At 63.9% G+C, this 51,755-nt stretch carries 69 protein-coding genes (1 of these 69 only partly in view); 54 read left to right on the top strand and 15 right to left on the bottom strand.

Annotated elements, in window-relative coordinates; all coding sequences use genetic code 11:
• Window positions 1–831 precede the first annotated feature (831 nt).
• The 3 genes from AB4136_RS24105 to AB4136_RS24095 all read right to left on the bottom strand — a co-directional run bounded on the left by AB4136_RS24105 (window position 832) and on the right by AB4136_RS24095 (window position 2,237).
• Window positions 832–1,059 (bottom strand): hypothetical protein, encoded by a 228-nt coding sequence (locus AB4136_RS24105; protein WP_137900344.1) that lies wholly within the window; start codon window positions 1,057–1,059, stop codon window positions 832–834.
• Window positions 1,056–1,313, bottom strand: coding sequence for a hypothetical protein (locus AB4136_RS24100; RefSeq protein WP_024923205.1), 258 nt, complete (start codon window positions 1,311–1,313; stop codon window positions 1,056–1,058). The genes AB4136_RS24105 and AB4136_RS24100 overlap by 4 nt, the downstream gene beginning before the upstream one ends.
• A 108-nt stretch (window positions 1,314–1,421) precedes the next feature.
• Window positions 1,422–2,237 carry a S24 family peptidase gene (locus AB4136_RS24095; protein WP_137900345.1) on the bottom strand — a complete coding sequence of 272 codons (816 nt, stop codon included), beginning with the start codon at window positions 2,235–2,237 and terminating at the stop codon, window positions 1,422–1,424.
• Between the two features lie 104 nt (window positions 2,238–2,341).
• Here AB4136_RS24095 and AB4136_RS24090 point away from each other — a divergent pair, with 104 nt between their 5' ends.
• From AB4136_RS24090 to AB4136_RS24010, 17 genes are all read left to right on the top strand, one after another.
• Window positions 2,342–2,632 carry a helix-turn-helix domain-containing protein gene (locus tag AB4136_RS24090; RefSeq protein WP_036254983.1) on the top strand — a complete coding sequence of 97 codons (291 nt, stop codon included), beginning with the start codon at window positions 2,342–2,344 and terminating at the stop codon, window positions 2,630–2,632.
• Between the two features lie 2 nt (window positions 2,633–2,634).
• A complete protein-coding gene (locus AB4136_RS24085; RefSeq protein WP_161773061.1) occupies window positions 2,635–2,796 on the top strand; it encodes a hypothetical protein in 162 nt (53 codons plus the stop codon).
• Window positions 2,793–3,107, top strand: a complete 315-nt coding sequence (locus AB4136_RS24080) for a helix-turn-helix domain-containing protein (RefSeq protein ID WP_161773060.1) — start codon at window positions 2,793–2,795, stop codon at window positions 3,105–3,107. The genes AB4136_RS24085 and AB4136_RS24080 overlap by 4 nt, the downstream gene beginning before the upstream one ends.
• A complete protein-coding gene (locus tag AB4136_RS24075) occupies window positions 3,104–3,514 on the top strand; it encodes a helix-turn-helix domain-containing protein (RefSeq protein WP_024923208.1) in 411 nt (136 codons plus the stop codon). The genes AB4136_RS24080 and AB4136_RS24075 overlap by 4 nt, the downstream gene beginning before the upstream one ends.
• On the top strand, window positions 3,507–4,367 hold the full coding sequence (locus AB4136_RS24070) for a ParB/RepB/Spo0J family partition protein (protein WP_024923209.1): 861 nt from the start codon (window positions 3,507–3,509) through the stop codon (window positions 4,365–4,367). Before AB4136_RS24075 ends, AB4136_RS24070 begins: the two co-directional genes overlap by 8 nt.
• A gap of 7 nt (window positions 4,368–4,374) precedes the next feature.
• Entirely contained in the window at window positions 4,375–4,614 is a 240-nt protein-coding gene (locus tag AB4136_RS24065; RefSeq protein ID WP_024923210.1) for a hypothetical protein, read from the top strand.
• Complete coding sequence (locus AB4136_RS24060; protein ID WP_024923211.1) at window positions 4,604–5,071, top strand: hypothetical protein; 468 nt, start codon at window positions 4,604–4,606, stop codon at window positions 5,069–5,071. Before AB4136_RS24065 ends, AB4136_RS24060 begins: the two co-directional genes overlap by 11 nt.
• On the top strand, window positions 5,068–7,032 hold the full coding sequence (locus AB4136_RS24055; RefSeq protein ID WP_024923212.1) for a transposase domain-containing protein: 1,965 nt from the start codon (window positions 5,068–5,070) through the stop codon (window positions 7,030–7,032). The genes AB4136_RS24060 and AB4136_RS24055 overlap by 4 nt, the downstream gene beginning before the upstream one ends.
• A 67-nt stretch (window positions 7,033–7,099) precedes the next feature.
• A complete protein-coding gene (locus AB4136_RS24050; protein WP_024923213.1) occupies window positions 7,100–8,116 on the top strand; it encodes an AAA family ATPase in 1,017 nt (338 codons plus the stop codon).
• Between the two features lie 2 nt (window positions 8,117–8,118).
• Window positions 8,119–8,442 carry a hypothetical protein gene (locus AB4136_RS24045; protein WP_036254981.1) on the top strand — a complete coding sequence of 108 codons (324 nt, stop codon included), beginning with the start codon at window positions 8,119–8,121 and terminating at the stop codon, window positions 8,440–8,442.
• Entirely contained in the window at window positions 8,439–8,765 is a 327-nt protein-coding gene (locus AB4136_RS24040) for a hypothetical protein (RefSeq protein ID WP_024923215.1), read from the top strand. Before AB4136_RS24045 ends, AB4136_RS24040 begins: the two co-directional genes overlap by 4 nt.
• A complete protein-coding gene (locus AB4136_RS24035) occupies window positions 8,746–9,399 on the top strand; it encodes a DUF3164 family protein (protein ID WP_024923216.1) in 654 nt (217 codons plus the stop codon). The genes AB4136_RS24040 and AB4136_RS24035 overlap by 20 nt, the downstream gene beginning before the upstream one ends.
• 11 nt (window positions 9,400–9,410) lie before the next feature.
• Complete coding sequence (locus AB4136_RS24030) at window positions 9,411–9,752, top strand: hypothetical protein (RefSeq protein ID WP_024923217.1); 342 nt, start codon at window positions 9,411–9,413, stop codon at window positions 9,750–9,752.
• A gap of 3 nt (window positions 9,753–9,755) precedes the next feature.
• On the top strand, window positions 9,756–10,436 hold the full coding sequence (locus tag AB4136_RS24025) for a DUF7168 domain-containing protein (protein ID WP_024923218.1): 681 nt from the start codon (window positions 9,756–9,758) through the stop codon (window positions 10,434–10,436).
• On the top strand, window positions 10,433–10,642 hold the full coding sequence (locus AB4136_RS24020) for a hypothetical protein (RefSeq protein ID WP_024923219.1): 210 nt from the start codon (window positions 10,433–10,435) through the stop codon (window positions 10,640–10,642). Before AB4136_RS24025 ends, AB4136_RS24020 begins: the two co-directional genes overlap by 4 nt.
• Complete coding sequence (locus tag AB4136_RS24015; protein ID WP_024923220.1) at window positions 10,639–11,268, top strand: regulatory protein GemA; 630 nt, start codon at window positions 10,639–10,641, stop codon at window positions 11,266–11,268. Before AB4136_RS24020 ends, AB4136_RS24015 begins: the two co-directional genes overlap by 4 nt.
• Window positions 11,265–11,504, top strand: coding sequence for a hypothetical protein (locus AB4136_RS24010; RefSeq protein ID WP_024927833.1), 240 nt, complete (start codon window positions 11,265–11,267; stop codon window positions 11,502–11,504). Before AB4136_RS24015 ends, AB4136_RS24010 begins: the two co-directional genes overlap by 4 nt.
• A gap of 15 nt (window positions 11,505–11,519) precedes the next feature.
• Here the strand turns inward: AB4136_RS24010 and AB4136_RS24005 are convergent, their stop codons facing one another.
• Entirely contained in the window at window positions 11,520–11,837 is a 318-nt protein-coding gene (locus tag AB4136_RS24005; protein ID WP_024923222.1) for a hypothetical protein, read from the bottom strand.
• Window positions 11,838–11,911: 74 nt separating this feature from the next.
• On the opposite strand from AB4136_RS24005, the gene AB4136_RS24000 reads away from it, so the two are divergent.
• From AB4136_RS24000 to AB4136_RS23835, 34 genes are all read left to right on the top strand, one after another.
• On the top strand, window positions 11,912–12,283 hold the full coding sequence (locus tag AB4136_RS24000) for a hypothetical protein (protein ID WP_024923223.1): 372 nt from the start codon (window positions 11,912–11,914) through the stop codon (window positions 12,281–12,283).
• Window positions 12,284–12,388: 105 nt separating this feature from the next.
• Window positions 12,389–13,141 carry a glycoside hydrolase family 108 protein gene (locus tag AB4136_RS23995; protein ID WP_441931603.1) on the top strand — a complete coding sequence of 251 codons (753 nt, stop codon included), beginning with the start codon at window positions 12,389–12,391 and terminating at the stop codon, window positions 13,139–13,141.
• The gene (locus AB4136_RS23990) at window positions 13,141–13,671 is read left to right on the top strand and encodes a hypothetical protein (protein WP_024923225.1); all 531 of its coding nucleotides are present in this window, start codon (window positions 13,141–13,143) and stop codon (window positions 13,669–13,671) included. Before AB4136_RS23995 ends, AB4136_RS23990 begins: the two co-directional genes overlap by 1 nt.
• The gene (locus AB4136_RS23985) at window positions 13,668–13,892 is read left to right on the top strand and encodes a TraR/DksA C4-type zinc finger protein (protein ID WP_024923226.1); all 225 of its coding nucleotides are present in this window, start codon (window positions 13,668–13,670) and stop codon (window positions 13,890–13,892) included. The genes AB4136_RS23990 and AB4136_RS23985 overlap by 4 nt, the downstream gene beginning before the upstream one ends.
• Window positions 13,889–14,251: a DUF2730 family protein gene (locus AB4136_RS23980; RefSeq protein ID WP_024923227.1), complete on the top strand. Its 363-nt coding sequence runs from the start codon at window positions 13,889–13,891 to the stop codon at window positions 14,249–14,251. Before AB4136_RS23985 ends, AB4136_RS23980 begins: the two co-directional genes overlap by 4 nt.
• The gene (locus tag AB4136_RS23975) at window positions 14,248–14,562 is read left to right on the top strand and encodes a VpaChn25_0724 family phage protein (protein WP_024923228.1); all 315 of its coding nucleotides are present in this window, start codon (window positions 14,248–14,250) and stop codon (window positions 14,560–14,562) included. The genes AB4136_RS23980 and AB4136_RS23975 overlap by 4 nt, the downstream gene beginning before the upstream one ends.
• Window positions 14,562–15,152, top strand: coding sequence for a phage protein Gp27 family protein (locus AB4136_RS23970; RefSeq protein ID WP_024923229.1), 591 nt, complete (start codon window positions 14,562–14,564; stop codon window positions 15,150–15,152). The genes AB4136_RS23975 and AB4136_RS23970 overlap by 1 nt, the downstream gene beginning before the upstream one ends.
• Window positions 15,149–16,807 carry a hypothetical protein gene (locus tag AB4136_RS23965; protein ID WP_024923230.1) on the top strand — a complete coding sequence of 553 codons (1,659 nt, stop codon included), beginning with the start codon at window positions 15,149–15,151 and terminating at the stop codon, window positions 16,805–16,807. Before AB4136_RS23970 ends, AB4136_RS23965 begins: the two co-directional genes overlap by 4 nt.
• Window positions 16,804–18,396, top strand: a complete 1,593-nt coding sequence (locus AB4136_RS23960; RefSeq protein ID WP_244431186.1) for a DUF935 domain-containing protein — start codon at window positions 16,804–16,806, stop codon at window positions 18,394–18,396. The genes AB4136_RS23965 and AB4136_RS23960 overlap by 4 nt, the downstream gene beginning before the upstream one ends.
• 122 nt (window positions 18,397–18,518) lie before the next feature.
• Window positions 18,519–19,649, top strand: a complete 1,131-nt coding sequence (locus AB4136_RS23955; RefSeq protein ID WP_024923232.1) for a phage head morphogenesis protein — start codon at window positions 18,519–18,521, stop codon at window positions 19,647–19,649.
• 100 nt (window positions 19,650–19,749) lie between these two features.
• Window positions 19,750–20,247: a phage virion morphogenesis protein gene (locus AB4136_RS23950; protein ID WP_024923233.1), complete on the top strand. Its 498-nt coding sequence runs from the start codon at window positions 19,750–19,752 to the stop codon at window positions 20,245–20,247.
• 68 nt (window positions 20,248–20,315) lie between these two features.
• Window positions 20,316–21,371 carry a phage protease gene (locus tag AB4136_RS23945; protein ID WP_036254980.1) on the top strand — a complete coding sequence of 352 codons (1,056 nt, stop codon included), beginning with the start codon at window positions 20,316–20,318 and terminating at the stop codon, window positions 21,369–21,371.
• Window positions 21,371–21,781 (top strand): hypothetical protein, encoded by a 411-nt coding sequence (locus AB4136_RS23940; protein WP_024923235.1) that lies wholly within the window; start codon window positions 21,371–21,373, stop codon window positions 21,779–21,781. Before AB4136_RS23945 ends, AB4136_RS23940 begins: the two co-directional genes overlap by 1 nt.
• A 9-nt stretch (window positions 21,782–21,790) precedes the next feature.
• Window positions 21,791–22,687 carry a Mu-like prophage major head subunit gpT family protein gene (locus AB4136_RS23935; RefSeq protein ID WP_024923236.1) on the top strand — a complete coding sequence of 299 codons (897 nt, stop codon included), beginning with the start codon at window positions 21,791–21,793 and terminating at the stop codon, window positions 22,685–22,687.
• 135 nt (window positions 22,688–22,822) lie between these two features.
• Window positions 22,823–23,284: an HI1506-related protein gene (locus tag AB4136_RS23930; RefSeq protein ID WP_024923237.1), complete on the top strand. Its 462-nt coding sequence runs from the start codon at window positions 22,823–22,825 to the stop codon at window positions 23,282–23,284.
• Complete coding sequence (locus AB4136_RS23925) at window positions 23,281–23,418, top strand: hypothetical protein (protein WP_161773059.1); 138 nt, start codon at window positions 23,281–23,283, stop codon at window positions 23,416–23,418. Before AB4136_RS23930 ends, AB4136_RS23925 begins: the two co-directional genes overlap by 4 nt.
• A complete protein-coding gene (locus tag AB4136_RS23920; RefSeq protein ID WP_244431185.1) occupies window positions 23,403–23,846 on the top strand; it encodes a gp436 family protein in 444 nt (147 codons plus the stop codon). Before AB4136_RS23925 ends, AB4136_RS23920 begins: the two co-directional genes overlap by 16 nt.
• Before the next feature lie 2 nt (window positions 23,847–23,848).
• Window positions 23,849–24,433: a hypothetical protein gene (locus tag AB4136_RS23915; RefSeq protein WP_024923239.1), complete on the top strand. Its 585-nt coding sequence runs from the start codon at window positions 23,849–23,851 to the stop codon at window positions 24,431–24,433.
• Window positions 24,434–24,444: 11 nt separating this feature from the next.
• A complete protein-coding gene (locus AB4136_RS23910; protein ID WP_024923240.1) occupies window positions 24,445–24,684 on the top strand; it encodes a DUF2635 domain-containing protein in 240 nt (79 codons plus the stop codon).
• Window positions 24,681–26,183: a phage tail protein gene (locus AB4136_RS23905; RefSeq protein ID WP_244431184.1), complete on the top strand. Its 1,503-nt coding sequence runs from the start codon at window positions 24,681–24,683 to the stop codon at window positions 26,181–26,183. The genes AB4136_RS23910 and AB4136_RS23905 overlap by 4 nt, the downstream gene beginning before the upstream one ends.
• A 13-nt stretch (window positions 26,184–26,196) precedes the next feature.
• The gene (locus AB4136_RS23900) at window positions 26,197–26,556 is read left to right on the top strand and encodes a phage tail tube protein (RefSeq protein ID WP_024923242.1); all 360 of its coding nucleotides are present in this window, start codon (window positions 26,197–26,199) and stop codon (window positions 26,554–26,556) included.
• Window positions 26,553–27,035 (top strand): hypothetical protein, encoded by a 483-nt coding sequence (locus AB4136_RS23895; RefSeq protein ID WP_024923243.1) that lies wholly within the window; start codon window positions 26,553–26,555, stop codon window positions 27,033–27,035. The genes AB4136_RS23900 and AB4136_RS23895 overlap by 4 nt, the downstream gene beginning before the upstream one ends.
• On the top strand, window positions 27,032–27,163 hold the full coding sequence (locus AB4136_RS23890; RefSeq protein WP_275040856.1) for a hypothetical protein: 132 nt from the start codon (window positions 27,032–27,034) through the stop codon (window positions 27,161–27,163). The genes AB4136_RS23895 and AB4136_RS23890 overlap by 4 nt, the downstream gene beginning before the upstream one ends.
• 3 nt (window positions 27,164–27,166) lie before the next feature.
• Window positions 27,167–29,593, top strand: a complete 2,427-nt coding sequence (locus tag AB4136_RS23885; RefSeq protein WP_137900348.1) for a phage tail tape measure protein — start codon at window positions 27,167–27,169, stop codon at window positions 29,591–29,593.
• On the top strand, window positions 29,590–30,840 hold the full coding sequence (locus AB4136_RS23880) for a DNA circularization N-terminal domain-containing protein (protein WP_024923245.1): 1,251 nt from the start codon (window positions 29,590–29,592) through the stop codon (window positions 30,838–30,840). Before AB4136_RS23885 ends, AB4136_RS23880 begins: the two co-directional genes overlap by 4 nt.
• Window positions 30,837–32,033 (top strand): phage baseplate assembly protein, encoded by a 1,197-nt coding sequence (locus AB4136_RS23875; RefSeq protein ID WP_024923246.1) that lies wholly within the window; start codon window positions 30,837–30,839, stop codon window positions 32,031–32,033. Before AB4136_RS23880 ends, AB4136_RS23875 begins: the two co-directional genes overlap by 4 nt.
• The gene (locus AB4136_RS23870) at window positions 32,033–32,425 is read left to right on the top strand and encodes a phage baseplate assembly protein (protein ID WP_024923247.1); all 393 of its coding nucleotides are present in this window, start codon (window positions 32,033–32,035) and stop codon (window positions 32,423–32,425) included. The genes AB4136_RS23875 and AB4136_RS23870 overlap by 1 nt, the downstream gene beginning before the upstream one ends.
• A gap of 20 nt (window positions 32,426–32,445) precedes the next feature.
• Entirely contained in the window at window positions 32,446–32,691 is a 246-nt protein-coding gene (locus AB4136_RS23865) for a PAAR domain-containing protein (RefSeq protein ID WP_244431183.1), read from the top strand.
• A 68-nt stretch (window positions 32,692–32,759) separates the two neighbouring features.
• On the top strand, window positions 32,760–33,212 hold the full coding sequence (locus AB4136_RS23860) for a phage GP46 family protein (RefSeq protein WP_024923249.1): 453 nt from the start codon (window positions 32,760–32,762) through the stop codon (window positions 33,210–33,212).
• Between the two features lie 131 nt (window positions 33,213–33,343).
• Window positions 33,344–34,354, top strand: coding sequence for a baseplate J/gp47 family protein (locus AB4136_RS23855; protein ID WP_244431182.1), 1,011 nt, complete (start codon window positions 33,344–33,346; stop codon window positions 34,352–34,354).
• Window positions 34,351–34,938, top strand: a complete 588-nt coding sequence (locus AB4136_RS23850) for a YmfQ family protein (RefSeq protein WP_024923251.1) — start codon at window positions 34,351–34,353, stop codon at window positions 34,936–34,938. The genes AB4136_RS23855 and AB4136_RS23850 overlap by 4 nt, the downstream gene beginning before the upstream one ends.
• A gap of 9 nt (window positions 34,939–34,947) precedes the next feature.
• Window positions 34,948–35,934, top strand: coding sequence for a hypothetical protein (locus AB4136_RS23845; protein WP_024923252.1), 987 nt, complete (start codon window positions 34,948–34,950; stop codon window positions 35,932–35,934).
• A gap of 11 nt (window positions 35,935–35,945) precedes the next feature.
• Window positions 35,946–36,440 (top strand): DUF4376 domain-containing protein, encoded by a 495-nt coding sequence (locus AB4136_RS23840; RefSeq protein WP_024923253.1) that lies wholly within the window; start codon window positions 35,946–35,948, stop codon window positions 36,438–36,440.
• Between the two features lie 141 nt (window positions 36,441–36,581).
• Entirely contained in the window at window positions 36,582–37,388 is an 807-nt protein-coding gene (locus AB4136_RS23835; protein WP_024923254.1) for a DNA adenine methylase, read from the top strand.
• Window positions 37,389–37,740: 352 nt separating this feature from the next.
• Here AB4136_RS23835 and AB4136_RS23830 read toward each other — a convergent pair whose 3' ends face one another.
• The 8 genes from AB4136_RS23830 to AB4136_RS23795 form a co-directional block, all read right to left on the bottom strand.
• Window positions 37,741–38,706: a branched-chain amino acid ABC transporter permease gene (locus tag AB4136_RS23830; protein WP_137900727.1), complete on the bottom strand. Its 966-nt coding sequence runs from the start codon at window positions 38,704–38,706 to the stop codon at window positions 37,741–37,743.
• 4 nt (window positions 38,707–38,710) lie between these two features.
• Window positions 38,711–39,601, bottom strand: coding sequence for a branched-chain amino acid ABC transporter permease (locus AB4136_RS23825; protein ID WP_024922262.1), 891 nt, complete (start codon window positions 39,599–39,601; stop codon window positions 38,711–38,713).
• Window positions 39,601–40,314, bottom strand: coding sequence for an ABC transporter ATP-binding protein (locus tag AB4136_RS23820; protein WP_024922261.1), 714 nt, complete (start codon window positions 40,312–40,314; stop codon window positions 39,601–39,603). The genes AB4136_RS23825 and AB4136_RS23820 overlap by 1 nt, the downstream gene beginning before the upstream one ends.
• Window positions 40,307–41,044, bottom strand: coding sequence for an ABC transporter ATP-binding protein (locus tag AB4136_RS23815; RefSeq protein WP_137900728.1), 738 nt, complete (start codon window positions 41,042–41,044; stop codon window positions 40,307–40,309). Before AB4136_RS23815 ends, AB4136_RS23820 begins: the two co-directional genes overlap by 8 nt.
• A 131-nt stretch (window positions 41,045–41,175) precedes the next feature.
• Window positions 41,176–42,378, bottom strand: coding sequence for an amino acid ABC transporter substrate-binding protein (locus tag AB4136_RS23810; protein ID WP_171020937.1), 1,203 nt, complete (start codon window positions 42,376–42,378; stop codon window positions 41,176–41,178).
• 68 nt (window positions 42,379–42,446) lie between these two features.
• Window positions 42,447–42,836 (bottom strand): nuclear transport factor 2 family protein, encoded by a 390-nt coding sequence (locus AB4136_RS23805; protein WP_024922258.1) that lies wholly within the window; start codon window positions 42,834–42,836, stop codon window positions 42,447–42,449.
• A gap of 16 nt (window positions 42,837–42,852) precedes the next feature.
• Window positions 42,853–43,647, bottom strand: coding sequence for a MoaF C-terminal domain-containing protein (locus AB4136_RS23800; protein WP_024922257.1), 795 nt, complete (start codon window positions 43,645–43,647; stop codon window positions 42,853–42,855).
• An 18-nt stretch (window positions 43,648–43,665) separates the two neighbouring features.
• Window positions 43,666–44,454 (bottom strand): SDR family NAD(P)-dependent oxidoreductase, encoded by a 789-nt coding sequence (locus tag AB4136_RS23795; protein WP_024922256.1) that lies wholly within the window; start codon window positions 44,452–44,454, stop codon window positions 43,666–43,668.
• Window positions 44,455–44,655: 201 nt separating this feature from the next.
• On the opposite strand from AB4136_RS23795, the gene AB4136_RS23790 reads away from it, so the two are divergent.
• The 3 genes from AB4136_RS23790 to AB4136_RS23780 all read left to right on the top strand — a co-directional run bounded on the left by AB4136_RS23790 (window position 44,656) and on the right by AB4136_RS23780 (window position 49,356).
• Window positions 44,656–46,155, top strand: coding sequence for an aldehyde dehydrogenase family protein (locus tag AB4136_RS23790; protein WP_081766801.1), 1,500 nt, complete (start codon window positions 44,656–44,658; stop codon window positions 46,153–46,155).
• 4 nt (window positions 46,156–46,159) lie between these two features.
• On the top strand, window positions 46,160–47,749 hold the full coding sequence (locus AB4136_RS23785; RefSeq protein WP_024922254.1) for a GMC family oxidoreductase: 1,590 nt from the start codon (window positions 46,160–46,162) through the stop codon (window positions 47,747–47,749).
• Between the two features lie 185 nt (window positions 47,750–47,934).
• The gene (locus AB4136_RS23780) at window positions 47,935–49,356 is read left to right on the top strand and encodes a coniferyl aldehyde dehydrogenase (protein ID WP_024922253.1); all 1,422 of its coding nucleotides are present in this window, start codon (window positions 47,935–47,937) and stop codon (window positions 49,354–49,356) included.
• A gap of 25 nt (window positions 49,357–49,381) precedes the next feature.
• Here AB4136_RS23780 and AB4136_RS23775 read toward each other — a convergent pair whose 3' ends face one another.
• The 3 genes from AB4136_RS23775 to AB4136_RS23765 form a co-directional block, all read right to left on the bottom strand.
• Window positions 49,382–50,275 (bottom strand): LysR substrate-binding domain-containing protein, encoded by an 894-nt coding sequence (locus AB4136_RS23775; RefSeq protein ID WP_024922252.1) that lies wholly within the window; start codon window positions 50,273–50,275, stop codon window positions 49,382–49,384.
• Between the two features lie 9 nt (window positions 50,276–50,284).
• Entirely contained in the window at window positions 50,285–51,331 is a 1,047-nt protein-coding gene (locus AB4136_RS23770; RefSeq protein WP_024922251.1) for a YeiH family protein, read from the bottom strand.
• 137 nt (window positions 51,332–51,468) lie between these two features.
• A protein-coding gene (locus AB4136_RS23765) for a D-lyxose/D-mannose family sugar isomerase (protein WP_024922250.1) crosses the window boundary here: on the bottom strand, window positions 51,469–51,755 show its end. The gene runs 400 nt beyond the window's last position; only the last 287 of its 687 coding nucleotides appear in the window; the start codon falls outside the window, past its right edge; the stop codon is at window positions 51,469–51,471.

Here is a 51,755-nt window from a genome sequence, read left to right as displayed (position 1 = left end):
TTCGCGACGGCAGACTTCGGGCCTCGAGCCGCCATTTTCGGCGGCCGGGTTTTTCCAGGGCCCGGACTTAGGGCTCGTCACCAGACACCGCCACCGTTAGCGCTGCCAGTCCGGCACCGGCGCCCTCCCTGATACCCGGTGCGCACCAGGTTCCCGTTGTAGTTTGACACCGGGTCTTAGAAATCCGGGAATAAGTGGGAATGGCCGGGAACTGGCGAAAAGTGCTGCAATCTCAAGCGATTGAGCGACGGTGGCAGAGACGTTCAGTTTGACGTGTGGTTTTAGACGAACTGACCAGAACTGCAAAGCGAGCGAGGCGGCGGCAACACAGAGCCGGATTTGTTAACGGCCTTTGAGAAACCTTCGACCCGCCTTCAAACCCGCAGAAAACTGGCCTTGAGGCGCGAGGCGCCGATCCGGCGAGATACCCGCGCGACGCTCGCCACTACGGAAAAAACCAAAATAAACTTGGATGATGCGTCCAACTTAGGCGAAAACGGCAGAATATTACGCAATATCAAAGGGATCACGACCGATGACGTTGGTCGCCGAACTTGGATGTTTGCTGTCGCCGATCAGCGGCGCATTTTGGCGATCTTGAAGTCATTGTCATAACGGTTGTCGCATGACGTGCAGCGCAGCAAGGGTTCCATCGTCACCACAAAGCGGTTCTTGCCGAACCGCCTTTCGATCCGCTGCCGATCGAGCCAGCCCAGGTGCCGGCATCGAGAACACATCGCACCCAGACGGTACCATTCGGGGAGATCGCCCAGGCGGATCGAATGTGCGCGCCTGACACCATCGGCCGGGTGCGGCGCCCGCCCGGCCGCCTCACTGTTGTGAGGATTTTGACGGGTTCAGCTCGCCGGCTCTGCGCCGCTGCATGACGAACCGATTGTTGTAGTGAACGAGTAGTACTCCGGGAAACCGCTCACAGGCCTCATTCCAGGCAGCCTGGCTTAGAAAATTGTCGGACGATTGGGCGAGCACCTCCAAGCGCTCGCCCTCGTCGGCAGACCAGATTTCGACCCGGTAATTGTCAACGGGTGTCGGCATCAAGCCGCAGCCTCCATAGCCTCGTCGAGATCAGGAACCGAGCCGAACGCCGCAAGCAGACGAGGCGCATGCATATCGCCGCTCTCTTCTTCGACATGAACCTCGAATGCAGCCGCCCCGGCCCAGTTTTGAGACATCATCTCTGCCAAGCGGATTGCGCTCGCCTCTCCCCCGCGCGCCTCACGCATTTCAGCGATCAACAGACGTCCTTTGATCAAACGGAACGCAATGACGACGAACTTCTGCACTCGCTTCATAGAAACACCTCCAGCCCAAGAATGTTCCTATTTTGTTCTTGCGATCTGTCAGGAGTCAAGCAGGCGAGGAAAATGTTCCTCGCTTGATTAACAGGCGGTCTCTTCTGGCTAGTAGCTCCTCGGCTTGCCGCCAGCGAAAAACACCTGGCCGTGCACCCGCACACGATGCTCGATGTCGCCGAACGGCACCAGGTCCGGTTCGTATGCTTTGTTGTCCGAAATGATGCGCAGGTCGCCGTTGTTCAGCACCTGCAGGCGTTTCAACAGCAAACGATCATGGTCAAGGGAGAAGACGAAGATACCGCCGCGCTCGACGACACGCCAGTCCACGTTCTGTACGACCATTACCAGGTCGCCATCGCGAATGGTGGGCTCCATTGAATCGCCGGCGCCTTCCAAAACTCCGACGACGGCATTCGGCGGCGCCCAAGGTGGGAGATTTCTGCTAAGCCAGTTCCTTCCGACCGAGAAGTACTCGCTGACATCTTCGGAGACCACCAGCGCGCCGGCCCCTGCCGATGCGCGCACATCATAGCGCGGCATCTGGATCATCCGTTCGCTGAGTTGCGTCGCCGGTAGGTCAGATCTCTCTTCCTCATCGTTCTGCGGTGAAAGGAGGGTCCAAAAGCCGGTGCCTGCGAGCAGGTACTCCACGTTGTGATTTGCCGCAGCTGCAAGTTTCAAAAGCTCCAAAAATCTGGGCTGCGTTGCTCCTGACCGGTAATTGTCCAGGGTCGTTACGGAGACGCCCATCGCCTTAGCCGCCACCTTTCGGCCGCCCGCATACTCCGCAAGCATCTCAATCTTTTCAGCAAGTTGCCTCTCGATATCGGGGAGTTCGCCACGAGCTCTCGCCATCGCCTCAGCTGGCGCATCACCATCATTCTCGGGGGTAGAATTTTTTGGAGCTTTTTGCGTAATCACACTTTACAACGTCCAATTTTTTGGACATTCTCCGCTAGCTAACGAAAACAAACCTCGAAGAAAGGGAGGCCGGTCAGGGCCTCCCTTTCAACACCGGAGCCACTATGGACCCGATTGCACGCTCGGCCAAGATCAAAGCCGATCTCTTTACAGCCGGTTACGTCCTGCTTGACGTCGACCGCCGGCACAAGCTCCCACTCGGTACGGCTTCCCGAACTCTCTGGGAGCCGAACTCGCTTGGCGAGGTGGCGATAGCTGCTGCTCTCGCTTGTGAACCGCATGAACTGTGGCCCGAGCGCTACGACGCCAGCGGCCAGCGGCTATCGCCTCAACCTCCCAAAAACTATCTCCGCCCCCAGCCGCGCTGGCAACGTCGAAACGACAAGGCGGCTTAGACATGTTCGACGTCAAATCGCTGTCCTCAAATCAACAGCGCGCCACCCCCTTTCAACCGCACCTCTCAGACGATCCGGGCTTCCTGCTCGGCTCGGTTCTGACCGCGCTGTTGCTCGCTGGTTTCGTTCTGATCGGCCTCGCATGGCTTGGAGTTTTTCAATGAATGCCTGTTGTCCCACCTGCGGCCGTGGCCTTGCTGGTGTATCTCGCCTCGTCTTCGAACGGCGGTCGGGGACTATTACCACGCCATGCGGCCATGCCCGGCTACGCCCGTCCGAGTTTGCCCTGGTCGAAATCCTCCACGACGATGCACCCAGCATCCACTCCGTTGGCGAGTTGCAGGCGGCCGTCAACCTTCACGGCACGACCATTCGTCGCTTGGTTCACGATATCCGCCTGAAGGTCAAACCGCTCGGCGTCGACATCGCGAATGTGCGCGGCGTCGGCTATCACCTTGTGGGGGCGGTGCGATGAACGCGGTCCCCTTCATCATCGACCGGCCCCAGATCGTGCACCGTGTCGTGCGCAATGTCGTCGCGTCGATCGTGCCAACGGCATCCGAGGCCATGCTGTTCGACAAGAACAGCTATCGCGGCCCGCAGGTCACCGCCTGGATGCGCCAGGTGGCGATGTACGTCATGCACCGTCGGTTCGGCGCGGGCCTCAACAAGGTCGCGAAACTGTTCGCCCGCGACCGGTCATCGGTCCTCCACGGCGTGTACCAGGTGGAGGACGCTTGTCAGGACAGCTATCTCACCTCGGCCTTCGTGGCTTTCGTCGAGCACCAAGCCCGAACGCTTCTCGACGACATCCAGGCGACCGAGACCGAGACAGGCGTCCTTCCCTCCGAATACGCATCAGTCGGAGGGCGCCGTGGTTGAGTTCAAACGACTTCCGCTCTCCGACATCTTCGTGCCCGCCGACCGCCTCCGCAAGGTTGACGACAACAAGGCCTTTCTCATTGGCCAATCCGTTGTCTCGGGCGAACTTATCCACCCCGTTAACGTGTACCGCACGCCCAACGGCGAACGCCCATACACCCTCGCTGCGGGCGCGACGAGGTATCGCGGACACGAACTCCACGGCCTCACCGAGGTCGATGCCTTGGTGCGCAAGCTCGACAAGGCTGGCGCACGACGCATCGAGATTGAGGAGAACCTGTTCCGCGACGAGCTGTCTAAGCTGGACCGCGCCCTGCATGTGATTGAATACCGCAGGCTGTGGGAGGAAGAACACGGCAAGCTCGCTCGTGGGAACCCTCAGTTTTCCAATTCCGCCAACTTGGCGGAATTGGCCGAAACGGCTCAAGGTCACTTCTTCGCGCAAGCTCTTGACGATCTCGGGTTGTCGCGACGTGCCATCGAGCGCGCGCAGTTCATTGGCTCCAAGCTGCGGCCGGAATTGCTCGACGTGCTTCGTGACAAGCCCGAGGCGGACAATCAACGCGTCCTTGAACAGCTGGCCGGCCTAGAGCCGGATCGCCAACGCAAGGTTGCTCTTGCCTATGCCGATCAGCCCGACATTGGCCGGGCGTTGCACCTGACCGATCCGAACGCCAAGGCCAAGGCCGACCTGTCTCCTGGCCAAAAGCGCAAAGGCACCGTCACCGCCAATTTCAGCCAGCTCAGTCCGACCGACCGCCGCAAGGCCTTCCAGGAATTGATCTCCCGGTGGCCCGACGATGCCGCTTGGGCGTTCGCCAATCCTCTCCCGACCACAAAATCCGAAAGGTGACCTAGCCGTGAGCACGAAGGTTTGCCCGACCAGGAATTGCATCAATCCGGTGCCGAAGGGTCCGCAAGCCGTCTTCTGCGCTGACTGCCATTTCCGCCTCCCATACCGCGCCACCAACCAGATTTTCGCGCTGCAGTTCGCCTGCCAGCGCGCCGACGATCCCGACATCAAGCAACACCTGCGGGAACAGATCGACGCTCACATCCGCAGCGCCGCCCGCAGCCTGGAGAATGCGAATGCCGCGTAAAGCCAGCCCCGACCAGGGCGACCTCTTCTTCAGCCCGGTCTATCCCAGCCGCGTAGCCGACCAGAGCATCGACCTCACCGGTTTTCGCGGCAAGCTCAAGCGCGGCATGAGCCGGGCATTGAAAGACTGCGCTCACGAACGCCCGGAAGTCGCCATGCGGATCGCCACGGCGCTTGGCCAAGACAGTTTCTCGCTGGCGACGCTCAACGCCTACACCGCCGAGAGCAACGAAACCCACGATATCAGCCTCGTCCGCTTCAAAGCCTTCGTTCGGGCGACCCGCGCGACATGGTTGTGGGATCTCGTGGTGGCCGACGATGGCTTGACCATGCTGATCGGCGATGAGGCACGCCTCGCCGAGATAGCCCGTGTCCAGCAAGAACGCGCGGCCCTCGATGACAAGCTGAAAGAACTCAAGGCCAAGCCGGTCCACATCCTTCGGAGGGACCGCGCGTGAAGGAGTGGTTCTCTTTGGCCGAGATCGTCGAGGCACGTTCGCCCGAGCTGCCCGGCACGGTTCGTAATCTCAATGCCCTGGCTGTCGCCAGCAACTGGCGTGCGGACCCGGCCAGGGCGCGCCGAGCCGGTGGCAAGGGCGGCGGATGGGAGTACCATCTGTCGGCCTTGCCGCCGGGCGCGCAGGCACGACTTGCGCTCTTGTCCCGCGCGGGCAACGCGCCCGACCTGGCGCCGACCGTTGACGACACTTCGGCCGGGGTTTGGGCGCGCTTCGAAGCAATCTCGGACAAACAGAAAGCAGAATGCCGCCGCCGTCTCGCCTGCCTCCATGCGGTCGAGCAGCTGGCCGCGACCGGTGTTGGCGCGACCAACGCCGTGCTCCAGGCCGCAGCCATGAACGGGACATCGCCCGCGTCGATCTACAACTGGCAAAAGCTGGTGAAGGGTGTCGCGCGCGCCGACTGGCTGGCCGTGCTAGCGCCAAGCTATCAAGCAACTGCCAGTTTCAGCGACTGCCGCGAGGAAGTGTGGGAAGCGCTGACATCCGACTGGCTCCGGGCGGAGAAGCCCACGTTCTCCTCCTGCTACCGGCGTGTCCGCAAAGCGGCATCGAAACAAGGATGGTTGCCGATCCCCTCGGAACGGGCGCTGCGTCGCCGTGTGGAGGCCGAGATACCGGCCGGTGTCATCGCCCTGGCGCGCGAAGGGAAGGACAAGGCCAAGACCCTCTATCCGGCCCAAACCCGTATCCGCACCCACTTCCATGCCATGCAGGCCGTCAACATGGACGGCCACAAGCTCGACGTGTTCGTGCGCCTGCACGACGGCCGCATCACCCGCGTCCAGTTACTCGGCCTGCAGGACCTCTACTCTGGAACGATCCTCGCCTGGCGCATCTCGGAAACCGAGAACAAGGAAACCGTCCGCCTCGTCATCGGCGACATGGTGGAACGCCACGGCATCCCCGAAAAAATCTGGCTCGACAACGGGCGCGCCTTCGCCTCGAAGTGGATTTCCGGTCGCATTCCGAACCGCTACCGGTTCACCATCCGCGACGAGGACCCGCAGGGCATCCTCGTTTCGCTCGGCATCCAGCCGATGTGGACAAAACCTTATAGCGGTCAGTCGAAACCGATCGAACGCGCCTGGCGCGATCTCGCCGACAACATCGCCAAGCACCCGTTCTGCGCAGGTGCCTATACCGGTAACAGCCCAGAGGCGAAGCCCGAGAATTACGGCAATGCCGCTATCCCCATCGACGAGTTTCGCGGCCACGTCGCGCGCGAGATCGAAGAGCACAATACCCGCTCCGGTCGCCAGTCCGCAGCCTGCTCGGGGCGCTCGTTCCTGGAGACCTTCAAGGCCAGCCTAGCCGAACCGGCATCCATCGTGCGTTGGCCAACCGAGGCGCAGCGTTACCTTTGGCTGCTCGCCGCCGAAAAAGTCACCGCCCAGCGAGGCTCGGGAGAAATCCACTTCTATGAAAATCGGTACTGGTCCGTCGAACTGAACGCCCATGCTGGCCAGAAGGTCATCGTTCGTTTCGACCCCGACCGCCTGCAGGACAACATCAAGGTCTACACGCTCGATGACCGGTTGATCTGCACTGCAGCCTGTATCGCGGCCACCGGTTTCGACGATGTCGACGCCGCGCGCACTCATGCCCGCGACCGTGGCGCCTACCAGCGCACGCTCCGCGAACAGGCTCGCCTGCACCAGAAGATGACGGCTGCCGAGCTGGCGCGCCTCTATGGCAGCGAACAGCCCGCCTCGAAACCCGAACCCACCAAGCCCGCGATTAAGCGGCTCGCTATCGCCAATGGCGGCGCGGCGCCCGCGCCGATCCCTGCCGACGATTTCGAAGAGAGTTTCGCCGCTGGCCTCGCTCTGCTGCGCAATCAGCGCCAGGGCGACGCCGAGATCATCCCTTTCACGCCGAGAAGTGCCGAGGACGGCTGAAAAAAGAAGGCCGGGATGAACCCGGCCATGTCCGGCCCAAAGGGCCAATTGCACGAGGACTTGATACATGAACATCGATACGAACTCAATCTGGCAGCCGCCCGCACAAGAGCCCGACGTTTCGGAGGGCCGCGAGGGCCGCACCCCAGCGGACCTCAACCGCTGGCGCGAACTCACCCACAGCACGCGCGAACTGGCGCAACGCTCTGGCCTGTCCAAGGCCGAGGTGGCTCGCCGCGCAGGCATGCCCGACGGCACGTTTTCACAATGGTACTCCGGCAAATATGTCGGTCGCCTCGACCGCACCAACCTGACCATGGCGCAGTGGCTGGAAAGCGCGGCCAGCGCGGCAACGATCGAACGCGCCATCCCTGCCGGCCCCGGTTTTGTCATGACGAAAACAGCGGCCGAGATTTTCGCCGCGCTCGAACTGGCGCAGATCGCGCCCGATATGGTCATCATCACCCAGGCCGCTGGCATGGGGAAGTCGCACGCCTGTAAGCAATATGCGGCGACAAGGCCGCACGCGTTCCGCGTCACTATGCGACCGCAGACTAAGACCTGCTTTGCCATGCTGGTCGAACTCGGTCGTGCACTCAGCGTCATGGAAAACAACCCTGCCAAGCTGGACAGCGCCATTGGCGCGCGCCTGCAGCGCAACGGCCGACAAACGCTCCTGATCGTTGACGAGGCCCAGAACCTGGAAGACCGCGCGATCGACCAGCTGCGCTACTTCCTTGACGAATATGGCTGCGGCATCGCCTTGACCGGCAACACCAGCATTTACGGGCGTTTCAAGGACCGTTCGAGCGGGCCGGATTACACCCAGATCAAGCGGCGTTTTGGCAAACGGCTCTACAAGATGCAGCCCTACCCCGAAGACATCGCCATGATCATCGACGCATGGTGCATCCAGGACACCGACCAACGCACATTGCTTACCGGTATCGGTCGCAAGCCAGGCCACCTCGGTCAAATCGACAAGACCCTGCGCATCGCTCACCTGCTCGCTGCGGGCGAACAGGCTGATCTCGCCCTCAAGCACATCCAGGCCGCCTATCAAAACCGTCAGTGGGAGGAATGACCATGGGACAGACCCTGTCGCTCGAATTGTCGGATGGGTTGCACCAGTTGCTGCACCAATTCGACGACTACACCCACGAAGCGCGTGTTCTCTCACCCGAGGACGCCCGGCTCCTGCAAGTCTGTATCGACCAACTGCGTGCTCAAGCTCGCACCCTCGAAAATGAGGTCTCCAAGAAACGGTGGAATGAGGACGCCGCGCGGGATCGTCTCGCCGAGACCGACAACATCCTTGCCGAATTGCAGCGGCCCGGCAGCAATGTCCGGCTTTTTCCGGTGGCTCCGCGGCCGTTTTCGGACGGCCGTCCGAAAGGCGGCGCGGCATGAGCAAGACCCTGCTCGAAGCTGCCGCCGAGGTCGATGTGATCGACGCGGCCGGGCGCATCATCGCCAATCCGGCACGCAACGCGATAGCAGCGCCCGCCGCGACCGTGTTCGCACTGGCCATGGCCACCGAGCGCTTCTGGGCAGTGTGTGTTGAGGCCGAACTGCTGGCCCGGGCCGTGCGGCTTCCCATGACCGGCAACGTCCATGACGAGGATGTCCGGGACGACGCCATCCAACAGCAGACCCAACGCGTTCACGAATTGATGGCCGCCCTGCGCGGCGAAACCCCAAAGGATGAAGAACATGCAACTCAGCGTACTTGAAAACTCTATCGCGAACGGCACCGTCCTGGTTGGCGACAAGCAGTATCTCCACGATGCCAAGGGCAACCTGGTGCCCCTCGAAAACGTCAAGCCCGCCGACAAACTGCAGGATGAAACCGTGCGCAAGGTGATCGGCTACGCGCGGGATTTGTCCGCCCAGGTCGCCCGTTTCAAGCAGCACACCTTTGACGATCTGCAATCCTATGAAGGATTGCTCGCCCAGGAATACGGCGGCAAGGTTGGCGGCGCGAAGGGAAACAAGACCTTCATGACCTTTGACGGGCTCATGAAGATCATCGTCCAGGTGCAGGACTACATCGACTTCGGGCCGCAGCTGCAGGTCGCCAAAGGCCTAATCGACGAGTGTCTGCTGGAATGGACGGCCGAGAGCCGTTCCGAAATCCGTGCCATCGTCACCCGAGCCTTCAACGTCGACAAGAGCGGCCAGATAAACCGCTCCGAGATCTTCGCTCTCCTTCGGCACGACATCGAGGACGAGCGCTGGGTCAGGGCAATGACCGCGATCCGCGATGCGATGCGTGTCGTCAGTTCCAAGACCTATGTGCGCTGCTACGAGCGCGACGCCCATGACGACGACTGGCGCGCCGTCACCATCGATCTCGCCAAAGCGTGAGGGCAACGACCATGACCCTCTGGCACGAAAACCTTCACCGCATCATCGCCAGGATCGACGCGCTGATGCCGAAAACTGGCGGCCTGCGCATGGAGTACGAGGAGTTGCGTGCCTACTACGTCGACGTCCTTAAACTAGTCGAGCAGCTCGTCGCCGAAGAAGGTGGCCGTTTCTCCTGGGATGGCGATACCAGCCGGCTAAGGTTGGCAGGTATCGAAGCGACCTACACCCAGGAGCCTCAAGGCCTTCTGCGCAACTGGCAGGCCGCCGCCAGGCGACGGCTCGCCGCCTCTGACGATCCCATCAATCTCCAGGGCTCCGGCCCGGCGCCGGTCGTAGCCAGGGAGGTTTGAGCAATGACCAGCCAAAAAATCCGCGACCGTATCCGGGCCCTTCGCGACAAGACGGCCGCGCGCGGCTGCACTGAAGCTGAGGCGCTCGCCGCTGCCGAGAAAGCCGCGCAGCTCATGCGCGACCATGGTGTTTCCGAGGCCGACATCGTTATGGATGAACAGTCTTCGGTCAGCGACCGTGGCCGCTCGATCAAGGCAAAGCTTTGGCCGGTGATCGCCTATTGCACCAATACGGCGCACGTCATCGTGAGCGTCAACGGTCGTTCCGAGGTCCAGTTTCTCGGTCATGCCCCTGGGCCGGAGATTGCCGTCTACCTGCGCCAAGTAGCAGAAGGTGCCGTCAATCGTGCGGTGCGCGAGTTCAAGACGACGACTTTTTACCGCCGTCGACGTGGCCTGAAGTCCAGGCGTGATGCCGTGGCCGACTTCACCGACGGCATGGTCATTCGCCTGCGATATCGGCTGTTCGAGATATTCGCCACCGTTGTTGACGGCGAAGCTAGAGAGCAGGCCGAAATCGCGCTCATGGAACGCCACCCCGAAACGCAAACGGTCAATCAGAGATCCGCGCCGCTGCGGCACCATGCTGCCCGATCGGCAGGATGGCGAGCTGGAGAGAGTGTCACGCTCGCACATGGCGTCAGCGGTTCAGAGGCGCCCTTGCAGATCGGCGGTGTGCGATGAGCACGATGATCCGCAAAATCGAAACCGCGCTTGCGGAGGCGATTAAGTACCGCCTGGCCGGTTCTGACATCATCACCGAGCCCGGTGGCGAACGCGTCGCCTGTGTTTACCACCATGGTTGCCCAAGCGAACACGGGGGCAGCGCCATCGCGGCGAAGGTCAATCTGACGGGCCTCGCGATCGACATCGAGAGGGCGCTGTCATGAGCGCCACCGCAGCAATCCACGTTGCCAAGAAACAGCTTGGTCTCGATGACGATACGATCCGCGACGTCTATGAACGCGTGACGGGCAAACGCTCGTTGCGGGACATGTCGTCGGTCGAGCAGAACAACGTTGTTCAGGAGCTGCGGCGCGGCGGCTTCAAACCCGCTTCGGTGGGTTCTCGAAAGCGCCTTGAAGGCAAGTATGCGGCCAAACTGCAGGCGCTGTGGATCGCGGCCTGGAACCTCGGCATCGTGACGAACAACGACGATCGGGCATTGATCGCCTTTGTCGAGCGGCAAACGGGCCTGTCGCATGTGCGTTTCCTCCACGATGCCGGCGATGCCGCCAAGGCTATCGAAGCCCTGAAAGCCTGGATGACGCGTGAGGCCGGCGTCGATTGGGCCGTCACCTTCGAGGCGGCGCATTGGCAGCGACTGCCGGGCGCGCAGGTCGCGCTCGCACAATGGCAGATCCTGTTCAAGGCCGGCCCCATGAGAGAGCGCGGCAGGGACTTCCGCAGCATCGTCGCACAGCTTGCGAAGCCTCTCGACCAGATGGTGAGTGAGGATTGGCCCGTCGTGATGAACGCGCTTGGCAAGCAGATCCGCGAGGTGAAGGCGCAATGAGCGATCGCCGTAGCCGCAGGATCCCAGTGTCGTTCGAAGTCATCGAGCAGTTTGCCGCCGTCGAGCTGGCCGCGCTGGTCGATGCTGGCGAGGCCAGCGGTACCTGGCGCCTGACAGAACACTGCACCGTGCAACGCCGTCGCGACGGCACCCTGACCGTCTGCCTCACATGGCATGGCGAAAACGGGCTGTCGCTGACCAAGGTGGTGCGTGGCGTTCAGCTGGAGGCCAACTGAATGGCCCTGGCGCGCCTACTTCGTGAAGCCGTAGCTCTTCGCGACGCGGGCAATCTGCGTGCAGTGTGCCGTTTTTTGCGAGGCGGACATCTCTTTCTGAAAGGCTTTAACGCCAATGACCTGCATGTTCAGGCTGGAGGCAAAGGTCATATCGTCAGCGGGCACATTCTTCTCGATGTACGCGGCGATTGCCGGTTGGTCGTAGTTCAAGCCACAGAATTCTTCTGCAGCCAGAACCGATCCAACATTGCTGACCACTTCGTAGCTGGCGGCAGCGCGCGCTTCGGTGACCACCAGGGTCAATACGCAGCAACCGAAATACCTGAGCTTCATACTACACACCCCCACAGAGGTGCGGACGCTAACACAACGCTGGACTCGGGTCACTATCCCCTGGCGAGGCCGGCATGAGTGACGACCGTCTCTCGGCCGAGTTGCAGAACTTGCTAGGCGAGCCAGCCTTCCTGGCGCTGGCCGAGGCGTTCGGCGGTACGCGGTTGTTCATCCCCTCGACCGACCGCGAAAACCAGCTGCTCCCCATCCTCGGCCGTGTCGCGGTCGACCAGCTCGCCGGCCGCTATGGCCGGTCCTATCTGCGGGTGCCTCTTGCGCGAGAGGCTCGGGCGCGCCACTATCGCGCCGCTGGAATGTCGAATGCCGAAATCGCCCGCAAGCTCGGGCTGACCGAAACGGGCATCGACAAGATGTTCCGCAGGATGGGTTTCCGCCCCATCAAAGGATCAGCGGATCCGCGCCAGCTTTTCCTGTTCGACGACTGATCCCGCCCGCCGATGCGGGCATGATACGCGCGCGCGACCACACGCATTCTGCAGGCATCTTGGCCGGCTGATCGCCCGGCCTTTCCTGCAGCCGGAGCGGTGTCGATGCGCGAGAATTTCCAAGCGAGCTTGAAGGTGACGCTCGCCTATGAGGGCGGCTGGTCGGATCATCCGAAGGATCCGGGCGGCGCCACCATGAAGGGGATAACGCTCGCCACCTACCGGCGCTACTTCCCCAGCGCCAACAAGACGCAGCTGCGCAACATCTCCACCGAGAACGTCGCCAAGATCTACCGCCAGGATTTTTGGCAGGCGGTCAATGGTGACACGCTGGAGGYGGGCGTGGATCTCGCCACCTTCGACGCGGCTGTAAACTCGGGGCCGGGCCGCGCAAAATCCTGGCTTAGGGCATCGGTCGGCGGACCCGCACATCAGACCGTGAAGCGGTTGTGTGCGAAGCGGCTGGGTTTCGTTCAGTCGCTCAAGATCTGGAGCACGTTCGGGCGCGGTTGGGGTGCTCGCATCGCCGCCATTGAAGCCAAGGGCGTGGCCTGGGCGCTCGCCCATGCGGCGCCGGCCACGACCGTCAAAGCCAAGCTCGCCGATGAACAGCAGGCGGCAACCAGGATCGCGAAGACGGCCCGGACCAGCGGCGGAACCGCAGGGGCTGCCACCGCCGGTGGCGGTGGCGACGTGCTGGTCAATCCGCACCATGCCGAGCAGCTGGCGGGCTGGGTGATTGGCGGCCTGCTGGTGGCTGGCGCGATCGTAGCGATTGTCCTCATCAGCCGTAGTGTGATCCATCGCCAGCGCGCCGCCGCCTATGCCGCCGAGGCCGACGCCATGGGGGTGCTGTGATGGACCCCGTCATCGGCACCATCCTGATCGAGGCGGCAACGCGGGTCGGCGCGCCGCTCGTCAAGTCGCTGCTGGAACGCTTCCTGGGCGATGGCGCGGCCGAGGTCGGCGGCATCGTCATCGACACGGTCGCCGAGAAGCTCGGCGTTCCCCCAGCGCAGATCCCGGACCAGCCGGCCGAGAAGATCGACGCGGCCGTCAAGGAGGTCGAAGGTCAGGCGCCGGACATCCTCGTGCAATGGAACGTCCAGCAGGCGCAGGCGATCGCCCTGCAGAAGGCCGAGATGGACAAGGTCGGTGAGCCGACCTGGATGTGGGCATGGCGGCCGGCCTGGATGTGGTTTCTCGGCTTTCTCTGGTTGTTCCGTTTCGTGGTGGTGCCGACCGTCGACGCTGGCGCCGGCTCCACGATGGCGACACAGCTGCCGTTCGACACGCTCTTCTGGCTGACCGCCACCTTCGCCGGCTTCTACATGGGCGGGCACACGCTGAAGGACACCATGACCAAGTGGCTGGGGCGTCCGCAGTGAAGCTCGGAAACTTCGCCTTTGAACTGGCCGATCTGCGCACCGAGCAGGAACGCGAAACCGGCATCCGCGCGGCCCAGGCTGCTCTTGCCGGTCATGGCTCGTCAACGTGCGTGGTGTGCCACGAAGAGATCGAGCCCGAGCGCCGCCAGGCACTTCCATCAGCAAAGCGCTGCTTGGCCTGCCAGCAGCGTCTCGAACGTTTCAAGCGGAGGCGCAATTGACGCCGGAAGTACTTGCCCCGTGGATCTCGTTGACCCTCAGCGTCATCGCGCTCCTGAGCATTGTCTATGGCTGGTTTACGTCTGGTGAGAAGGCAGTTGCCGCCGACCTTACCGCGCACAAGGAAGCCGTCAGCAAGGGCGTGAAAGAAGTGGGAGAGACCGTCTCCGATCTGGAGCGGCGCGTCCAGGCGTTAGAGGGCGAACTCAGGCACCTGCCTGATCGCGAACAAGCGCACCGAATGGAGATCGCCCTGGAGAAGCTCAACGGTCGTATCGACAACCTGGCTACTAAACTCGACCCGGTCTCCGCCATCGCCGATCGTTGGCAGGAACTCATTTTGGAGCAGGCAAAGAAATGACCTTCGATCGAGAAGCTGCCGACCGGATTTTTCGCGAGAGCGCTCGGCTCGCGATGCTGAAAATGCTGGCCGAGGAAACGGACGAAACACTCCCTTCAGACGTCATCGAAGTGCGCCTGGTACCCTTCGGCATTCGCCGGCCACGCGCTTGGGTACACGGCGAGCTGAAGTATCTCGAGGAGTTGGGCGCGGTCATCGCGACTGCTGCCGGAACGGTGATGGGCGCGACCCTGACCGAACTCGGGCGGCGTCACTTGCGCCGTGAGATCGCGATCGAAGGTGTGAAGCGCCCACTCAAGCCGGAGATCTGATGATGGCACGCGGTCGCGGACGCCTGTCGAATATTCAGCTTCTGCCTCGCGAGTGCGAGGGCGTTGTCGCATGGGCCGCCCAGGAACTTCAGAACAGCGATCGCACCCAAACCGACATCTACCAGGAGTTTTACACCAAGCTCGAAGCTCTGCAGGCCGAGTATCATGGCGAACTGGAGTTCAGCATTCCGTCGTTCCAGGCCTTCAATCGCTATTCGATGCGTCTTGCCGTGTTCGCCGCCGAGATCGAGCAGGCTCGGGAAATGACCAAAGCGATCGCGTCGCGCTTCGATGCCGAGGGTGAGGACGATCTTGCCCGAATGGGTGCGATGGCGATCAAATCCCTGGTGACGAACATCATTGCCAGCCGAGGCTCCAAGAACATCCTGCCGAAGGAGGCAATGAGCCTCGCCAACGCGTTGCGAGCTGCCGCCCAGGCGGAAGGCATTTCCACCGCCCGTCGCCTCAAGGTGGAAAAAGAATTCGCCGACAAGGTCGAAGAGACGGTCGAAACCGTCGCCAAGGTGGCGGGCCTGTCGCAGGAGCGTGCCGCCGAGATCCGAAAACAGGTTCTGGGGTTGCGATCATGACGGTGGCGGCAGCCAGAGACTTCGTGAGAGGAGAGGACGCGGCCAAGCCCGTCCTCTCTCGCGATCCCGAGCAGCTTCCCGTCGAGTTGCCACGCGGGTCCGAGCTGCCGGCCGACCACGATCCGCTGGCCGATGGCATCCTGATGCTGCATCAGAAGGAGTGGTTGGAAGATCGCTCCGACCTGAAAGTTGCGGAGAAGGGCCGCCGCACGGGCATCACCTATGCCGAGGCGCTCGACGACACCATCATCTCTGCCAGCAAGCGCGGTGAAGGTGGCGACAACGTCTTTTACATCGGCGACACCAAAGACAAGGGCCGCGAGTTCATCGGCTATGTCGCCCACTTCGCCAAGATCGTCGCGAAGGAACTGGTCGCCATCGAGGACTTCATGTTCGAGGACGAGCAGGCAGACGGCTCGACCAAATACATTTCCGCGTATCGCGTGCGCTTCGCCTCGGGCTACCGTGTCGAGGCGCTGTCGTCGAACCCTGCCAACATTCGCGGCTTGCAGGGCATCGTCGTGATCGACGAGGCGGCCTATCACCGCGACGTGCGGGCCGTCATCGATGCCGTCAACGCACTGCTGATCTGGGGCGGCAAGGTTCGCGTGATCTCGACGCACAACGGTGTGCTGAACGCCTTCAACGAGCTGATCCGGGAAGCGCGAGCCGGCAAGAACCCGTTCAAGATCCATCACATCCCGTTCCAGGCCGCCGTCGACAACGGCCTCTATCAACGTGTCTGCCTGACACGCGGCTGGACCTTCAGCATCGAAGCCCAGGCGAAATGGGAGCAGCTGATCCGAGGTTCCTACGGTGCGCGCGAAGCCCAGATGCAACAGGAGCTGGACGCGATACCTGCCGATGCCCAGGGCGCTGCGCTGACCCGTGTCGTCATCGAGCGGGTGAAGGATCCGACCGTTCCCGTGGTGCGGGTTCAGCTGCCAGACAGCTTCAAGTCGCTCGACAAGAGTATGCGCGAAGCCGTGATCCGCGACCTCTGCCGGGAGAAACTTAAGCCGATCCTGGACAAACTCGATCCTGACCGCGCCCATGTCTTCGGCATGGACTTCGCCCGCAGTGGCGACGTCTCGGCACTGAAGGCCGATGAGATCGGCCAGGACACGGTGCGCCGCTGCCGCCTCGTCCTGGAGCTGCGCAACGTTCCCTACGAAGCGCAACGCGATATCCTCTTTTATGTCGGCGATAACCTGCCGCGCCTTTCTGGCGGTGCGCTCGATGCGACCGGCAATGGCGGCTACCTGGCTGAAGTTGCGGCGCAGCGCTGGGGCGAGTGCATCGTCGAGGTGAAGCTCTCGGCCGAATGGTATCGTGAAAACTCACCGCGTTATGTCGAGGCCTTCGGCGACCTCACCGTGACGATCCCGGCTGACGAGGATGTCATCCGCGATCACCAGGCGCTGCAGTACGTGAATGGCATCATCAAGGTGCCGGATGATCATCGCCACAAGGGTGAGGACGGGCTCGATCGACACGGCGACACGGCGATCGCCGGTATCCTCGCCTGGTTCGCCTCACTGCAGATGACACTCTCCTACGGCTACGAAAGCGCACGTCCCGGCGCGAGTGACAGCCGTGGTGGCGATGATCGGCGCGAACGTTCCATCGATGTTGAAATGCGAGGCCGGCTATGAACCTCAAATCCCTGATGCGCGCCGTTGGCCAGCGCCTGGTCGACGCCAGCGGCAACAAGCTGACCGATGCCGAAGTGACAGAAGAGCGCGCAGGCCCGACGACAGTCGGTGTTCGCGATCCGATCTCCGGTCATCCGGCCGACGGCCTGACCCCGGCGCGGCTGGCCGCAATCCACCGCGAAGCGGCGATGGGGGAGCCGCTGCGGTATCTGGAGCTGGCCGAGGACATCGAGGAGCGAGATCTGCACTATGCCGGTGTGATGGCAACGCGGAAGCGCTCGGTTTCGCAGCTGCCCATCACAGTGACTGCCGCCTCGGACGCTACCGAACACAAGAAGCATGCCGAATACGTCCAGTCATGGATCAACGACGGCGTGTTGCAGGCCAGCCTATTCGACATGCTTGATGCGATCGGCAAGGGCTTTTCGGTTCTTGAGGCGGACTGGCAGTCTCACATGGGGCATACCTGCCCGCGCGAGTTTATTTATCGACCGCAGCGTTGGTTCACGTTCGACCGCACTGACGGGGAAACGGTGTTGTTGCGGGAGGCGACCGGCGACCAGCCGCTGGCGCCACACAAGTTCGTGGTGCACCGGCACAAGTCCAAATCTGGCCTGACCATCCGCTCGGGCATCGCCCGCGTCGCCAGCTGGGCATGGATGTACAAAGCGTTCACGGCGAAGGATTGGGCGATCTTCGTGCAGAACTATGGCGCACCGATCCGCATCGGTCGCTACGGGCGCAACGCCTCGAACGACGAGAAGGACATATTGTGGCGCGCGGTGTCGCAGATCGCCGGTGATTGCGCTGCGATCATCCCGCAGGACATGTCGATCGAATTCCAGGAAGTCGCGGCCAAGAGCGCGAGCACCGACCTGTTCGAGCGCCGAGCCGACTGGATGGACCGCCAGATATCGAAAGCGGTGCTCGGCCAAACCACCACCACGGACGCAGTCTCGGGCGGCCATGCGGTTTCCAGGGAGCACCGGCTTGTCCAGGAAGACATCGAGCGTTCCGACGCCATCGCGTCCTCGACCACGACCAACCGGCAGATTGTGCCCAACCTGGTTGCATTCGAGTTCGGCCCGCAGGACCACTATCCCACAGTCTCGATTGGACGGCCCGATGAAGTGCCCTTGAAGGAGTTTTCCGAAGCCTTCGACAAGCTCGGCAAGCACGGCCTGACCGCACCCATCACCTGGGTGTGGTCCCGCCTTGGCATTCCCGCACCGAAGGCGGGCGAAGAAGTGATCGGCGGCCGCCAGCCCGTACCGGCGAAAACAAGCGAACCGCAGACGAATTCGGTCTCCGACTTGCTGCGCACCCGCCACGCACGGGAGCAGACGGACACGATCGTCGAGCAGCTCACCCAGCGCATCGAGAACGACGCGGCCGGCGCCATGGCTGGATTGACCGATGAGATCCGCGCGATCCTGGAGAACGCCACCGACCTGGCCGACGCTGCCGAAAAACTGGCCCAGCTCGACCTGAAGCCGGAAGCCCTGGCTGTTGCCATGGCGCGGGGCATGGCGCTTTCGCATCTCGCCGGCCAGGCTGCCCTGGTCGACGAGTTGACAGGCCGCAAATGACCAGCCGCAGAAACGGCCCAGGAACGCGCTCGGCGCTGTGGACGGCCCGAGATAGCGACCGAGCCCTCAAAGCGCGTTCACGGGCTTTGAACAGCCCCTTATTTCGAGGCTAAGAACCGGTCATGGCCGACGCGAACACCAGTGCGCTCGATCTGCCGTTCGACGCGGCCATTCGGTTCTTCCGCGACAAGGCGTCGCTGACGACCAGGTCGTGGACGGATGTCTATGCGGCGGCTCATTCTCGCGCCTTCGTGGTGGCGGGTGCCGCGACCGACGCGCTGGTGGCCGACTTCCGCCAGGAGATCGCCAAGGCTCTCGAAAAAGGAACCACGCTGGCCGAGTTCCGCGGCGCCTTCGACGATATTGTTAAGCGCAACGGTTGGGACCACACCGGAAGTCGCAATTGGCGATCTCGGATCATCTTCGACACCAATCTGCGCACCGCCTATGCGGCCGGCCGCTACGCCCAGCTGACCGAGCCCGACACGCTGGAGGCTTTCCCTTACTGGCAATACAACCACTCCGGCGCGCTTCATCCGCGCAAGGAACACCTCTCCTGGGATGGCAAGGTGCTGCGGGCCGACGATCCATTCTGGGCGACGAACTATCCGCCGAACGGTTGGCATTGCGGCTGTTTCCCAACGGCGGTCTCCGACCGTGACCTGAAGCGCCAGGGCAAGCGCGGCCCCGATCCTTCGCCGGACCTGCTGTTTCGCGCCGAGGAAGTCGGCGGCAAGCGCGTCATGGTGCCGTTCGGCGTCGACCCCGGCTTTGAATACAATCCGGGTCAAGCATGGCTGTCGCGGACTTTGCCCGGATCCGAAACCGTAGCAGCCGCTCCAGGCATGATCGAGCGGTTCGCAAAGATGGCGGTCGGTGGGCAGTGGCCTGGCAACAGCTGGGTGCCTGCCGCGCTGACGCCGCGCCGGCTGGCCGGTCCCCTGGGCGTCGATGTGGCCAGCGAGGTCAGGCTGTCGGCCGACACCATCCGCTCCCACGTCAAGCACCGCCACGCGACGCCCGAGTTTTACGGGACCGCGCCCGAACATCTTGTCGAAAAGGGCGAACTGATCGAACGCGACGACGGGCGATTGTTGCTGCATGCCACGATCGACGGCGAGCCTTACGCGGCCGCGCTCAAGGTTGTGCGCCGCCAGAATGGCGACGAGGTCTATCTGCTTTCGCTAAGGCGCACCAACGCCCGCCAGATCGCGCGGTTGCGCGACGAGGGAAAGGTGCTGACCGGAAAATGAAAAATGCGCCGGAGTGGCCGGAAATACCACCCAAGTCCCGAAGGACCGCTTCCTGCTCGGCGCACCGCCAATATAGGCCCGGTGCCGGATTGAGGCAAGCATGAGCGGCGTGACGCTGGAAACCCGGATTACCGACCACGGCGTTGGCCAGGCCTTCACCAGCCTGATCGGGCTGATGGGCAACACCACGCCGATCATGTCGGCGATCGGCACCGGCATGGTCTCGTCGACGCATCGCCGGTTCATTTCGCAAACCAGCCCCGACGGCGAGGCTTGGGCCTCCCTCAACACCGAATACAAAAAGATGAAACGCAATGCGCGGATCCTGACCGAGAGCGGCAGGCTTCGCGACAGCATCTCCAGCCAGCCAGGCCGTGACCATGTGCGCGTCGGCACCAACGTGATCTATGGAGCCATCCACCAGTTCGGCGGCACCATCGTGCCGAAGAACGCTTCGCACCTGGTTTTCCGTTTGGCCACTGGCGTGGTGTTGGCCAAGTCTGTTACGCTTCGCGCACGACCCTATCTGGGCATCTCCGACGACGACGAGGAGATGATCGCCGACATCGTCTTCCGGTTCCTTCGCCGCTTCCAGTAGAGAAAAGCCATTCCTGCCCGCCTTGGCGGGCATGATACCAGCGCACGCGCCGGGCCATTGTCGGTCCGATGAAAACGGTCCTCAACTCCATCACCCACAGCATGCTGGCCGGCACCGCCGCTGGCGGCGTTCCCGAGTTCATTCATCTGCTGCCGGCCGGCACGTTCTCCGGCGTCGATGGTCGCGGTCCCTACGAGCTTGGCGATGTCGCAAAGCTGATAGCGACCTCGCTGCCGGCAGGCCGCAAGCTGCCGATCGACATCAACCATTCCATCGATCTGCTCAACAAGACCGGCAAGGAGACGCCCGCCGTTGGCTGGATCGTAGCCCTGGAAGGTCGCGATGACGGCATCTGGGGCAAGGTCGAGTGGACTGCCAAGGGGCAGCAGGCGCTTGCCGACAAGGAATACGGGTTTGTCTCACCCGTGTTCAATGCATATGCCGCGAAGCCGCACCGTGTCGTGCAGCTGCTGCGCGCCAGCCTGACGAACGACCCCAATCTGCAGCTGGCCGCCCTTCACACCCGAGATCATTCACAAACCGACGGAGATCCAGCAATGGACGAAGATCTGAGGAAGGCGCTTGGCCTTCCCGAGACGGCCGACGAGGCGGCGATCCTTGCCGCCCTTGAAGCCGCAATAGCCGCATCCACCGGCGCGGTGGCGACCATGTCGCGCATTGCGACGGCGGCCGGCCTCCAGGCGGGGGCAACCGCCGACGAAGTGGTCACCGCCCTGCAGGCGCGCGCCGGTGCCGGCGACGATGCCGAAAACGCCCAGCTCCGCGACCAGGTCAAGGAGCTGAACACGCGGCTGACCACCGAGGTCAACGCCCGCGCCAACGAACGCGCGGTCACCGCCATCGACAAGGCCATCGAGGACGGCAAGCTCGTGCCGGCCCTGCGTGATCGCTTCATCACCCGCCACATGAAGGATCCGGCCGATGTCGAGGCCGAGATCAAGCTGATGCCGTCGCTGAACAGTGGCGGCCTCGGCAATCGCCGCATGGTCGAGGAAGGCGGCGCCTCGCTCTCCGACGCCGACGACACGGTCTGCAACCTCATGGGCCTCGATCCCGTGAAGTACGCCGAGGCCGCAAAGCAGTTGCAGAAGGAGACGCACTGATGCCTGCGCTGGGTTCCGATCGCGATACTAAGCAGCGCAGCGGCGAGATCCGCGAACTGCCGGTCAAAGGTGCCACCGTCCTCTATGCCGGGGCGATGGCGGCCGTGAATGCGGCCGGCCTGGTCGTGCCGATGGCGACTGCCCTTGGCCTGCGCGGGCTTGGCCGCGTTGAGCGCCGCGCCGACAATTCGGCGGGCGCGGACGGCGCGCTCCGGGCACGGGTCGGCGCGGGTGTCTACCGTTTCGCCAACTCCGCCGCCGCCGACCAAATCACCGCTGCCGATATCGGCAACGATTGCTACGGCGTGGATGACCAGACGGTCGCAAAGACCAATGGCGCCAACACCCGTTCGGTCGCCGGCAAAATCTACGACGTGGACGCCCAGGGCGTCTGGGTCAAGTTTTCCTAGGAGCCCTCGATGCTGATCAATTCGACTTCTCTGCGCTCGCTCTACACCGGCTATTCGACGGCGTTCCAGGGCGGCTTTACGGGCGTTGCGCCCATGTACCAGCGCGTCGCCACGACGGTGAATTCGACGACGCGCGAAAACGAGTATGGCTGGCTTGGCCAGATGCCGCGCTTCCGTGAGTGGATCGGCGATCGCCAGGTCAATTCTCTGAAGACCCACGGCTACACGATCAAGAACAAGCCGTTCGAAAACACCGTCGGCGTGGATCGCGACGACATCGAAGACGACAACATCGGCATCTACACGCCGCTGTTTACGGAACTTGGCCGCGCGTCGGCGAGCTTCCCGGACGAACTGGTGTTTCCGTTCCTGAAGGCTGGCTTCAACACCACCTGCTACGACGGCCAGTATTTCTTCGACACCGACCATCCTGTTGTCGACGAGAACGGCGGCGAGACGTCCGTGTCCAATTCGGGCGGCGGCAATGGCACGCCCTGGTTCCTGCTCGACGTGTCGCGTGCCCTCAAGCCCGTGATCTACCAGAGCCGCAAGAAGTTCGACCGCCTGGTTCGCAAGGACCAGGAGACCGATGACAACGTCTTCAGCCGCAAAGAATTCGTCTACGGCACCGATGGCCGTTGCAATGTCGGCTTCGGCTTCTGGCAGATGGGCTACGGCTCGAAACAGACACTTGACCCGGCTGCCTACGAAGCTGCCCGCGTCGCAATGGGTGGGTTCAAGGGTGACAACGGTCGGCCACTCGGCATCGTACCGAACCTCCTGGTCGTGCCGCCGTCTCTCGAAGGTGCCGGCAAGCGCATCTTGCAGTCGGCCCTCATCAATGGCGGCGAGAGCAACCCGTGGGCCAACACCGCCGAACTGCTGGTGGTCCCCTGGCTTGCATGACGAAATAGGCAGCGGCCGCGAGGACCGTCCGCAGCCTACGACCCGACGCCTGGGCGGGATGCCCATCGGCGTCGGGTCTCTCAAAAAGGGCCGACCATCGACCCCTTTTGCGAGACCCGAAGCAAGGAACCGGACATGACCAGGAAAACCGACGCGGCCGATGACGCCAACAAGGCGAAAGACCAGGCCTCGACCAATTCGACGCATACCCCCGGAGAGAGCGACCAAAGCGGGGCCGGCAATACGGCCGGTCCCGCAGGTGCTCAAAGCACGGAAGAGTTGATGGCGGCCGGCGCCGAGGCCTCGCGTCGCCAGATGGCCGAGGTGCGTGAACGGCTGCGCGAGGACAGGGACGCATTCCGGGCTACGTTTCCGAAGTTTTCCGCCGCGATCGACGCCTGGGAGGAAAGCGATATGCCCAACCCGACGGCGCTGCGCATCATCTCCAAGGTCAACGGCTTTCGCAGGGCTGGTGTCGTTCATTCGATGGACGGCGTGGACCATGGGCTCGACGTGTTCACGTCGCCGGCACAGCTCGAACAGCTCTTCTCCGAGCCGAACCTGGTCGTGTCATTTGTCATTGGATCACAGGAATGATCAGCGACCACCCCAAAGTATTTTGGTTCGTGATGTTCGCGCTGTCGAGCGCCGCCGTGACGATCATCGCGGGCGAAATCTGGCTCACCTACTACCTGGTCAAGGAACTCGCGCTACCGTGCGGGGCCAACTGACCATGACCTACGCCACCGTCCAGGACATGGTCGACCGCTTCGGCGAAACCGAGATGATCCGGCTTTCGCGGCCGGAAGATCGCGACGCCACGACGGTGCTTGCCGCCAAGGTCGAGCTAGCGATTGCCGATGCGTGCGGGCAGATCGACGACTATCTGCGCGGCCGCTACCGCGTCCCGGTCGCCACCCCGGAAAAGAGCATCGTGCGCGCCACCTGCGTCCTGGCGCGCTACGACCTGGCCAAAGGCGAGCGGACCGATCCGACCGAGCCGATGCGCCTGGACCGCAAGGAGGTGATAGCCTGGCTTGATGGTATCGCGGCAGGCCGCATCAACATCGACGCGCCGCCAGCCGGCGAACTCGGTTCGACCGGCGCCCGCATCTCCGACCGCACCAATGTCTTCGATCACCAGAGATTGCGGGGCTGATCGTGGACCTGGCACTCGCTCCCATCCGCACCGTCGAGCCAGCAATCGAAGCCCGGTTGCGGCTGGCGTTTCCGTCGAAGACTTTTCAGATCAAGCGGGTGCCGCCCGTGCTCACGGTCAAGGAATTCGAGCGTGTGGTGCGACTGACGCCGTTCATTGGGCTCGCCTGGCTCGGCATCAAGCCGGATCCGGCATCCGGCCGGTTGCTGGCAGCCGCCATGCGTTGGCGCCTGACCATGATCGTGAAGGCGTCATCCAGTCTCGAAGCCCGTTTCAAGGGCGATCGAATGGATATCGGCATGGATGCCATGATCGACGTGGCGGCAGCCCTCCTGCAGGGCGCGGTCTTCGACGGTATCGGCGCCAGCGCGGTCACGGGAGCCGAGGCGGTCTATGCCGACGGCTGGAGCGATGACGCCACGGTCGTTGCGAACCTCGATTTCGAAGTCCGCTACCAATTCTCGCCGGCCGCCCTGCAGCTGAAGACCATCGACGATTTCACAGCGCTAGGGGTGACCTGGCTGAACGCGGACAGCCCGGCAGCCGGTGGCGTGGATGCTCCGCAAACCGTGCAGCCCAACAGCTAGGAGCAACAGACGTGCCCGAACAGAAACTGAAACTCGCGGAAGGCCGAACGGTGGCGATGGAAGACGGCCGCGCCTGGCCGGCCGAAGGCGCTACCGTCGAGGTCACCCTCTACATCCGCCGTCGCCTTGCCGACGGCGACCTGGTCGCGGCCGAGGACGAGGTGCCCGCCAAGCCGGCCGGCGCTGAACCCCTGGACCCGCCCGAGGATCCCGACAATTCCGGCCGCAAGGCCCGCAACGGAGGTAAATGAGCATGGAACCGATGATCTTCGACGAGATCCCGTATGACTGGCTGGAGCCGGGCACCTATATCGAGGTGAAGCCGAACTACCGGACGATGGGCATCTTGCCTTATCCGGTTCGCAATCTGATCGCCGGTCAGAAGCTTGCCGCAGGCACGCTCGCCCCCGGCCAGTTCGTGGAAGTGGTGCGCCCGGAACAGGCCATTGCGCTGTTCGGCCAGGGATCGATCGGCGCCGAGCAGGTGATCGCCTTCCGCAAGGCCAACAAGACGCAGCCTCTGTTCGTCACGGCGGTTGTCGACGATCCGGGCGCGGTAAAAGCCTCGGGCACGCTCACCTTTACCGGTGCCGTCGCTGCGGCCGTCGTCCTGCGCTTCAAGATTGCCGGCAAGGCGGTGCGGATCACGGCGCAGGCAGGTGCCACGGTCGCCACCATGGCGACCGCCCTGAAGGACGCCATCAACGCGGATCCGTCGCTGGTGGTAACCGCCGCGTCGAACGCAGGTGTCGTCACCGTCACCGCCCGCAATGGCGGCGAGGTCGGCAACGACATCGATCTGCGCGTCGACACTAAGGCGCAGCCGCTCCCATCAGGCCTGGCGGTCGCAATCGCGCCCATGGCTGGCGGCGCTGGCAACCCCAACCTGCAGCCGGTGCTCGATGCGATCGCCAACACCTGGTACACGGCGGTCCAGCATCCTTGGTCCGACGCCACCAATATGGGGGTGTTCGCGGCGTGGCTGGCTGAACGCTACAAGGCCATGTCGAAGCTCGATGTGCATGGCTACGTTGCCAAGCGCGGAAGCTTTGCCGCGCTCGGCGCCTTCGGCGATCTGACGAACTCGCCTTTCCTGACCGCTGCCGGCCTGAACAAGCCGCCGACCAGCTCGTGGATCCTGTCGGCGACACTGATGGGTTTGTGTTCGTTCCATCTCGCCAACGATCCGGCCCGCCAGTTGCGGTCTCTGGTCCTGCCCGGCGTCGAGGCGCCCGATCCGGTCGACCAGTTTGTCGAGGTCGAGCAGGATCTGCTCCTGCGCAAGGGCATTTCCACCTTCGACTGCCTGGCGGACGGCACGGTCACAGTCTCGCGCGTCGCCACCACCTACAAGGTCTCCAATCTCGGAGTGCCCGACCGCGCCTGGCTGGACATCATGGTCCCGGCGACCATGAGCCGGATCCGCTACGATTGGGCAGGTTACGTCACGCTGCTCTACCCGCGTTCCAAGCTGGTCGACGACGACAACGGTGCGGCCTTCACCAGCCGCAGCGACGGTGACGAAGATCCGGGCAATGGCGTGGTGACACCGCGCCGCATGCACGGCTCCTGGGCGGCTCGCTGTCGGCTCTACAACGACCGTGCCTGGATCGAGGACATCGCGCGGACGGTCAAGGAAAGCGTCTTCCAGCGCAACGTCGACGACAAGAACCGTCTGGAGAGCCGCCAGCAGGTCCGCATCGTCGGCAACCTGATGACGCTCGCCGGCTCGCTCGAATTCCAGGTTTAACAAGGAGGTTTAAATGCAGACGCTCGGCATCGTCGACATCGTCTGGCGCGGTCGGAACATTCCGGTCGAAAAAGGCGCCAAGATCAAGGTCGGCGGCATCAAGAACAATGTCGTCAACTACGGCAACAAGGCCGCTCGTGCTCAGGAGTTCGAGCCGTCGGAGGTGACGGCCACGACCAACCTGGAGCGCGGCCAGCGCTTCGGAAACCTCTGGGGTCCCGGCGAAGGGGAACTGCAGGTGCTGTGCGACACCGGCCAGACCTTCGTCATCGGGGACGCGTTCCTCACTGATCGCCCGGACGTGACGGGCGGCGAAGGCGGCAAGATCGAACTCAAATGGGCGGGCTCGGCGCCTGAAGAGGTGCTGGCATGAGCCGCCTGGTCAAGGAAGTCGCGATCGACTTGGACGAAGACCAGGCCGACAGCGCAGCGGCAGCGGAAACCGTTGTCGACGAAGACGGCCCGGTCCCGGCTGACGCGGAAACGGATGCCGACGTTGTCGACGAGGACATCGACCCGCTCGACCGCCTGCCTCCGCACGCGAAGAAGAACCAGGACGGCTCGGTTACCTTGCCGCTCAAGTTCCCGCGCGATCTCCAGATCCGCAAGAACGGCAAGGTCCGCACCGATCGTTATGAGCGTCTCGTCTTCCATCGGCTGAACGGCGCCGACCAGCGCGCGATTGCTGCCGCGAAAGAGGATGACATGAGCGTTGTTGCATTCGCCCGTTCCACTCGCATCAGCCAGGCGATCATGAACGCGCTGTTTGACAAGATGGACGGCGCCGACATCGCCGCCGGTGGCCAGGTGCTGAACAGTTTTTTCGCGACTGGCCGGACAACTGGCAGGTGATCCTGGGCGGGCTGGTCGACGGGACCGGCCTGTCGGCAGCCGAGGTCGACCAATTCACCGCCCGTGACGCCACCTTCTGGTGGAACGCGATCATGGCCTACCGCGAGGAGGTCTCAAAAAAGGAGTGAGGCGTGTCCGGCAGGTCGATGGCATTGGATGTGTTGGTGCGGCTCCGGGATCATCTCTCGGGGCCGCTCCGTTCGCTCAAGAACAACCTGTCCAGCCTGGTCGGTTTCGCGCGCAAGATCGGCGTCCTGGGCGCCGCTGTTGCCGGCATTTCCTTCATGGGACCGATCCAGGAAGCGGCGGCTTTCCAGCAGAAGCTGCTCGATATCGCCGGCACCGCGGAACTGACCGGCAAGGCGGCGTTTGCCTTCGTCGATCAGGCCGAGATCCGCTATGATGCACTTGCCTTCAAGATCGGCCAGCATTCCGACACCATCGCCGACGGCGTCGGGCAGATGATCGCAGCCGGCGTCAACCCGAAGCTGATTGACGCGACGATCGGCGACATCGGCCGCGCGACGACGGCCGCGAACGCCAGCTTCGCCGACATGTCCGGTGTCGGCATATCCATGCTGAACAATTTGAAGCTTCCGGCCGACCAGATGCGCGACAGCCTCGGCGCCCTGGTCGTCGCCGGCAAGCTCGGCTCCTTCGAGCTTAAGGATATGGCCGCCAGCTTCCCGAACCTCACCAGCGGTGTCGCGAAATTCGGCGTCAAAGGCCGCGAGGCGGTGAACTTCCTGGCGTCCGCCCTGCAGATTGCCCGCAAGGGCACAGCAGATCCGGCCACGGCCGCCAACAATCTGGCCAACTTCCTGGACAAGGCGCTGGCGCCGCTGACGAAGAAGAACTTCGAAAAGCATGGCGTCGACATCGAGGCCGTCATGATGGACGCCGCCGCCAAGGGCATGAACCCGATCGAGGCGGTGATCCAGAAGATCGGCAAGCTGACCGGCGTCAACGAAACCCAGATCGCGGGCTTCATGAAGAAGGCCAAGCAGAACGGGCTCGAAGGCGCGGAGGCGCTCGGCTATGTGCGCCAGCAGCTGGAGGCGATCGGCGCGGCCGGCAAGGTCGGCGAGCTGTTCCAGGACAAACAGGTTCTCGACTTCCTGGTCCCGTTCCTCGCCAATATCGACGAGTACAAGGACATCAAGTCCAAGGTGGCCGCCGCCACCGGCGCGATCACCGACGCGGACTTCGACACCCAGATGGCCGGCATCAACCGCCAGCTGACTATTTTCCGCGAGGTTGGCACCCAGGCCGTTCGTTTCGTCGGCATGGCCTTTGCGCAATGGCTGCCGACCTTGAACGAATGGGCTATCGCTGCCTTGGGCTGGCTTCGCGAATTCGATGCTTCGTCCGGTGGTATGGCAACCAAGATGCTCGTGTTCGCCGGCGCCGGCCTCGGCGTGGCCGCAGCACTCGGCGTGCTCGGCTTCGTCTTGCCGATCGTCGGCGCCGGCCTGGCCGCGATCGGCGCGCTGATCGGCATCATTCTGTCGCCGATCGGGTTGCTCATTGCGGCGCTCGCAGGCGGTGCGGCGTTCATCTGGAAGAACTGGGATCGGTTCGGCCCGCGCCTGATGCGGCTGTGGGATCGGGCCAAGCAGGGCTTCCGGTCATTGGCCGGCGATGTCGTCGATCGCGGTCGACGCATCATTGACGCCGGGCGCGATATGGTCAGCCAATATGGCCCGATGATCCAGCGCGGTTTCGAGCGCGCCTGGGCGGGTGCTGAGTTCGCCGGATCGAAATTCCTCGGCGGGTTCCAAAAGAACATCGCCGGCATCGGTGACAGCTTCTCGCGGTATGTCTCGGCCGTGGTCGAGGATTTCCGAATTCTGCGCGACATCGGCTCGAACATCGGCCAGATCGTCAGCAATGTCTTCGCCGGCAGCGGCATCGACTGGGGCAAGGTGTTCGGCGATATCGGTGGCTTCGTCGGCGGCCAGCTGAAGCAGACTGCCGATGACTTCGTCGAACTGGCAAGGTCGGTCGGGGATGTGCTGAAGGCGATCCGCGAGATCACCAACGCCCTGGCAACCGGTGAGCCAATCCCGTGGAGCAAGATCATGCCGGACGGCGTCGTCGCTGCGTATGAGAAGGTTGTAATAGTGATTAGCCAGGTGAAGGCGGCTCTCACTGACTTCGCGGCCTGGCTGTCCAAATTCTCCTTGCCCACGATCAACCTCAATCCGTTCGGTGCTGGTAGCAGTGCCAAGACTGGCGACGTCCTGCCGAACGGCACGCCGGCCGGAGATCCGAACAAGGTCGGCCCGAGCGGCATGCCGGAAGATCGCGAACGGGCCCTGCAAGACTTCACCGTGCCGCCGGTCCGCCCGCCTGCCAACAACAACAAGCAATCCTCGCTGCAGCCGGCCGCCAGCAGCCGTTTCGCCGCGATCGCGGCGCCGGTGCGCCAGGACGTCAATGTCGGCGGCGCCGTCCGCATCGTGGTCGACGGGCCTGCCAAGGTTGCGAGCGTGGCTTCGGACAATGCCGCCGTGCCCGTCCAGGCCGGCAGCGGACGCATGGTGGGCCGGGTATGATCTTCGACAGCGTCGCTCACGTTCTTCCGGGCTGCTTGCCCGCGTCCTTTCGCGGCATCGGCTTCTTCGTGCCGGACACTTCGACCGAAGCCGGTCGCAGGGTGGCGGAGCACTTGTTCCCAGGCACCGACCGTGCAGCCTATGACGATCTCGGCTTGCATCCAGCCGCCACCTCGATCGACGGCGTGCTGGTCGGCGATGACTATGTCGCCCAGGCGCGCACCCTGCGGGCCGCTTTCGAGCGTCCAGGTCCAGGCACGCTGATCCACCCCTGGTGGGGCGTCATGACCGTCATCCTGGGCGAGCCGGCCGAGATCTCGTTCTCATCGAGCGAGTTGCGGGTTGCGCGCTTCACCGCTTCCTTCAAACTGGCTCGAACCGGCTTCAACGGGTTCTTGAATTCCACTGCCGCCACTCTCCTCGGCGCGGCGTTGAACTTCGCGTCGACCCTCACAGCGTTGGGCAGCTCGCCGGCCAGCCGAACGATCTCGCGCGTTCAGGATCTCGCGACGCAGCGCTCAACCAGGCTGCTCAAGAGCGAGTGGCTCACCCTGCCGGCAGGAAGTGCCGCTGCCGTCGTTCGATCCGCCTTGCCGGGGTCGATGCCGGCCGGGCCGGCTGCGTTCACCAATGCGGCTATGGCGGTGACCGATACCGTTGTGCAGCAGCTGCAGGGCAATGACGATGCCGCCGTTTCGCCAGCAGCGGAGGCCCCAGTGCCGATTGCACCCGTGACGCCGGCACAGATCGTCGACCTGTTCATCGGCGCGTCACAGCGGTTCACTGTCCAGCACGCCGAGGCGCCTTCGACCACGGATAGCGTGCTGTTGCTCACCGCTGCAGGCGACCCACTGGGGAAAGCGGTCGGTCTCTCGGTCCAGATCGAGCATGCCAGCCGGGAGGATGCCCTGGCTTTGCGCGGCAGGCTGGTCGGCGCGATCGACGGCTTTACCGACGCGCTGGCCGGCATCGAGGACATGCAGTTTACGGCTGTCACGACCGCCGCCAGTCGCGCAGCCGGCGACCTGCGGGCCGCCGTGATCGCGGATATCAACGAGGCGATCGGCCGGCTGCCGTCCCTGATCGTGCGCACATACGATACCGAGACGGATGCCTTCGCGGTGGCCAACGATCTCTATGGCGACCGACCGGAGACGATCGAGGCCGGCTATCGCTCCCTGGTCGAGCGCAACCGACCGAGGCATCCGGCGATGTTGCAAGCCGGACGCGTCGAGGCGCTCAAATGAGCCTCACGTTGCAGATTAACGGCGTCCTCTATGAGGAATGGACCAGGGCCGAGGTCACCCGGAACCTGAAGGATTTTTCGGGGTCGTTTTCCTTCACACTCCGCGATGGCGTGCGCTCGATCTCGACTTTCGATTATGCATCGCCTCGGGCGATCTTCAGGGTACGGCCTGGAATGGAAGTGAAGTGTCTCGCTGACGGCGCCCTCGTCCTGCACGGCTACATCAAGAAGGTCGAGCCCAATATCGACGAGGAGCATGCGGAGGTCAGCATATCCGGGGAGGACAAGGCCGGCGACTTGATCGATTGCGCTGCCGTGCCCGAGGGGCCAGGCGAGTTCACCAACATAAAGCTGGAAGATGCCGTCAAGCGCATCGTCGCGCCATTCGGTTTGAACGTGCGGACCGAGATCGACACAGGCAAGCCCTTTCCCCGCTACGCGCTGGATCTCGGTGAGACGGGACACTCCGCAATCGAGAAAGGCGCGCGCCAGCGGCACGCCCTGGTGATGAGCGATGGCGTCGGCGGTGTTGTCATCACACGCACAGGTGCCAAGCGAGCGCCGGCCGATCTCACTCTGCCGGGCAATGTGAAGGGGTCACGCGCGACCTTCAGCCACGAGGGCCGTCACTCTAAGACGATCGTGCGCGGTCAGAGCGAGAAAGCCAGCGGTGATCGCGATAGTCGCTCGGCAGCGCTGACGCCAGGGACCGAGCCGGCCGATCCGGGAAATCGTCAACCCAGCGACGGATCCGCGTACGAGCGCGAGCGGCGTGGGACAGCCACCACAGGACGAGCGACGGACCCGGAGATCGAGCGCTACCGCCCGATCGTTCACTTGGCCCGTACACAGGCCGACGAACAGTCCGCCAATGACGAGGCTGACTGGCGCATGCGGACCGCCCGAGCAAATGCCGAAGAGGCCAACTATCGCGTTCACGGCTATTCGGTCGGTGGCCGCGTCTGGCGTGTCAATGAGATGACGTTCGTCTCCGACGCATTCCAGGGCATCGAGCGCGACATGCTGATTTCGACGGTGACGTTTCGGAAGGACGAAAGCGGTGAGGAAACCGAACTGACCGTCACGTCGCCGGAGGCCTACGACAAGAAGGCGTCGGGCTCGCGCCGCAAGAACCTCAAGGGCAAGAAGAGCGTCGGTACCGGCAAGCTCGACGGAACTGCGGAGAAACTGTGATGGACAAGGAAACCGCCGACAAGATGCGCGGCATGATCCGCCGATCGGTGCTGAAGAATGTTCGCGACGACGGCGAGACCCAGCGCTGCTCGGTTGAAGTCGCCGACGGCATCTGGCGCGACGATGTCGAGATCCTGCAACCGTTCGGCTTTGCCTCGTCGGTGCCGGAGGATGGCGCGCTGGCGATCGTGCTGTCGGTCGGCAGCGATGAAGGCGACCTGGTCGTCTTGCCTGTCGCCAACCCTTCGAAGCGCATGGGCGGCCTGAAGCCTGGCGAGGTCGGCATGTACAATGGGCATGGCGACAAGATGGTCATGAAAGCGGGCGGCGCGATCGAGATGGGCAGCGGCGCCAGCATCACGCTCAAGTCGGCTGCGGGGCACCTCGAATAATGGCGCAACTGATCGTTCGCTTGGGTGACACCTCAGATCATGGTGGCGCGGTTGTCTCCTCCAACACAAAATGGCCCTGCGAAGGAGCGCTGATCGCCCGCAAGGGTGACATGTTCAGCTGCCCGATACCTGGCCATGGGGTCAACCCGATCGTCACCGGCTCGGGCAAATGGAAATGCGAAGGCATGCCGATCGCGCGCCAGGGCGACAAGACGGCATGCGGCGCCAGCCTGATATCCGGCGCCAGCAAATGGGATTGCGCGTAAGAAAATCCCACGGCCCGCCCGCCTTGGCGGGCATGATCCGGGACACGCGCGCGCGGTAAATCCGCACCATGTTCTTCGATCTCGCGCTGACCTACAATCCGTCGACGCGCCGCTGCGATCTCGCGGTCGGCGACGATGGCGATCTGGTCATCGACGAAACCTCCATCACGCCAGTACTGCTGTCGATAGGCCTGGATCGCCGCGCGTCGCCGGACGATCCGCTACCCCAGGCTCGTTCCGAATTCCTGACCTCGGCATTCGCGGAGCGTCGCGGCTGGGCCGGTGATGCGCTGGATCCACGGGGCGAGCGTGTTGGCTCGCGTCTCTGGCTGCTCGACAGGGCAAAGGAGACCGAAACCACGCGGCTCTTGTTTCAGTTTTGGCTGGAAGAGGCGCTGGCCTGGGCTGAACCGGAGACTGGCAATCCGGCCGAGCTGGATGTTTCGTGGGTGCGCCCGCAAACGCTCGGCTATCGCATCCTGGTAGCCGACGCCGCGCTCTCGATTTCGGGAGGCCGCTGATGGCTTGGCAAATCCCTAGAACCAGCGCCATTGCCGAACGGATTGCAGGCGCACTGGAGACCCTGATCCTCGCTGTCCGACCCAACATCGACCCAATCGCGCTGTCGCGGGCCGTTCGCTCGCCACGCGGCATGTTCGCGATCCTCGGCAGGGCTGTCGCCATGGAAATGCGCGGTATTCACGATCACATCGCATGGTGGAGCCGCCAGTATTTTCCCGACACCGCAGAAGACGAGTTCGCTGATCGACACGCCTCAATCTGGGGTGTCGAAAAGCGGCTGGCGACCTTTGCTGTCGGCAGCGTGCTTGTGGAAGGTGTTGCCGGCACGCCCTTACCCGCAGACCTGGAATTTGCCGCCTCCGATGGCGTCACGGTTAAATCCACGGCCGTGACCGCCATAGGTGCTGGTGGCACCGTCTCGATCCCCGTCGTCGCCTTGGTTCGTGGGCCGGCAGGCAACATCGCTGCTGGCATCCGGCTACGAACGGCTGCTCCATTTCCCGAGATCAGCCGTGCGACGGTGGGCGCTGCCGGTTTGGCGGGCGGCTCGCCCGAGGAAACGGCGCGCGAACTGAGCGCCGCAACGATCAACCGTATCCGACAGCCGCCTCATGGTGGTGCCGGTTTCGACTATCCCGAATGGCTGCGCGAAGCGTTCGACGTGCGCGCCGTCGCGGTTGTTACCGACTGGATCGGCCGTGGGTCGGTCGGTGTTGTGGTGGCAATGAAGGACGGTCTTTTCGGCAAGGCACCGACAGCTGGTGAGCAAACCGCGATGCTCGCCCATCTCGGCGCTCCCGGCTCGTCAACAGGCGTGCGTCCGGTAACCGCCAATGTGGTGGTGGTCCCGGCCGTTACCCATTCGCTCCCGATCACCGTACGCACCCGACCCGACACGGTAGCCATTCGAGCCGCCGTCAGCGAAGCCTATCAGCGCTTCGTCGCGACGATCGGTGACGCGGAGGATACTCAGAACGCCGGGCCGATCGGGGCACGGATCGAGCCGTCGCGGATCTCGGAAGCTCTTTCGGCCGCTGCGGGCGAATACGCGCATGACCTGCTCGTGCCGGCTGCACCCTTCACGCTTGCCCGCGATCACTATCCGGTGCCTGGCGAAATCACATTCGTGGCGCCGCTGTGAGCAGAACCGTTCCCACCATCCTTGGCAGTTTGATTGGCAAGCTACCGATCGGTTGGGTGCTTGCCTTCCGGGGCGGCGTGCTGGACGCGCTGCTTGACGCGTTGGCGCATCCGCTCGCGGATGCCGAGGCCGAGGCCGAAGCGCTGATGCGGGAGATCGACCCGCGCACTGCCGTTCGGCTGCTGCCGGACTTCGAACGCGTGCTCGGCCCGGATCCGTGCGGCCGCGATCTTGGCAACCGGACTGTGGAACAGCGCCAGCGCCAGGCGCACCAACGTTGGACCGCGCGTGGAGGGCAGAGTGTCTCCTATTTTGTCGAGACTGCTGCCCGCCTCGGGGCCGCGATCGAGGTCGAAGAGTTCTGGCCGTCGAAGGCCGGCGTCTTGCGAGCGGGCCAGCCGTTGGTCGCTGAAGGCGAGCAATTTACCTGGCGCGTGAAGCTCGCCCTGATTTCCCAATGGTGGTTCCGCGCTGGCCAGAACGTCGCTGGAGATCCGCTCGGCGGATACGCACCCAGCGACATCGAATGCGAACTGCGCAGGCTCAAGCCAGCCCACACCCAGCTTGTCTTTATCTATCTCTAGGAGCCCGGAATGGAACGCGTTAACGGCCAAGATTGGGTGGACATTGGTGCAGGCAAGAGAGGCTTTCGCAGTCAAAACGCCGGTGCCGGCGTGCCCGGCACAGAAGTCACGGCCGCTTTTCTAAACAGCCTCCAGGAGGAGCTGGCGGCGATCATTGAGTTCAATGGTGGCGTTCTGAACGAAGCCGACCGTGCGCAGATCTCGAAGATGTTGTGGTGGATGCGCCGGAAGGGCGATTATGTGTCTGCCAATGGCACCGCCAATGCCATCACCGTGACGCTAGACCCTGCTCCGGCCGGTTATGTTCTGGGCATGACGATCGACGTCGAGATCGCCATTGCCAATACCGGCCCTGTGACGATCAAGGTCAACGACCTCGGTGCCAAGAGCGTCAGGCCGATCAGCAGCGCGGCGCTCCTGACGGGTGGTGAATTTCAACCGTTCATGGTCGTTCGATTGACCTATAACGGTGCTGTCTTTGTCGCCAGCAACATAGCGGCCGCCGATACCGTTCGCGGCACCGTTTCGCTTGCGCAGATCAAGAAGACCAGCGGCGATGCCTTCAAACAGGCCTCGACCGTCATCGATTGTACCCGCCGCCCGCTGGCGCCGACACCCGTCAACAATGTGCTGACAGTTATCACTCCCGTGTCGTTGACGGATGACGGGCAGGCCGATTGGCAGATCGTGGGCTCAAAGATTGTCTGCCAGAAAGCAGGCCGGTTTGCTTTCTTCGCGTCCTTCGGCCTCAACCTCATCAGTGCGAATTTCGCCCTGGCAATGAACGCGGGGGTCTATTTCAATGGGGCCGAATTCCTGAACACCTCAAACCGGGTACAGAGCGCATCCCTGAACACAACGTACGGCGGCGGAGCCGACGTGAAAGATGCCGTTGTCGGCGACTACCTTGAATTCAGGTGCTTCATCGACGGCATGCCGGCTGGCGCCGTCGTCAACTATGGAGCACGCATCTCCGTCCTGCGTCTCGCGGTCTAAGGGAGCTGAAGATGGCCACGATTGAAATCACCCGAGACGACCTTGTCGTCATAGCGCCACAACTGCCGGCTGGCGTCGTCTATGACGGCAGTCATCTGGAGATCGCAGATGCCGACGCCGAAAACGTCGAGGCGCTGATCGATGACATCGCCAATCTCCGATCGGCTGCTCTGAAAAGCTCGCTGCTGGTTTATGCGGCCGACAAACGCTGGCGTGTGGAAACGGGCGGCATCGTTGTCGGTGGGATGTCGGTGGCGACCGACGACAGGTCCAAGCTCATGATCACCGGAGCCCGCGTGAAGGCGGACAAGGATGCGGCCTTCACGACGAATTGGAAGACGCCGGCGGGATTTGTCGAGATCGACGCAGCCACCATCATTGCCATCAGCAATGCGGTCCTCGATCACGTCGACGCCTCCTTTGCCATCGAGGGCGCAGTTCTAGCTGGCATCGAGGCTGGCACCATCACCACGCAGGCACAGATCGATGCGGCCGACTGGCCTTAGCAGCGCAGACGCCCGGAGCCAGGCTCCGGGAAGGCGGGCCTCTGTCGGCAAACTTCGACCCGCCTGACGACACCAGAGATAACGTCACGCCTGCGGCCCTTTCGGGCGGCGAGACGGTGACTGATTCTCAGAGGCTCGGATATGGGCATTCACGATGAGTTCGCAGCGGTCACACCAGTTCATCCGCCAGCACCTTACATCGGTGGCAAACGGAAGCTGGCAGCGCGTCTAGTCCAACAGATCGGCGCTGTTCCTCATCGCACCTATGCCGAGGTCTTTGTCGGCATGGGCGGCGTCTTCTTCAGGCGGCAGAAGCAGCCGAGAGCCGAAGTCATCAATGATCGCAACGGAGAGGTCGCCAACCTCTTTCGGATCCTCCAACGGCACTATCCGCAGTTCATGGACACGCTGCGATGGCAATTGACCGGCCGACGCGAGTTTGAGCGTCTGCAGGCGAGCAACGCCGCCTCGTTGACCGACCTGGAGCGCGCCGGCCGGTTCCTTTACCTTCAAAAGACGGCATTCGGCGGCAAGGTCGCTGGCCAAAGTTTCGGCGTCGATCCCAGTTCGTCGGCAAGCTTCAACCTCACACGCCTGGAGCCCCTGCTTGCGGAGGTTCATGAACGGCTTGCTGGTGTCACCATTGAGTGCCTGGATTGGCTTCCCTTCATTGATCGCTACGATCGCGCTGAGACCCTCTTCTATCTCGATCCGCCGTATTTCGGATCGGAACGTGACTATGGCGCAACCCTGTTTGGCCGGGAGCAGTTCGAGGTGATGGCCGAGCGCCTTTCACGCCTGAAGGGTCGCTTCATCCTCTCCATCAACGACGTGCCTGCTATCCGCAAGATCTTCGCGGCGTTCGACCAGGATGAGGTTCAGCTGAACTATACGGTAGGCGGGGGAAAGGGTCGGCCTGCGCGGGAGTTGATCATAACCCCGCGATGAAGGCTCAAAGCAGGTTCGAGGGCGCATTGAAGCTCCTTTTAAGCCATAGCTCGTGCTCTAAAACCGCGTGTCAAAAACTCAAAACCGCGCGGCGCGCTACACCCGTGAGGGCGATGGGCCGATTGTGGCGTGTGCCCCGAGGGCGTGGATAAATCCGCGAACGATTTTTCGCGTGGTTTTCGGCAAACGACTGAACAGGCGAGGTTCTTTCTTTGGACTCGCGCGCACCACCGCGCTTTCTGTCCACATCCTGCACCGCGGTGGAACGGTGACGAAGACAGCGGCGGTTCGGACGCGCCGGCGACACGCAATACAGCGGCGTGGCGAACGGTTGCGCTTGCGCGAACCGGCCTTATGCACGCGCCGCGGCCGGGCGCAGGCGCGCCAGGCCTTTCGGCAGGTACAGCATGGCCAGGATGATGGTGAGACCAGAAATGATCGGGTGGTAGTCCGGCACGAAGATGCGGGCGAGATCGAACACCGCATACATGACGAAGGCGCCAAGGATCGGCCCGAGCAAGGTGCCGGTACCGCCCACCACCGTCATCATCAGCGGCAGCAGCATCCAGTCGAGGCTGAACACCGAATCCGGGCCGACATGGAAGATGTAGTAGGTGTAGAGGCTGCCGGCGATGCCGGCGATGAACGCGCTGGCGGCGAAGGCGGCCACCTTGACCTTCAGCGTGTCGATGCCGTTGGCGGATGCCGCCATCTCGTCGTCGCGCACCGCGATCAGCGCCAATCCGTAACGCGAGCGCATCAGCCAGCCTATGGCAAGCGCGGTGCCGACGGTGAGGCCGAGCCCGGTCCAGTAATGCGGCATCAGCGTCTCGAACGTGCTGGACGGCGCCACCACGCCGAAGGCGCCGCCGGTGAAATCGCCGCCATTGACGAATATCACCTTGACGATCTCGCCGAAGCCGAGCGTACCGAGCGCGAAATAATCGCCGCGCAATTTGGAGAGCAGCGGCAGGCCGATCAGCGCGGCGGCGAGTGCCGCGACCAGCCCGCTCAGCACCATCGTCACCGGGTCGAAATAATAGATGCGCGGGAAAGCCTGGTAGAGCGAACCCCACAGATAGTTGCCGCTCCACAGGATGGCCGTGGTGTAGGCGCCAAGCCCGAAGAAGGCGTGCGAGCCAAGGCTGATCTGGCCGCCGAAGCCGGCGATCAGGTTCCAGCCCTGCGCCAATATGGCGTAGACGAACACGAAGAACAGGAAGGAAAAGGCGTAGCTGTCGATGACGCCGGGCCAGAGCGGCAGCAGCGCGAGCACGACAACGGCGGCGGCGAGCCAGATGCGGTTTTGGGCAAACATGGCCTTACGCCTTCTTGTAGGGCCGGCTGAACAGGCCTTCGGGTTTGAACATCAGCACGGCCAGGAAGACGCCGTAGGCGATGGCGTTGGTCCAGCCGCCCGAGATGAAGAACTGCACATAGGCCTCGATCAGCCCGAGGATGATGCCGCCGGCCAGCGCGCCGACGACATTGCCGATGCCGCCGAGCGCCAGCGCCACCAGCGCCTTGAGTGAAAAAATGAACCCGGCAAAGGGGTTGAAGGGAAATGTTGTAGCAACCGCGACGCCTGCGGCACCGGCCAGCGCAATGCCGATGGCGAAGGCGATCGCATTGACCTTGTGCGGGCTGATGCCCATCAGCGTCGCCGCCGTCATGTCCTCGGACGCTGCCCTCACCGCCTTGCCGACCAGCGTGTTGCGCAGGAACAGCACCACCAGGCCGGTGCCGGCCAGCGCGATCAGGAAACCCATCGAGCGGGTGAACGAGGTGCGCACGCCGAGGAACTCGATGCCGCTTGCCGTGTAGCTGGTGACGACGGCGGCGGTGTTGCCGCCCCAGATCACCGTCATCAGGTTCTGCACCAGGAACATGACGCCGACCGCGATCAACAGCGAGATGTTGCGGTCTTCTTCCGCCGCCGCCTTGCGGAACAGGCCCTGGTAGATCAGCCAACCCGCGCCGAAGCCGACCGGCACCATGATGGCGAGCGACAGGAACGGGTCGATGCCGAGATGCTGGAACAGCGCCCGCACCAGATAGGCGGCCAGGATGATCATGGCGCCCTGCGCCAGGAAGATCAGCCGCATGGTGCCGAAGATGAGGCTCAAGCCCACCGCGGCGACGCCATACATGGCACCGCCGAGCGCGCCGTTGATGGATAGCTGCAGGAAGATGTCCGGCGAGGGCAAGGTCATCACAGCTCCAATACGCCCATATAGGCTTTCTGAACTTCGGGATCGGCGATCAGCTCGGCGCCGGTGCCCTGCATGGCGATCTCGCCGGTCTTCAGCACGAAGGCGTGGTCGGCGATCTTCAGCGCCTGGTGGATGTTCTGCTCGACAAGCAGGATGGTGACGCCCTGCCGGTGCAGTTCCTCGATCAGCTTGAACATCTGCTGCACCACCAGCGGCGACAGGCCGATCGACGGCTCGTCGAGGATGAGCAGCGACGGCTCCGACATGGTGGCGCGCGCGATCGCCAGCATCTGCTGCTCGCCGCCCGACAGCGAGCCGGCCTTCTGCCCTGCCCGCTCCTTGAGCCGCGGAAACAGCGCATAGGCCTTCTCCAGCGACTGCTTCATGCGGGCCCTGGCCTTTGGCTGGAAAGCACCGAGTTCGAGGTTCTCCAGCACCGTCATCTGGCGGAACAGGCCGCGCCCTTCCGGCACATGGGCGATGCCCATGCCGGCGATCTCCTCCGGCGCGCGGTTGAGCAGGGAAGCGCCTGAAAGCAGGATTTCACCGCGCTTCGGCTTCAACAGGCCGGAAATGGCGCGCATCAGCGTCGTCTTGCCGGCGCCGTTGGCGCCGACGATGGCAACCACCGTGCCCGCCTCGACATGGATCGAGACGCCCCACAGCGCGCGCACGTCGCCATAGGCGACTTCGAGGTCTTTTACTTCAAGCAGCCGGTTCGCCAAGATAGGCCTCTATGACTTTGCGGTTGGCGACGATTTCGGCGGGCGTGCCGTCGGCGATCTTGACACCGTGGTCGAGCACGACCACCCGGCTGCACACCTTCATGATGGCGTCGACCTTGTGTTCGACCCAGAGGATGGAAATGCCTCTTTCCGCGCGCGTGCGGCGGATGACCTCGACCATCTGGCGGATTTCGGTCGGGTTGAGCCCTGCCATCGGTTCGTCGAGCAGGAGCAGCGCCGGGCTCGACGCAACGGCGCGGGCGATTTCGAGCAGCCGGCGGTCGGACAGCGTCATATGAGCGGTGGTCACGTTGCGTTTGGCGGCAAGTCCGACCAGTTCCAGCGCCTGTTCCGCCGCCTCGGCGGCGTGGCGCACGCGGCCGCCACCACCGTAGACGGCGCCGACCATGACATTCTCGAAGGCGGTCATGGTGAGAAAGGTGCGCACCAGCTGGAAGGTGCGGGCGATGCCGAAACGGCAGATGTGATGCGGCTGCGCGCCGGTGATGTCGCGTCCACCGAACATCACCTTGCCGCGCGTCGGCGCGTAGATGGCGGTGATGACGTTGAACAATGTCGACTTGCCGGCGCCGTTCGGCCCGATCAGTCCGACCAGCTCGCTACGGCCGACGGCAAGGTCGATGCCGTCCAGCACGACCAGACCGCCGAACCGCTTGGTGACCGCCTCGAGGCAAAGCACCGTCCCGTCTGGCTGCATGAATTGTTCCATTCCCCGATTTTCGTGGCAGGCAGCCGAACCGCACGCCTGGCGGCGGCGGATCGGCGGCCTCGTGCGGGACGAACGGGGCGACGCCTTTGCGGCGACGTCGCCCCGCTGCCCACCCCCTATCAGCGCTTGTCCCAGGCCGGTGCCGGCTTGTAGGTCCAATCGCCGTTCGGGAAGATCAGCTGATGCTTGCCCTGCCACCATTGCGTGGCGACGGACGGGATCAGCGCAAAGCCACCCTCGTCGAATTTCAGCGGTCCGACGACGGTGTCCTTGAACTCCTGGTTGAAGACGGCGTCGTGGACGGCGCTGGCGTCGGTCGAGCCGGCGCGTTCGATCGCCTGGAACAGCACCTGCGCGTTGGCGTAGAAGGCGCCGACGGTGACCGAATCCTTCTTGTACTGGGCCTCGTAGCGATCGCCCAATTCCTTGGCGCCCTTGTAAGGATAGCTGGCCGACCAGAAGCCGTCGGTCAGGACGTAGTCGGAATCCTTGCCCAGCGCGTCGTGGAATTCGCCGGTCCAGGTGCCCTTCCAGCCGTGCAGGTAAGGCACGCTGAAGCCGAGCTCCTTCATCTGGCGCATCAGCGTGATGGTGTCGGCGGGTGAGCCGAACACCAGCATGGCGTCGACATCGGCCGCCTTCAGCTTGGTGATCATCGCCGAATAGTCGGTCGAGCCGGTCGCCCAGGGATCGTTGAAAGCGAAGGTATAGCCATATTTCTTTGCCGCCGCCTCGAAGGCACCGCCAAAGCCCTTGCCGTCGGGCGAATCCTCGGTGACCAGCGCCGGGTGTTTCGGCCGCTCGTTTTCCGGCAGCTTCTGCCAGATCTCGAACGGCACCTCGGCGCCGGGACCGGGATGGAAGAAGAACAGCGCCGAATATTTGAGCTTGAGCGGCTGCCACTCGAACGGGAAGGCGCTCGTGATCATGTAGAACTTCTTGTATTTCTCGGCCACGATCGCGCCGGCGACGTTGAGCGGGCCGGAATGGGTCGACAACAGGATGTCGACCTTCTGCACCTTGACGAGGTTCTCGATCGCCGAGGCCACCTTGGCCTCAGCGCTCTCGTCGTCGGCAATGACCAGTCGCACCGGCAGCTTCTTGCCGGCTTCCTTGATCATGATGCCGCCGGCCTTGTTGATGTCCTCGACGGCCTGCTTGTAGGCCCATTCCTGTTCCTTGCCGTCGCCGGCGAACGGACCGGTCAAGGAGACCGGCGCGCCGATGACGATCTCATCACCGGCGGCATTGGCGACGACGGTCGCGCCGGCGCTCAGCACCGTGGACAGCGCAAGCGCCGCCATCATTCCTTTCAGGCTCATTTGCATTTTCTCCTCCCAGATCCGGTCCCGCCAGCCCCACGCCGGTCGGGCCATGCCCCCAAAACCCGTCAGCCGGTCGCCTCCGCGACCAGTTTGGTGTCGGTGAACTGCTCGAACCGCAGCACCTTGCCGTCCTCGACATCCCAGACATGGACGACGCGTGCCTTCATCGGCCGGCCCGTCCGCTTGTAGGTGCCCGAATAGGTGCCGATGCCAAGCACGGTCGAACCGCCGTCGACCAGCCTCTCCAGCTTAAAGGTGTAACCCTCCCACTCATCGCCGATGCGCTTGAACACGCCTTCGATGATGGCGACGGCACCGACATAGGTGCCGGCGTAGGGAAAGCCCGCCATTTCGGTCCAGGCGGTGCGGTCGGTGATCGGCGCCATCATCGCCGCCAGATCCTTGTTGTCGGAACCGGCGTAATGCGCCTTGATCGCTTCGTAATTCTTGCTCATGGCTTCACCCGCGCGCTCAGACCGGCGCACGCCCCTCGTCGTAGACAGTGGTGGATTTCTTCTCGATCAGTGCGCCGGCGGGCTTGTTTTCGACCGCGCCGGTCGAAGTCACGCCGAGGAACTTGCCGGTCGAGCGCATGCCGTCCCAGTTGTAGAAGAAGAGCGAGGCGACCGGGATGATGAATTCGCGGAAGCCGAAGACATACTGGTTCTCGGCGAACTTCCAGGTGGTGGCGAGATCGACGTCGCCATGGCCGCGCTGCACGCCGACAAGGTTCTGCCAGGCATAACGCTGCGACGACAGGTAGACGTGTTCGTAGAGATGGTTCGGGCTGTATTGGTAATGCGCGGTGAGCCCGATGAGGTCGCGCGTCGGTGCTGGCTCGATGCCGGTAGGCGCCGCCGAGGCATCGCCAAGAACGCCGGCCAGCCAGGTTTGCGCGACGCGCGGCTCGCCCGGCGCCTCGCCGGCATCGCGCACCCGCTCGCGCACCGAAAGCACGCGCCGTGTCCGCGTGTTGACGATGAAGGCTTCGTCCTCGGTGGTGCGCGCGCCGAAGGTCATGTTGATGAAGAAGGTGTCGGGCGCGACTTCCAGCGCCTCGTACCAGTCGACGCCGGCCTCCTTGCCCTCGCCCCAGGCGACGGTGTCCGGGCTGGTGAAGGCGAGATCGACCTGGCGCCCGCCCTTCAGCGTGATCTTGAAGGTCTGGCCTGCCAGGGCCTTGGTCGTCGGCAGCCGGTTGGTGGCGATGCCGGCTGCGAAGTCGTCGAAATGCTTCCAGTCGGCCGGTCTGTTCACGTCGTTCATCACAAGGTCCTCAAAGGCTCAATCGACAAAGGCTAGGGTCGGCAGGTCGACCACGGTGGCACCGCCGTCGACGGTCAGGATCGACCCGTTCATCATTGCGGCCTCGTCGGAGGCGACGAAGCAGATGACGTTGGAGATTTCTTCCGGCGTTGCCGGGCGGCCGAGCGGCACATCCCTGGTGACCAGCCGGTAGGCCTCGTCGACCGAGGCCAGGCCGTGTTTCTCGACGACGACCTGCATCTGCTCGTCAGCCATGGCGGTCGCCACCCAGCCGGGGCAAATCGTGTTGGTGCGCACGCCGCGGCGGCCGTAGTCGCGCGCCAAGGATTTGCCGAGGCCGACGCAGGCATGTTTCATCGTCACGTAGCCGGCGGCGGCCGGACCGGCGAACAGGCCGGCGATGGAGGCAACGACAACGATGTTGCCCTTGCGCGAGATCAGGTCGGGCAGGCATTCGCGGGCACAGACGAAAGTGGTGTCGAGATTGGTGCGGGTGGCAAGCGCCCAGGTCTCGTCGCTCATCGAAATGGTCGGGCCGACGCCATGGCCGCCGGCATTGGCGATCAGCATGTCGACCAGGCCGAACTTCGCATGCACCTGCTTCAGCGCGGCGCGCACAGCATTGGCGTCGGCGGCATCGCCCTGTACGATCAGCGCGTTGGTGTCACCCGCAACCGCTTCGAGCGGCTCGCGCCGGCGTCCCATCAAAACGATGTTGGCGCCCTCTTTCGCCATGCGCCGGGCAACCGCCGCGCCGATGCCGGTGCCGCCGCCGGTGATGAAAGCCGTCTTGCCGGAAAATCTCATTTCGATCCTGCCTGTCGCGACCGCAAGGTGCGGCCGTCCTCTGTCGCCAATAGTGCGATGTCGACCGGCGGGCGTCTTGTCCGAACGGGAACTTTGTTTTGACTGAACGTGCACTGGCCCGGTGATCGTCTTGCGGCCCGCGCATGCGGTTCCTACCCCTGACTGCACGGTCGAACGACGAACCGATGCCAGGAGGAAGCCGTGAACGAAAGAATAGCACCGCCCATCAGCGCAGCCGCAGCCGCCTTCCTGGCGCGCAGCCATCGCCCGTTCATCGACGGACGCTTCGTCGATGCCGCCGGTGAAGGCCTGCCGGTGGACGATTCCGCCACCGGCGAGATCGTGGCCCGCGTTCCGGAGAGCGGCCCGCAACTCGTCGACCTTGCAGTGCGCGCCGCCCGCGCCGCGCTCGACGGCCCGTGGGGCAGCATGCGGCCCGTCGACCGGCAACGGCTGATGCTGAAACTCGCCGATCTGGTCGAAGCCGACGCCGACCTGCTCGCCGAGATCGAGAGCATCGAAAACGGCAAGTCGCTCGGCGTCGCTAAAATGCTGTCGGCCGGCGGAACGGTCGACTGGCTGCGCTACTATGCCGGCTGGGCCACCAAGATCGAGGGTTCGACGTTCCAGGTCTCCATCCCGGTGCCGCCCGGCGCCAAGCACCACGCCATGACCGTGATGGAACCGGTCGGCGTGGTCGGCGCCATCGTGCCGTGGAATTTTCCGCTACTGATCGGCACCTGGAAGATCGCGCCGGCGCTTGCCGCCGGCTGCACGGTGGTGTTGAAGCCGCCGCATGAGACGCCGCTTGGCTTGCTGAGGCTGGCGGAACTGATCGAGGCGGCCGGCTTTCCGCCCGGCGTCGTCAACATCGTGCCCGGCTCCGGCGCCGTCACCGGCGAGGCGCTGATCAACCATCCCGGCATCGACAAACTGACCTTCACCGGCTCGACCACTATCGGCAAGCGCGTCGGCCACGCCGCCGTCGACCGTGTCGCCCGCTTCACGCTGGAACTGGGTTCGAAATCGCCGATGATCCTGTTGTCGGACATGGAGGACGGCATCGAGCCGCTGCTCGCCGGCCTCGGCATGTTCTTCAACCAGGGCCAGGTCTGCACCTCGGCCGCCCGTATCCTGATCGAAAAGCCGATCTATGAGCGCACGCTGGCAAGGCTGGCCGAAATCGCCGACGGCATGACGCTGGGCGCCGGCCGCGACGAGGGTGCGCAGATCAACCCGCTGGTCTCGGCCAAGCACCGCCACAGCGTGATGGGTTACGTCGAGCGCAGCCTCGCCGCTGGCGCCGAGCAGATAAGCGGTACGCGCACCGTGCCGGCCAAGGGCCACTATGTTGCGCCGACCATTCTGCACAATGTCTCGCACGACATGGAGATCGTGCGCGAGGAGGTGTTCGGGCCGGTGGTCGCCGCCATGCCGGTCGCCGATCTGGATGAGGCGATCCGCGTCGCCAACGACACGCGCTACGGACTTTCGGCCTCGATCTGGACGCGCGACATGGGCAAGGCGATGACCGCCATCCACGCGCTGAAGGCAGGCACGGTGTGGGTGAATTCGCACAACACGCTGGACGCCGCCGCACCGTTCGGCGGCTTCAAGCAGTCCGGCATCGGCCGCGAGCATGGCCGCGCCGCGCTCGAGGGCTATCTCGAGACCAAGACCGTCATCATGCGGTATGCCTGAACCGATGACGGAAAATTTCGACTACATCATCGCCGGCGCCGGTTCCGCCGGCTGCACGCTGGCGAACCGGCTGGTCAATGCCGGCAAGCGTGTGCTTCTGGTGGAGGCAGGCCCCGCCGACAACACCCGCTTCATCGACATGCCGGCGACCTTCGCCAAGGTGATCGGCACGGCGCGCAGCTGGATTTATGAATCAGACCCGGAACCTGCCGTCGGCGGTCGCAGATTGCCGATCCCGCAGGGCCGCACGCTGGGCGGCGGTTCATCGATCAACGCCATGCTTTATGTGCGTGGCCAGCCGGAAGATTATGACGGCTGGCGCGACCTTGGCTGTCCCGGCTGGGGCTGGGACGACGTGCTGCCGGTGTTCAGGCGCCTGGAGCGCAACGAAAGACTGGCCGGCGAACGCCATGGCGACGCCGGCCCCCTGCCCGTTTCCGACCCGCGCCATCGCCACCCGCTCTCGCTCGCTTATGTGCGGGCGGCCCAGCAGGCCGGCTATCGCTACAATGACGACTTCAACGGCGAACGCCAGGAAGGTGTCGGTTTCTACCAGACCACGACCGGCGGCGGCGAACGCCAGTCGACCGCGAAAGTGTTCCTGAAGCCGCTGGCCGGCAATGCGCGGCTGAAGATCGTCACCGACGCGCTGGTGACCGGCCTGATCCTGGAGAACGGCGCGGCGCGCGGCCTTTCCTACACCACCGCTGGCGGCGGTCAGCACATGGCGACGGCCGAAGCCGAGGTGATTTTGGCCGCCGGTGCGCTGGGCACGCCGAAGATCATGCTTCTGTCCGGCTTGGGACCGGCGGCCGCGCTTGCCGGCCTCGGCATTCCGGTGATCCGCGACATCGCGGCCGTCGGCGCCGACTACCAGGATCATGTCGCCGCCCCGGTCTATGCGCTGACGCGCCAGCCCATCTCGCTGCTTGGCGAGGATCGCGGCCTGCGCGCGCTGCGTCATGGCGTCCAATACGTGCTTTTCCGCAACGGGCTGCTCGCCTCCAACGTGGTGGAAAGCGGCGGCTTCTTCGACACCGACGGCGACGGCCGGCCGGACGTGCAGTTCCACGTGTTGCCGGTGATGATCGAAAGCGCCCAGCACGGTTCGATCGAACGGCACGGCATGGAGATCAATCCCTGCGTTCTGAGGCCGAAATCGCGCGGTTCGATCGCCTTGCGCTCATCAGATCCCAACGAGCCGATCCGCTTCACCACCGGGTTCCTCTCCCATGCCGACGACAGGGCGACGCTGCTTGCCGGCATGAAGATCGCGCGCACCGTGCTGCGCCAGCCGGCGCTGCAGGCGGTGGTGAGCGAGGAACTGGCGCCGGGCGCCGCCGCCGACCTCTCCGACGCCGCGATCCTCGACCATATCGAGAAACACGCGAAAACCGTCTACCACCCGTCCGGCACCTGCCGCATGGGCACGGACGCTACCGCCGTGGTCGACCCGCAATTGCGGGTGCGCGGCGTGCCGCGACTGCGCATCTGCGATGCCTCGATCATGCCGCGCCTCACCAGCGGCAACACCAACGCGCCGGTCATCATGATCGCCGACCGCTGCGCCGATTTCATCCTCGCCGGCGCCTGACCGTGCCGGCCGCGGCCGGTGTGGGCCTTCCGCACCGGCAACCATGCCCCACCACAAAGCTGTTGACGCTCACGTAAATCGGGAGTTCCATTCCCGTATGCGTACGGAGATTTCCGGCGCGCCATCGCATTTTATGCGTTTTCAATGCGTTACGGCCGGACAGTCAAAAAAGGGTGGAGGAAAGCATGCTGCATGTCAGACCCGATTTGCTGCGCGAACGCTTCGAGGCACAGCGCCGCGCCTTCGCCGCCGAGCCATTCCCGACGCTGGTCGTGCGCAAGGACCGGCTGAAGCGCCTGCTGGCGCTGACCGACAACCACGAAAAAGCCATTTGCGAGGCCATCGCCGCCGATTTCGGCAGCCGCTCGGCGCATGAAACCCGCTTTGCCGAGCTGTTCGTGGTGCGCGCCGGCATCAACCACGCCATCTCGCATGTCGCCTCCTGGATGCGCGCGCGCCGCGTCGCCACCAGCCTGCCGTTCCTGCCGGGCTCCAACCGGCTGGTGCCGCAGCCGCTCGGCGTCGTCGGCGTCGTCTCGCCCTGGAACTACCCGTTCCAGCTGGCCGTGGCGCCGGCCACCGCAGCCCTTGCCGCCGGCAACCGCGTGCTGATGAAACCGTCCGAACTGACGCCCGCCTTTTCGGCACTGCTCGCCGACCTCGTCGCCCAGCATTTCGCGCCGGAGGAAGTCGATGTCGTTACCGGCGACGCCGAGACCGGCAAGGCCTTCGTCTCGCTGCCCTTCGACCACCTCATCTTCACCGGCTCGACGGCGGTCGGCCGGCAGGTGGCGCTTGCAGCCGCCGCCAACCTGACCCCGGTGACGCTGGAACTCGGTGGCAAGTCGCCGGCGATCCTCGATCCGTCCTGCGACATGGACGCGGCGGTCAGGAGCATCGCCTTCGGCAAATTGCTCAACGCCGGCCAGACCTGCATCGCACCCGACTACATCATGGTGCCGCAAGGCCAGGCGGCGGCCGTGACCGGCAAGTTCGCCGAAGCGGTGAAACGCTTCTATCCGACGCTGAAGGCCAACAAGGACTATTCCTCGATCGTCTCCGACCGCCATTACCAGCGGCTGACGGCGCTGGTCGAGGAGGCGCGCGCCGGCGGTGCCGAGGTGACCGAGATCAACCCTGCCGGCGAGACATTGCCGCCAGAGGGCCGCAAATTCGCGCCGACCCTGGTGCGCAACGCGCCGGAAGACAGCCGGCTGATGCGCGAGGAAATCTTCGGGCCAGTGCTGCCGATCCTCGAATACGCTTCGCTGGACGACGCCATCGGCCACGTCAATCGGCACGACCGCCCACTGGCGCTGTACTGGTTCGGCACCGACACGACGGCGCGCGAACGCGTGCTGCACGAGACGATTGCCGGCGGCGTCACCGTCAATGATTGCCTGCTGCACATCGCGCAGGAACGCCAGCCCTTCGGCGGCGTCGGCGCCAGCGGCATCGGCGCCTATCACGGCGAATGGGGTTTCCGCACCTTCAGCAAGGAAAAGCCGGTCTTCCTGCAATCGCGCTTCAATGGCGGCGCGCTGCTGCATCCCCCATACGGGGCGATGTTCGAACGCGTTTTGAAGATGCTGAGGCTGGTAACCTGACGGCGGAAGCGTCAGCCGGGACAGCCTACCGGTCCGGCAACCCTTCGCCGATCAGCCGCATGAATTCGGTCTCGGCGGCGGTGGCGTAGCGCTCCTTGTGGCGCAGCATGTAGAAGCGGCGGCGCGGCACCGGATAATCGACGGCGATCAGGCTGCCGGCGGCGAGCGCGTTGGCCGCGACGAGGCGCGACATCACCGTCACCCCTGCTCCCGCCGCCACCGCCGTACGCACTGCCTCGTTGGTCGGCAGCACAAGGCCGATGTCGATATCGGCCTCGGCGATGCCGTCCTTGCGCAACATGGCGGCGAGCGTGGAACGCGTTCCCGAACCGCTTTCGCGCAACACCCAGCTGGCCGAACCCAGCACCGGCTTCTCGTCCTTGCCGAGTTGTCCCCAAGGATGCCCGGCCGGCGCCAACAGCACCATCTCGTCCTCGGCCACCGTAGTGACGGCAAGGCTCGGCTCGTCGACCTCGCCCTCGACGAAGCCGAGATTGGCCTCGCCGTCGCGCACATGAGCGGCGACCGTCTCGGTGTTGCCCATGGTTAGCGACACGCCGATGCCGGGATGCTGCGAACGGAAGGCGTGGATGAAACGCGGCAGCCAGTAATTGCCGACGGTCTGGCTGGCGCCGAGGCCGAGCGAGCCGACCTTCAACCCGGCGAGATCGGCCAGCACCAGTTCGGCGGCGGCGGCGCGCGCCAGCACCGACCTCGCCTCGGCGAGAAACAGGCGGCCGGCATCGGTCAGTGCGATCCGGCGGCCAACGCGGTCGAACAGCTTGGTCGCATAACGCGCTTCAAGAGCAGCAACGGCAGCACTTGTCGCCGATTGCGTCAGGTTGAGGTCGCGCGCCGCGTTCGTCACATGCTCGCGTTCGGCGACGGCAACGAAGATGCGCAACTGCTCCAGCGTCATTCAGGTTCCTCAACCTGCGAACTTGACCAAAAGCAGGCTGAAGCAAGCGATAAAGACAAACGCCGAAAGCGCAAGCAGCAAGGGGCGCAGGCCGCGCGAGCGGATCTTGCCGATATGCGTCTGCAAGCCCATGGCGGCAAGGCCGACCGAGAGCATGAAGGTGGTGGCGAAGACGATCAGCGACTTCACTTCGGCCGGCACTTCGACGGCACTGTTCAGCACCACGACGGCGACGAAGGCGACCACGAACCACGGCATTGGCGGCTTCGCCGTCTTTTCGCCGGTCCTGCTCCGCGCCGCCAGCAGGCCGAGCGTGATGACCACAGGGGCCAGCATCGCCACCCGCGCCAGCTTGGCGATGGTGCTGATCTCGCCGGCTTGCGGACCGACCTGGAAGCCGGCGCCGATGACCTGCGCGATTTCATGAATGGAAGCGCCCGCCCACAGGCCGAAACCATGCGGGTCGAGGCCGGCCGGCCCTGCCAGCAACGGGTAGCCCAGCATGGCGACCGTGCCGAACAGGGTGACGCAGGCAACCGCATAGGCGACGTCCTCGTCGCTGGCGCTGGTCACCGCATTGGTGGCAACGATGGCCGAGGCGCCGCAGATCGAGGTGCCGGCGGCGATCAGTTCGGCGAGCTTGCGGTCGACGCCCAGCATGCGACCAAGGCCAAGCGTGAAGCAGAAGGTGGCGACCAGCGACAAGGCGACGATGCCGACGCCGGTGACGCCGATCGCGGTGAGTTGCGTCAGCGTCAACTGGAAGCCGAGCAGCACGATTGCCTGCCGAAGCAAGGTGCGTTGGCAAAACGCAATGCCGGGGCGCGTATTGGCCGGCAGGCCGACCAGGTTGGAGAAAACGATGCCGACGATGACCGCCAGGATCATCGGGCTGAAAATGCCGAGCCCCGGCAACTGCCGGATCGAGAATGCGGAGGCGGCCACGATGACAGCCAGCACGATGCCGGCCCAGACCGTTGCCTTGTCGGCGCGCGCCGGCTCCCTGGCCGCTGCGGGCGAAACGAGGGGGCGGTCGAGGGACGAGGCGACAGACACGGCTATTCTCCAATTCCAATCGGAATTGGAATGCCATTCTATCTATCGCCGATCCAACGCATTGTTCGTGTCGAATCGTTCGATCCAGCCGAACGATTCCACCGACACCAAGGCAACAGCCTGAAAGCCGGAGAGGCTCAGCCCAGCCAGCGCTCGTAATCCGCCACCAGCAAGTGCAGCGGCGCCACATCTTCCTCGATGTCGGAGAAGCGGCCGATCGGCTCGCGGAAGATGTTGTCGGTGAGGTCGTCGTTGACGGTGGAGACCTCGCCGATCAGCACGTCCTTGCCCTCGGCCCAGAAGGCGTGCCACACGCCGGGCAGAAGCGTGACGCTCTCGCCCGGATCGAGCTTGAGCAGGCCGCCGGCCGGCAGCTTGCGGATGGTGCCGTCAACCGGTACCGAGACCTCGGCCTTGGGGTCGA

It is taken from the genome of Mesorhizobium sp. 2RAF21, assembly GCF_052115345.1.
In the GTDB taxonomy this organism is placed as follows: domain Bacteria; phylum Pseudomonadota; class Alphaproteobacteria; order Rhizobiales; family Rhizobiaceae; genus Mesorhizobium; species Mesorhizobium terrae.
Note: the sequence above shows the minus strand (reverse complement) of the source record. Positions and strands in the feature narration are given on the sequence as shown.

Excerpts from the sequence above, each read along its gene's own strand:
- AB4136_RS24100 (WP_024923205.1), bottom strand. The coding sequence starts at position 1,313 with ATGAAGCGAGTGCAGAAGTTCGTCGTCATTGCGTTCCGTTTGATCAAA.
- AB4136_RS24090 (WP_036254983.1), top strand. The coding sequence starts at position 2,342 with ATGGACCCGATTGCACGCTCGGCCAAGATCAAAGCCGATCTCTTTACA.
- AB4136_RS24085 (WP_161773061.1), top strand. The coding sequence starts at position 2,635 with ATGTTCGACGTCAAATCGCTGTCCTCAAATCAACAGCGCGCCACCCCC.
- AB4136_RS24080 (WP_161773060.1), top strand. The coding sequence starts at position 2,793 with ATGAATGCCTGTTGTCCCACCTGCGGCCGTGGCCTTGCTGGTGTATCT.
- AB4136_RS24075 (WP_024923208.1), top strand. The coding sequence starts at position 3,104 with ATGAACGCGGTCCCCTTCATCATCGACCGGCCCCAGATCGTGCACCGT.
- AB4136_RS24060 (WP_024923211.1), top strand. The coding sequence starts at position 4,604 with ATGCCGCGTAAAGCCAGCCCCGACCAGGGCGACCTCTTCTTCAGCCCG.
- AB4136_RS24050 (WP_024923213.1), top strand. The coding sequence starts at position 7,100 with ATGAACATCGATACGAACTCAATCTGGCAGCCGCCCGCACAAGAGCCC.
- AB4136_RS24045 (WP_036254981.1), top strand. The coding sequence starts at position 8,119 with ATGGGACAGACCCTGTCGCTCGAATTGTCGGATGGGTTGCACCAGTTG.
- AB4136_RS24040 (WP_024923215.1), top strand. The coding sequence starts at position 8,439 with ATGAGCAAGACCCTGCTCGAAGCTGCCGCCGAGGTCGATGTGATCGAC.
- AB4136_RS24035 (WP_024923216.1), top strand. The coding sequence starts at position 8,746 with ATGCAACTCAGCGTACTTGAAAACTCTATCGCGAACGGCACCGTCCTG.
- AB4136_RS24030 (WP_024923217.1), top strand. The coding sequence starts at position 9,411 with ATGACCCTCTGGCACGAAAACCTTCACCGCATCATCGCCAGGATCGAC.
- AB4136_RS24025 (WP_024923218.1), top strand. The coding sequence starts at position 9,756 with ATGACCAGCCAAAAAATCCGCGACCGTATCCGGGCCCTTCGCGACAAG.
- AB4136_RS24020 (WP_024923219.1), top strand. The coding sequence starts at position 10,433 with ATGAGCACGATGATCCGCAAAATCGAAACCGCGCTTGCGGAGGCGATT.
- AB4136_RS24015 (WP_024923220.1), top strand. The coding sequence starts at position 10,639 with ATGAGCGCCACCGCAGCAATCCACGTTGCCAAGAAACAGCTTGGTCTC.
- AB4136_RS24010 (WP_024927833.1), top strand. The coding sequence starts at position 11,265 with ATGAGCGATCGCCGTAGCCGCAGGATCCCAGTGTCGTTCGAAGTCATC.
- AB4136_RS24005 (WP_024923222.1), bottom strand. The coding sequence starts at position 11,837 with ATGAAGCTCAGGTATTTCGGTTGCTGCGTATTGACCCTGGTGGTCACC.
- AB4136_RS24000 (WP_024923223.1), top strand. The coding sequence starts at position 11,912 with ATGAGTGACGACCGTCTCTCGGCCGAGTTGCAGAACTTGCTAGGCGAG.
- AB4136_RS23990 (WP_024923225.1), top strand. The coding sequence starts at position 13,141 with ATGGACCCCGTCATCGGCACCATCCTGATCGAGGCGGCAACGCGGGTC.
- AB4136_RS23975 (WP_024923228.1), top strand. The coding sequence starts at position 14,248 with ATGACCTTCGATCGAGAAGCTGCCGACCGGATTTTTCGCGAGAGCGCT.
- AB4136_RS23970 (WP_024923229.1), top strand. The coding sequence starts at position 14,562 with ATGATGGCACGCGGTCGCGGACGCCTGTCGAATATTCAGCTTCTGCCT.
- AB4136_RS23965 (WP_024923230.1), top strand. The coding sequence starts at position 15,149 with ATGACGGTGGCGGCAGCCAGAGACTTCGTGAGAGGAGAGGACGCGGCC.
- AB4136_RS23960 (WP_244431186.1), top strand. The coding sequence starts at position 16,804 with ATGAACCTCAAATCCCTGATGCGCGCCGTTGGCCAGCGCCTGGTCGAC.
- AB4136_RS23955 (WP_024923232.1), top strand. The coding sequence starts at position 18,519 with ATGGCCGACGCGAACACCAGTGCGCTCGATCTGCCGTTCGACGCGGCC.
- AB4136_RS23950 (WP_024923233.1), top strand. The coding sequence starts at position 19,750 with ATGAGCGGCGTGACGCTGGAAACCCGGATTACCGACCACGGCGTTGGC.
- AB4136_RS23945 (WP_036254980.1), top strand. The coding sequence starts at position 20,316 with ATGAAAACGGTCCTCAACTCCATCACCCACAGCATGCTGGCCGGCACC.
- AB4136_RS23940 (WP_024923235.1), top strand. The coding sequence starts at position 21,371 with ATGCCTGCGCTGGGTTCCGATCGCGATACTAAGCAGCGCAGCGGCGAG.
- AB4136_RS23935 (WP_024923236.1), top strand. The coding sequence starts at position 21,791 with ATGCTGATCAATTCGACTTCTCTGCGCTCGCTCTACACCGGCTATTCG.
- AB4136_RS23930 (WP_024923237.1), top strand. The coding sequence starts at position 22,823 with ATGACCAGGAAAACCGACGCGGCCGATGACGCCAACAAGGCGAAAGAC.
- AB4136_RS23925 (WP_161773059.1), top strand. The coding sequence starts at position 23,281 with ATGATCAGCGACCACCCCAAAGTATTTTGGTTCGTGATGTTCGCGCTG.
- AB4136_RS23905 (WP_244431184.1), top strand. The coding sequence starts at position 24,681 with ATGAGCATGGAACCGATGATCTTCGACGAGATCCCGTATGACTGGCTG.
- AB4136_RS23900 (WP_024923242.1), top strand. The coding sequence starts at position 26,197 with ATGCAGACGCTCGGCATCGTCGACATCGTCTGGCGCGGTCGGAACATT.
- AB4136_RS23895 (WP_024923243.1), top strand. The coding sequence starts at position 26,553 with ATGAGCCGCCTGGTCAAGGAAGTCGCGATCGACTTGGACGAAGACCAG.
- AB4136_RS23880 (WP_024923245.1), top strand. The coding sequence starts at position 29,590 with ATGATCTTCGACAGCGTCGCTCACGTTCTTCCGGGCTGCTTGCCCGCG.
- AB4136_RS23875 (WP_024923246.1), top strand. The coding sequence starts at position 30,837 with ATGAGCCTCACGTTGCAGATTAACGGCGTCCTCTATGAGGAATGGACC.
- AB4136_RS23870 (WP_024923247.1), top strand. The coding sequence starts at position 32,033 with ATGGACAAGGAAACCGCCGACAAGATGCGCGGCATGATCCGCCGATCG.
- AB4136_RS23860 (WP_024923249.1), top strand. The coding sequence starts at position 32,760 with ATGTTCTTCGATCTCGCGCTGACCTACAATCCGTCGACGCGCCGCTGC.
- AB4136_RS23855 (WP_244431182.1), top strand. The coding sequence starts at position 33,344 with ATGTTCGCGATCCTCGGCAGGGCTGTCGCCATGGAAATGCGCGGTATT.
- AB4136_RS23845 (WP_024923252.1), top strand. The coding sequence starts at position 34,948 with ATGGAACGCGTTAACGGCCAAGATTGGGTGGACATTGGTGCAGGCAAG.
- AB4136_RS23840 (WP_024923253.1), top strand. The coding sequence starts at position 35,946 with ATGGCCACGATTGAAATCACCCGAGACGACCTTGTCGTCATAGCGCCA.
- AB4136_RS23835 (WP_024923254.1), top strand. The coding sequence starts at position 36,582 with ATGGGCATTCACGATGAGTTCGCAGCGGTCACACCAGTTCATCCGCCA.
- AB4136_RS23830 (WP_137900727.1), bottom strand. The coding sequence starts at position 38,706 with ATGTTTGCCCAAAACCGCATCTGGCTCGCCGCCGCCGTTGTCGTGCTC.
- AB4136_RS23825 (WP_024922262.1), bottom strand. The coding sequence starts at position 39,601 with ATGACCTTGCCCTCGCCGGACATCTTCCTGCAGCTATCCATCAACGGC.
- AB4136_RS23815 (WP_137900728.1), bottom strand. The coding sequence starts at position 41,044 with ATGCAGCCAGACGGGACGGTGCTTTGCCTCGAGGCGGTCACCAAGCGG.
- AB4136_RS23810 (WP_171020937.1), bottom strand. The coding sequence starts at position 42,378 with ATGAGCCTGAAAGGAATGATGGCGGCGCTTGCGCTGTCCACGGTGCTG.
- AB4136_RS23805 (WP_024922258.1), bottom strand. The coding sequence starts at position 42,836 with ATGAGCAAGAATTACGAAGCGATCAAGGCGCATTACGCCGGTTCCGAC.
- AB4136_RS23800 (WP_024922257.1), bottom strand. The coding sequence starts at position 43,647 with ATGAACGACGTGAACAGACCGGCCGACTGGAAGCATTTCGACGACTTC.
- AB4136_RS23795 (WP_024922256.1), bottom strand. The coding sequence starts at position 44,454 with ATGAGATTTTCCGGCAAGACGGCTTTCATCACCGGCGGCGGCACCGGC.
- AB4136_RS23785 (WP_024922254.1), top strand. The coding sequence starts at position 46,160 with ATGACGGAAAATTTCGACTACATCATCGCCGGCGCCGGTTCCGCCGGC.
- AB4136_RS23780 (WP_024922253.1), top strand. The coding sequence starts at position 47,935 with ATGCTGCATGTCAGACCCGATTTGCTGCGCGAACGCTTCGAGGCACAG.
- AB4136_RS23775 (WP_024922252.1), bottom strand. The coding sequence starts at position 50,275 with ATGACGCTGGAGCAGTTGCGCATCTTCGTTGCCGTCGCCGAACGCGAG.